Source organism: Paenibacillus sp. LK1 (genome assembly GCF_002750415.1).
In the GTDB taxonomy this organism is placed as follows: domain Bacteria; phylum Bacillota; class Bacilli; order Paenibacillales; family Paenibacillaceae; genus Paenibacillus; species Paenibacillus taichungensis.
The window spans coordinates 1-56,296 of record NZ_PEII01000022.1; the positions used below are offsets into that span (position 1 = coordinate 1).

The following is a 56,296-nucleotide window of genomic DNA, read 5'->3' on the forward strand; positions in this document are numbered from 1 at the left end:
GTTGTTCAGTTTTCAAAGATCAAACATTCAATTTGTTTCAGTTTTCCTCGTCACCGTATTTTCAGCGGCGACTTTTATAATATATCATGTTTAAGTTTCCTTTGCAAGCACTTTTTTTCGATTTATTTTCAATCGCTTTATTTCAGCGCTTGTTTCAGTTAACTTTTCCTTAAAAAAGGAACGAAAATTAATTTATCATATTGAACAAAAAAGGTCAACCCTTTTTCGACAAATTGTTTCATATCCTTTTCAAAGCCGCCTATTCTACCTATTCCTGATTCATGGTGTCTGAGGTACAGCGCTGGCTTTACGGGCCGCACCTCTCTTATATTGGTGAACTTTAGCATCCCACTACCACATCATTACGGCTTGGATTTTTTTAGTTTGCCACCTCTAGCATATTTGGATAGCTCTTTGGGTGGGGCAAAGCGTGCATACATACGGAACACAGTCTTGTAGCGACTCGCTATGGCGTATTTAATTTCTTGATCGAGACGGTTGTCACTTAAGTCGAACAACATTTCGTCGAGCTCTTTGCGCAGCACATAATCCAGTTCCTTGCATTCCTTCTCGTTAAACAGCATACCCAGCATTAGAGTTCTCCTTTTTCTGCATATGGATAATGGCGTGTCCCATTGTATGTCATATTCGAGCCCCTTAATTCAGGCCATATATTGGACAGCGCCGGTTTTAGTAGCAAACCTAGGATCATCTTTGTTTGTCCTTTTGTGGTTGCTACTGAAACCCGTTTTATTGTTATGGTCAACTTTCTGAAAATTTATGAATGTCATCCCATACAAATTTATCCTCGCACCAGGCTGTAGGTAAGTGTACTTTCGATAATCGCTGCAACAAAAAGCAAAATAACAATCCAGAAGGATGCAGTTACCGTTGTACGCATAAACGCACTCCACTGGCTGCCAATCGTATTTCGTTTCTCCCCGCTAAATTGACCAAGACTTTTGAGAACCAATCCACCAAACCTTAGACCAAATGCGCATGCGATAATAATTACCGGAATTTCAATAATGCCATGTGGAAGAAGTCCTTTCACAACAATATCAAAGAAGCTAGCCCCATAGTTCATTGTGGTGTGTACCAGAAATCCGATAACCATGCCATTGATCAACAGGAAAACGACAGGCAGAATGCCAAAGAAGATACCAGCATAGATCACAAGTACACTTTTGATGGCATTATTAAAAAAGATAAAGAGGAAGAAGTTCCATTGCACATTGTCCCCCTGCTCCAGCCGCTCACTAACCTCCCTTAGCCCCCCGATTTGATTCAACAATATATCCTCAAGTGTTCCTGTACTCACCCATCCCGTGCCTATTCCGACAACAAACAATACAATCGACCATATTAATGCACCACGAATGGAACCTAAAGCTCTAAGAAATGTACTGAATTTTAACATAATATCCTCCTGTAAAACCAAGATGTTGGACAAACAAACGTCTGATACGAATAACTGCGAGGTACGAGCATACATTGGAGAGTAAACAAGCATTTCTTATGGGAGAGGGGCGCTTATTGAAATGAACTCATTCTATGTATTTAGCGGCAAAAAGATCAAACGTTTCCTGATTGTGCTGGTTGCTGCCGTCTTTGCTATCGGGATTATTTATCTGGAGAGCGGCAATATTTCTGTATTCTCGGAGGATGCACCATCCGCCGTATACAGCGTTCCAACCGAGAAGAAGGTTATCGCACTCACTTTTGACATTAGCTGGGGAGATAAAAGGACAGAGCCTATTCTGAAGGTCCTCCAAGATAATAAAGTACAGAAGGCAACGTTCTTCTTATCCTCCCCCTGGAGTAAGACACACCCCGAGATTGTTACAGCCATCAAAGACGCAGGATACGAAATCGGCAGTCATGGTCACAAGCATGATAATTACAGCAGTCTGACTGAAGAGGAAATCCGCAAGGAAATTTCGACAGCTCATAGCATTTTAACCGATTTAACGGGAAAAGAACCGAAATTACTACGCCTGCCTAATGGCGACTTTGACAAACGCGTTCTCCAAGTTGCCAGCAGTTTGAATTATCAAGTAGTCCAATGGGACACCGATTCGCAGGATTGGAAGAACCCTGGTGTACAGACCATTGTTGATCGTGTTGTTAGTAAGGCGCACCCGGGTGACATTGTTCTGTTGCACGCCAGTGATTCCTCGAAACAAACGCATGAAGCATTACCTGTGATAATCGACAAGTTAAAAAATCAAGGGTATGAGTTCGTGACGGTTTCTGAGCTGCTTAACCATTCAAGTGTCAAAGGTACGGAAGTTCGCGACCAAGCCAGTGCACAGTAAGCGTTAATTAAAACAGTATTGGTGATGCAAACTGTATACTTGCCTTCCGAAGATCTCCACGTCCTGTAAAAGGCGCTGAAGCGCATAAATGAAAAGAGCTAACCAGGTTAGCTCTTTTTGGCGTTTTTTTGTAAGATAATCGCTACGCATGACTTTCTTGTACTTCGTTCTTTCCACTCACCCGCTGCTCCATGGACCCATCTACCAGCCTGTGCAATATCAGCATTTGGTATGCATTACAGATTAACAGTGGAACCACAATAAAGATGGTAGCCGCATTTACATCAATTCGTAAAACACCGATCGTCTCCACCACGGTAACAGCCACCATGAAAAAGAGTGTAGGTACCAACGCCGAAATATGTGTCTGTTTCACTTTTACGTAAGCGGTAACAATTCCAGCTGCCAAAATAATGACTCCAAGCACAATATCGGATAGCCGTTCTCGTTCCCCACCAACAAACAAACGTAAAAACATGACATCAAATAATGCCAACACGGTTAGAACAATCTGTACAATTTGCCAACTGCGTTTCGAAAATACACCTTTGCCCATATAGTTCAATATCAAGTATGCGAAAAAACCCATTTGCGAATACACGCTAATCATAATACCGGAACCAAACAAGATCAGGAGATAAAATAAAAAATCGGTCATTCCATTCGTTTTTTCTCCATTAACCAACATCATAATTAGACCCGTCACTAATGATCCCGCAGCCCCAATAAGCAAAGCTGACCAAAATAGGAAAAACCATTTACGTAAATTCAAATGTTTTCCACCCCCGAGAGTTTATTTTACCAACCTTCACAGCAAAAAACCATCATCATTCAACATATTTAGCGGTTTCCCATCACATACTACATCCAGTATCTAATCAAGGAGGGGTTGTGCACATGAAACGGCCTTTGTGGCAGTTATGCTGTGTCGTACTTGGACTATCCGTCATGCTCGCCGGCTGTGGCTCAGATCAGAATTATTCGCCTCCTCAGGGCGGTTATAAAGAGATGAAAACGATGGTCGTGGATATTCTCAAAAGTGACGAAGGCAAAAAGGCGGTCGAGGAAGCACTCACTGGACAAAGTTCTTCTGGTGGTGGGGAAGGCGGCGCTTCTGGCCAAAGTGGAGCTTCTGGCGGTGGATCTGGGACAGTGGGTATGAAAATGTTAATGCCTATGCAATCTTCAGAACAAATACGTATAGCTGTAAAAGATACCATCACGGCTCCTGAATACCAGAAGGAATTCGAGAAAATTATGACGGATCCACAATTTGCAGGTGAATTCGCCAAAGTAATTAACTCTCAAAGCAAGCAACTGCATATGCAGTTAATCAAAGATCCAACGTATCAAAAATCCATTGGGGATGTCATGAAATCTCCTGAAGTATCCAAGATGTTCATGGATATGACCAAAACGCCAGAATATCGTAAACAAACGATGACCGTTATGCAGGAAGTCATGCAAAATCCTTTATTTCGGATGGAAGTACTGACTTTGCTTAAAAAGGTAGTCCAAGATGAGTTGCAACCCAAAACAGAACAAGGCGGCAAACAGGACGGCCAAAGCAAAGATGACAATGGGGATGGCGGAAGTGGCAGCGGAGACGGCAGTAGTGATGGTAACAGTGGTGGAGACGGAAGTAATGGAGGATCGTAAGTCGATAATACTTTAAAGTTAAAAGATATCGAGTGTTGAAAAAAGCCCGCATCCATGGATGTGGGCCTTTTTATATATTTTACATCATAAGAAAACTAAAACTTGGCATCAACAGACTGGGCAACCTCGTCGTAAATCGCCCCGATGCTTGTATCTGCTTTATACACGGATGGGGAAAAATCCGGCTCCGAAATATGATTATCCGGCGCTCCCAGTGGAATCTGCGCAAGCAGTTCTGTATGAAGACTCTCGGCAAGAGTCCCCCCACCACCTCGGCCAAATACATAATCTTTCTCTCCGCATTTGCTGCATTCATAATAAGCCATGTTCTCTACGACACCAAGCAGCTCATGTTCCGTCTGAATGGCCATGGCACCTGCACGTGCAGCTACAAAGGCAGCGGTTGCATGCGGTGTTGTAACGATGATTTCTTTGCTGTGAGGCAGCATCTGATGTACGTCTAGTGCGACGTCCCCCGTACCCGGAGGCAGATCAAGCAGCATATAATCCAACTCTCCCCAGTTTACATCGGTAAAAAATTGGCGCAACATCCGGCCCAACATAGGTCCACGCCAGATCACCGGGTTATTCTCCCGAATAAAGAATCCCATCGACATCACTTTTACGCCGAAACGCTCGACCGGTTGGATAACCCCGTCCTCAACGACTGGATATTCCTCAATGCCCATCATATCAGGTACACTGAAGCCATATATATCTGCATCAATCAAGCCAACCTTCTTGCCTTGACGTGCCAGAGCCGCAGCCAAATTAACGGTTACCGTCGATTTGCCGACGCCGCCTTTACCACTAGCAACAGCAATAAAACGCACGCCGGATTCAGGACTTAACAACTCATGTCCGTCCAGCCCTGCTGCATGGCCTTTGACAAGCACTTCGTCCTGGTCTTCCTCATGATCCGCTTGTCCTATGTTCAGGCTCTCACGCTCATGCTCTGACGCTGCACGCAGACGAATATGTACATCATTCACTCCGTGTTGGGACAACAGGTTGCGAGCGGCATCGCTTAGAGCAGTTGTATCCTCTGTGCGGTTCTCCAGCGTCACCATAGTAAGAGCAACATGATTTTCTTTAACCATGACATCACGGACCCACTGCAGTTCAGTCAAACTTACGCCCAATTGCGGTTCCTGCAACGGCTGCAATAGTTCAAGTATCTGTTCTTTTGATAACATCAGACAGCACCTCAGCTTTATCTATTGGCATGTAATTAGGTATGCTGGTCCAATTATATCATTACCTTTCTCATTGTGACTAACTTTTAGGACGTTCTCCTGACGAATAACGGAGAATCCCGTTATAGATGGATGCAGCAACTTTGCGCTGATAGGTCTCATCAGCAAGCAGACGAGCCTCTTCCGGGTGAGAAAGGAAACCGACCTCCACCAATGCCGAGGGAATTTTTAACGCCTGGAGCAAATAAACGGTATTTACCGTTTTCGCGATTCGATCTGTATTTTCCAGATTACGAATCATTTCTTGCTGAAGCAGATTGGCTAATCCTTCATTATCGGGATGATTGGGTGTATAAAAAACTTGAGCGCCACTCCAGCGGTTCGAAGGTACACTGTTCATATGAATGCTGATAAAGAGGTCTGCCTGTTTATCCTCGATTCTTCTTACTCTTTGTTTCAGGTCTTCCGTCTTGCGTTTGGAGTAACCCTTAGTATCTGTAGTAGCCAGATCGGTGTCGATTTCACGGGTCATCACAACCAAGGCTCCTGCTTGCTGCAGATAATCTCGTACGTACAACGCAATGGATAAATTGATATCTTTCTCAATGACTCCCTGCTTACTCACTGCTCCCCCATCTGGCCCACCATGTCCTGCATCAATGGCTATGACTTTTCCCGCTAATGGCAGCCCCCAGTAACCGGACATTTTGGAGGAGGGCAACTCATACGTCACCACCGCCACAAACATCGCAAGCAAACAAAGGCTTAACATGACCCTCTTCATGGTGCGTAACCTAATCCAGATCACAAAGTGCTTCCCCATATTTTTACGCATAAAAAAACCACCTCGTCCCTATAAATGACTCTAATCATCTATATGGGACAAGATGGACAAATATACCGTTAGGAGCGGACTTGCTCTGCCATTCCTTCTATCAGCACCTCAGCTACCTCTGGGCGCGTAAATTCAGGTGGAGGGCATTGGCCATCTCTTAACAAGCCACGTACTTTCGTGCCAGACAGAGCCATGTGGTGTTCTTTATCATGCGGGCAAGTTTTGCTGGATGCCATGTTGCCGCATTTGGTACAGAAAAAACTATGTTCAAAGAACAAAGGAGTGATACCGAGTTCTTCCGGTGTGAAGTTATTAAAGATCTCCTGCGCTTCATACGTTCCGTAGTAGTCACCCACACCTGCATGGTCGCGGCCTACAATAAAGTGAGTACAACCATAATTTTTACGTACCATCGCGTGGAAAATGGCCTCTCTTGGACCAGCATACCGCATTGCCGCCGGAAATACGCCTAGAAACGAACGATCAGCCGGATAATAGTTCTCCAGCAAAACGAGATAACTCTTCATTCTTACATCTGCAGGCACGTCATCAGACTTCGTTTCGCCTACAAGCGGGTTTAAGAACAAGGCGTCCACAATCTCCATTGCACTCTTCTGAATGTACTCATGGGCACGATGGACCGGATTACGCGTCTGGAAACCAACAACCGTCTTCCAGCCCTTATCCTGGAACGTTTTCCGTGTCTCAGCAGGATCATAATAGAACTGTTCGAACTTGGCCGGTTTGGGGCGATTCAGCACTTGAATTGGACCTCCTACATACGTTGCAGGTCGTTCCAGCAGTTTTTTCACACCCGGGTGCTCTGGATCATCCGTCTTGAAGACACGACGTGCTTCTTCACCCTGATCTACTTTGTATAAGCTCTTCACTTCAAGCAATCCATAAGTTACTCCGTCATTATCGCCAATAAGTGCCACAGTCTCACCGATCTGGAGCGATGCAGCCTGCTGTTCATCTACAGCTAAGGTAATGGGGATACTCCAGACTGTTCGGTCAGCAAGACGCATACGAGATATAACCGAAAGATAGTCTTCTTCATTCATAAAACCTTGAAGCGGTGAGAATGCACCCACACCAATGAGATCCAAATCCGAAATTGTCCAGCTGTTTATACGTAAAGAGGGCAGTTTCTCACTCTCTCGTAATAATTGTTCCCGTTCTTCTCCTTGTACGACACGCTGTATCAGCGTACCTCCATGAGGCAGAATCGAAGTCATCTTGTCAGCTCCCTGTTTCACCATTTTTTATATCATCAAGAATGAATCCAGTGCATTATAAAATCCATCACTTATTCTGAATAAATTATTTATGAAGACCACATTCCGTTTTATCGTTCCCAGACCAGCGTCCCGCACGTGGATCTTCTCCAGGCATAACTTGACGTGTGCAATACTCACAACCGATACTCGGATAATTTTGATCATGCAGCGGATTGTACACGACATTATTGGCACGAATATAATCCCATACATCCTCTGTAGTCCAGTGGGCAATCGGGTTAAACTTCATAAGCCCAAACTTAGCATCATATTCGACCTTCTTGGAATTTGCACGCGTCGGTGCTTGATCTCTCCGAATACCGGTAATCCAGGCATCATACTGAGATAGAATACGTGTCAGCGGCTCAACCTTCCGAATATTACAGCATGCATTAGGATCCGACTTCCACAATTGTTCCCCATGTTGAGCTGCCTGTTCCTCAGGTGTAATTTTCGGAGCAACACGTACAAAATCTAGATTGTATTTCTCCTTCATTTTGTCGCGAGTTTCGTAAGTCTCCTTAAAATGAAAATCAGTATCTAAATAAAATATATCCGTGGATGGGCTGATCTTCTGAAGCATATCTACAAGTACAACATCCTCTGCACCGAAGCTGCATGCAAAAGTGATATTTGGAAACGTCTCAATAGCATAACGAATAATATCCTCTGGACTTGCGTTTTCCAATTCTTCAGCCTTCGTCCGTGCAAGTTCTTCTTTCTCCAACAAGTTCATGTCTGCATTTCCCCCATTCTGCATTTCAACAATCACTAAAGCCGACTAATCTAATATGAATTATGTATAGTATAAATCTTTCATGAGGGATGTCAATGCCTGCCATATGGTAAAATACATCCGTTTTGGCCCATTTTTTTGTTGTTCATTTCGAATATAATTTGGTGTTCATTATGCAGTTAATAAAATTGTGGATAAAATCATCCAAGTGTAGCATCATCCATTTCCACCTTATCCTTATCTCCTCATCAATGAAATCCTTTGCCCCTATTGGGTTTATGGTGCACATTTGATAAAACGAAGTATAGAATAACTCTATAAATTCAAACGAATATAGAAGAACGAGAAGGATTTAATAATGAGATAAATGCGGGAATCCTATTCTTCAATAGTAAGTGGCCTTTATCAAAACCATAAGAAAAACTGATGAAAATTGAGAATGAAAAATGAATGATTACAACCATTATAAAGTTCTAAAACTGCAAATTTGATTAATGGTTTAGGTGGATCGCATTTACTGGAGTACTCGTTGGAGGAAGAAACTTTAACCGTTACAGAGGAACCTGAAGCTACTTTGGTGCATCTTCTGAAGTAAAGAGCAATTAAAATATCTATTGGTCTGTAGAATACAAAAAAGCCTTTGACCGAGGCCAAAGGCTTGTAATGCATATTAACGTTTGGAGAACTGAGGTGCGCGACGTGCGGCTTTGAGACCGTATTTTTTACGCTCTTTCATCCGTGGGTCACGAGTCAGGAATCCTGCTTTTTTCAGGGAAGCACGGTATTCCGGATCTGCTTTCAACAGAGCGCGGGAGATACCATGACGGATTGCGCCGGCTTGACCGGAGATTCCGCCACCATGAGCGATAACAAGAACATCATAGTTGCTGAGTGTTTCTGTCAGGTTCAGTGGTTGTTTTACGATCAGTTTGAGTGTTTCCAAACCGAAGTATTCATTAATATCACGTTTATTGATGACAATGCGTCCTTCACCCGGTACAAGGCGAACACGAGCTACCGAATGTTTACGACGACCTGTCCCATAGTATTGTACTTGTGCCATGAAACTGTCCTCCTTTTAATTAACCGCGAAGTTCATAAACTTCTGGTTTTTGTGCTGCATGTGGATGCTCAGTGCCTCTGTACGCTTTAAGTCTCAACTTCATTTTCTCGCCCATGCGAGTTTTTGGAAGCATACCGCGAACAGCCAATTCCAACATACGTTCCGGTTTGTTTTTAACCATCTCTTCAGCAGTAGTTACTTTCAAACCACCTGGGTGCATCGAGTGACGGTAGTATTTTTTACCTTGCATTTTTTTACCAGTCAATACAATTTTCTCTGCATTGATGATAACAACGAAATCGCCAGTGTCCACATGTGGAGTGAATTGTGGCTTATGTTTGCCGCGGATCAAAGCAGCTGCTTCGCTCGCCAAACGTCCGAGCGTTTTGCCTTCGGCATCAATGATGTGCCATTGGCGCTCAACTTCGTTAGGCTTCGCCATGTACGTGGTACGCATGAAAAGTTCCTCCTTAAAATGTTCAACATCATTATATTCATTTATCTTCATTCATTAAGTGATAACTTTAGGTGTTGATGGATAGTTCTTTCGTTGTGACCCTCTTAATTGGGGCTGTGGGAAAGCCATTAAGAAAACACAACTTTTATATTACATGATAGGAGCTTAAATCGCAAGTGTTAATTAAGCATTTCACTTTGCAAATTTAATCTTTTTTGTATTCAAGGTCCCAGAGCATTAAACCGCAGCTAACCGCAGTAGGTCCTGCAGCAGAACGATTACAAGCAGCAATCATATTCGGTACGTCAGAGGCTTTCCGTTTGCCCTCTCCGACCTCCAGCAGTGTACCTACAATAATACGAACCATATGCTGCAAAAAGCCGTTACCACTCACATAGATGTGAATGACACCCTGATCGCGCGGATGGTCCCTACACATTGAACGGTCCACTTCTATCCATGCTTCGTATACCGAACGTACATGATTTTCTTTCTGAGACTTGCGTGAAGCAAAGGAGGTGAAATCATACGTACCAATAAAATGACGCAACCCCTCCTGCATTGCCGCAATGTCCAGCTTGGCATGGTGATGATACTGCAGCCTCCGGTTAAATACATCCGGGAATTGATTCGCATTGACGGTATACCGGTACGTTTTCTTTTTCGCAGCATAGCGCGAATGAAAATCGTTCGGTACTTCAACCGCATCAATAACGATAATATCGGATGGTAATCTGGAGTTGAGCGCCATACACCATCGTTCAATCGGGATCTGGGATTCCGTAGGGAAATTGAAGATCTGTCTGCGTGCGTGAACGCCTGCATCCGTTCTGCCTGAACCCGTGATTTTAACCTTCTCACCGGTTAAAGCACGAATGGCATCTTCAAGATGGTCCTGAATGGTATTCCCTCCTGGCTGAACCTGAAAGCCGTAATAGGCAGTGCCATCATAAGTTAACGTCATACACAAGTTGCGCATCAATACCACACCTTTGTTCCATACTATACATGTGCCTATCCCGAACAGCAAAAGAAGCCCCTTTCGGAGCTTCTATTACAGCACGAAATCCGAAATGAAGAGAAAAAAAGGGTTAAACCAGAATCAACGATTCTGTCCCCTTTCCTCATCTCATCTGTTCTACGCGCGGTCAACCAGTTCCAAGTAAACCATAGGCGCAGCGTCACCACGACGAGGTCCCAGTTTCAGGATACGAGTGTATCCACCTGGACGCTCAGCGTAACGACCGGACAATTCGCTAAACAGTTTTTGGATTGCATCTTGCTCACCATCGATTGTTTCGCGGCGAACATAAGCTGCCACTTGGCGACGGGCATGAAGATCTCCCTTTTTCGCTTTAGTGATCAGTTTTTCAGCAATAGAGCGAACCTCTTTTGCTTTCGCTTCAGTTGTCTGAATGCGTTCGTATAAGAACAGGTCGGTTACCAGGTCACGGAACAAAGCTTTACGTGCGCTGGAATTACGGCCCAACTTTTGGTATGCCATTGTTTTCCCTCCTTCACTTCAAGCACTCGGCTGTCTATTCTTCTGTACGGAGTCCCAAACCAAGTTCCTCAAGCTTCTCTTGAACTTCTTCCAAAGACTTACGTCCGAGGTTACGGACTTTCATCATGTCTTCTTCTGTTTTCGTAGTCAGCTCTTGTACGGTATTAATACCAGCACGTTTGAGGCAGTTATAGGAACGAACAGAGAGATCCAGCTCTTCGATCGTCATTTCGAGTACTTTTTCTTTTTTGTCTTCTTCTTTTTCGACCATAATCTCTGCATCTTTCGCTTCGTCTGTAAGACCCACGAAGAGCATCAGATGCTCGGTCAAAATTTTAGCGCCAAGGCTTACAGCCTCTTCAGGACGAATACTTCCGTCAGTCCAAACTTCCAACGTGAGCTTGTCATAGTTGGTTACTTGGCCAACACGCGTATTTTCCACAGCGTAGTTAACGCGGCTGATCGGGGTGAAGATGGAATCGACTGGGATGACGCCGATCGGCTGGTCATCGCGTTTATTCCGATCTGCCTGGACGTAGCCGCGACCGCGATTGGCAAAAATACGCATGTGAAGTCTCGAACCTGGTCCGAGCGTAGCGATGTGCAGATCCGGGTTAAGGATTTCCACATCAGAGTCAGCACGGATATCTCCAGCCGTAATTGCTCCTTCGCCTTCAGCATCAATCTCGAGCACTTTCTCCTCATCAGAATGAATTTTAAGCGATAAAGCTTTCAGGTTAAGAATGACCTCCGTAACATCTTCCATTACGCCAGGAACTGTAGCAAATTCATGCAGAACGCCATCGATTTGAACCGAAGACACTGCCGCACCCGGCAGTGACGAGAGCAAGATTCGGCGAAGCGAGTTTCCAAGCGTCGTACCGTATCCGCGCTCAAGCGGTTCTACTACGAATTTCCCATAGGTGCCATCATCGTTGACGTCTACCGTCTCAATTTTCGGCTTTTCGATTTCAATCACTGCAATACCCCTCCTTCAAAACGTCGGTCCTCTATGAAACATTTACCTTCTCTTGCGAAAACATGTAGTAGTATGCCTAAACAACCATTATTAGCAGATTGTGCCGGAAATATACCACACGCAGGGGCAAATCTCATTAGACACGACGACGTTTTGGAGGACGGCATCCGTTATGCGGGACTGGAGTTACGTCTTTGATCAGGTTAACTTCAAGACCTGCAGCTTGCAAAGAGCGGATCGCTGCTTCACGGCCTGCGCCTGGTCCTTTAACCATAACCTCAACGGCTTTCATCCCATGTTCCATTGCAGCTTTGGCAGCAGTCTCAGCAGCCATTTGTGCAGCAAACGGAGTCGATTTACGGGAACCTCTGAATCCGAGGCCGCCGGAGCTTGCCCACGAAATTGCATTTCCGTGAGGATCCGTAATAGTAACGATAGTGTTATTGAAAGTGGAACGGATATGCGCCACGCCAGATTCAATATTCTTACGGTCACGACGTTTAGTACGTACGACTTTTTTCGGTTTAGCCATTTTCTCTTATCCCCCCTTATTATTTCTTCTTGTTCGCTACAGTACGACGAGGACCTTTACGAGTACGAGCATTCGTTTTCGTACGTTGTCCACGAACAGGCAGACCACGACGATGACGAACTCCACGGTAACAACCGATCTCCGTCAAACGCTTAATATTCAAAGAGATTTCACGACGCAGGTCACCTTCTACTTTGACCTCTTTGTCGATACTTTCACGCAATTTGCTGACTTCATCTTCCGTCAAATCACGAACACGAGTGTCCGGATTGATGCCTGTTGTGCTCAGAATTTTCTGGGAAGTCGTTTTACCGATTCCGAAAATATAAGTCAAGGCGATCTCAACGCGCTTATCACGTGGCAAATCCACACCAGCTATACGTGCCATTTTACGCTACACCCCCTTCTTTAACCTTGTTTTTGTTTGTGTTTCGGATTTTCACAGATAACCATAACATTCCCTTTGCGGCGAATGACTTTGCATTTTTCGCAAATCGGCTTGACCGAAGGTCTTACCTTCATGTGAATTACCTCCTCAAAGTTTTGCTTAGCAAAACTCTCTTCGTAAGCATTGACCTTGTTCTACTATTGTAAAACCGGCTTCGAAGCTTTCGCAAGTTTTGCCGGGCAAAACCCGCTTCATAAGCTTCACAGTTCATTGCAACTGTCTACTACTATTTACGGTAAGTTATACGACCTTTTGTCAAATCATAAGGCGATAACTGAACAACCACTTTGTCTCCAGTCAGGATACGGATAAAGTGCATCCGCAACTTGCCGGAAACGTGAGCGAGAATTTGATGACCGTTCTCAAGCTCAACCTTGAACGTTGCATTCGGTAGCGGTTCGAGAACCGTACCTTCCACTTCAATGACATCTTCCTTGGCCATTAGTCAGTCTCCTTTCTCTTCAGCTTGAATGTTGGTGGATTCCAGAAACGAATGAACCGCGAAGCGGAGCTTTCCGTTTGTCACCCGACCACTCTCGTTTAAACTGTTTACGACCTCGCTGCTAATCATCGGCTGGAGTTCAAGATGAAGAATATTCTTCTTCTTGGGTTGATCAAACTTACGTTTGTCTCCATCCGCAATATATACGAACCTGCTGTCCGCTATAGCAACAATTACTGCGGCTTGGTCCGCATTGCGGCCTTTACGAATCTTCACAAGTTGACCGAGCTGCGGATTAGACTGATTGTTCATGCCTTATCACCTACGCATTCAGTTTTGTGAAAATTTCCATGCCTTCTGGTGTAACTGCTACGGTGTGTTCAAAGTGGGCGCATAACGATCCATCAACAGTGACGACAGTCCAGTTATCTTCCAACGTTTTCACATACCGTCTGCCTGCGTTAACCATCGGCTCTATGGCCAGCACCATGCCCGCTTTAAGCCGTGGTCCCCGATCAGGAAGACCATAGTTCGGAATCTGTGGTTCCTCGTGCAGATCCGCTCCTATGCCGTGACCGACATATTCACGTACTACTGAGAACCCTTCATCTTCAATATATTTCTGAATCGCATGAGATATTGTAAACAAGCGAACGTCCGGTTTAACCAGCGCCAGACCTGCGTATAACGAAGCCTCGGTAACGTCCAGAAGACGACGGGCTTCTTCGGAAATACGGCCGACTGGATAAGTCCAGGCGGAGTCTCCGTGATAACCCTGGTACTGCGCGCCAATGTCAAACGTAACGATATCGCCCTCGTTCAACTTTCGTTTGCCGGGAAATCCATGCACCAACTCTTCATTCACTGAAGCGCACACACTGGCAGGGAAACCGTTATAACCTTTGAAAGACGGCACAGCTCCTTGACTGCGGATGTATTGATCGGCCATATGGTCAAGTTCTCCAGTCGTAATACCGGGAGCGATATGCTCTGCCAAGAGACGATGCGTTTCCGCAACAATTCTCCCCGCTTCCCTCATCAAGCCCAGTTCCGTTTCGGACTTACCAATGATCATTCAATTAACCTCGCAGCAGGGACACAATTTCATGAGAAACTTGATCGATATCCTGCTCTCCGTCCATTTGACGAAGAAGGCCTTTGTTCTCATAAAATGTGAGGAGTGGTGCTGTTTTGTTGATATATTCGTCGAGACGTGTGCCTACGCTCTCTTCATTATCATCAGAGCGCTGGTACAAGTCACCGCCGCATTTATCACAAATACCTTCCTGCTTGGGCGGATTGAACACGACATGATAGGTGGCGCCACAGTTCTTACAAATACGACGACCCGTCAAACGGGCGAGCAATTTGTTGCGGTCCACTTTCAGGTTGATTACATGATCGAGACCTGAGTTCAGTCGATCCAGAATACCACCGAGCGCTTCTGCTTGAGACAGGGTTCTTGGAAAACCATCCAAGAGGAAACCTTCTCTGCAATCAGGCTGCTGCAAACGTTCTTCAACGATGCCGATAGTTACATCATCTGGTACGAGCAATCCTTGATCCATATATTCCTTGGCTTTCAGGCCAATGGGAGTTCCCTGCTTAATCGCAAGACGAAATGCATCGCCTGTTGAAATGTGGGGAATACCGAACTCTTTCACAATGACGTCTGCTTGCGTTCCTTTTCCTGCCCCCGGAGGGCCCATGAATAGGATGTTCACGTTATGTCACTCCCTCCAAGACTACCCTACATCAACAAACAGCACAATAGGTGCCGGCAAGTAAATCTTAGCTTGACCGGTACCTATTGCCTATTTATTGATAAAACCTTTGTAGTGGCGTTTGATCAATTGGCTTTCGATTTGCTTCATCGTATCCAGCGCAACACCGATAACGATCAGGAGAGATGTTCCTCCAATTTGCGCAGATTGAGGCAAACCAGAAAGTGCCCCCAAGATTACAGGCAGAACGGAAATTACTGCCAAGAAGATGGCACCTGCCGTTGTCAAACGAGTCATGACACGGGTCAGATATTTCTCGGTTGCTTTACCCGGACGAATGCCTGGGATGTAACCGCCGTTCTTTTTCATATTGTCAGCCATCTGCTGTGGATTCATCTGTACAAAAGTATAGAAGAATGTGAATCCGAAAATCATCACTACATACAGTAACATACCCAAAGGTTTATGTGTAGTGAGATTGGCTCCGATCCACTGTGCCCATGCACGATCAGCCCAGAAGTTTGCGATGATCGATGGGAACATCAACAGAGATGAAGCAAAGATGACAGGGATAACACCTGCTGCATTAATCTTCAGCGGGATATGTGTGTTCTGTCCACCGTACATTTTGTTACCTACGACGCGTTTAGCGTACTGTACCGGAATTTTCCGAATCGCCTGCTGGATGTAAATGACACCTATGATAATCAGTACAATAACAATTGCAACGATTACCCCTTTAAGAATGTTCATGAACAATTGGTCAGCTTGGATGAAGTCGGACTCGATCGTTTGTTTGATAATGTTAGGCACCGTTGATAGGATACCCGCAAAGATCAAAATCGAAATCCCGTTTCCTATGCCCTTCTCGGTGATCTGCTCACCAAGCCACATTAGGAATGAAGTACCCGCCGTAAGTACAATTGCGATCAAGATATAATCTGCAAATGTTGCATTAGGCACCATTTCTGTATTGTACAAGCGGTTGAATCCGATCGACGTACCAAACGCTTGAATCAATGCCAGACCTACCGTTAAATAACGGGTCAGTTGTGCAGATTTTTTCTTACCTTGTTCACCCTGCTTAGCCCACTCCGCTAATTTAGGAATAACGTCCATGGAAAGCAACTGTACTATGATAGACGCAGTGATGTAAGGCACGATCCCGAGCGCAAATATCGAGAACTGAAAGAGCGCTCCGCCCGAGAACGTATTGAGAAGTCCAAAAACTTCTTTACCCGCAGAATTTGTCGCTTCGAACACATCTTTGTTAACTCCCGGTACGGGGACAAAGGAGCCGATGCGGTAAATGATCAGTACAAAAAGGGTAAATAATACCCTTTTGCGCAGATCTTCAACCCGCCAGATATTCTTTAGGGTCTTGAACATTAAATCACCTCAGTTGTACCGCCGGCAGCTTCAATTTTCTCAATAGCAGATTGAGAAAACTTGTTAGCTTTAACAGTCAGCTTCACAGTGACATCACCGTTACCCAGGATTTTGATTCCGGATTTAGCGTTTTTAACTACGCCGTTCGTCATCAAGAATTCTGGAGTTACTTCAGTACCCGCAGCAAAACTGTTCAGGTCTTCAGTATTCACAACTGCATATTCTTTGCGAGTTGGGTTTACAAAACCACGTTTTGGCAAGCGACGATACAATGGATTTTGTCCACCTTCGAAGCCTGGACGTACTCCACCGCCAGAACGAGCGTTTTGTCCTTTGTGACCGCGACCTGATGTTTTACCTGTACCACTACTTGGACCGCGACCAAGACGTTTACGTTCTTTGCGGGATCCAGGAGATGGTGAAAGCTCATGTAACTTCATCGTTCGTTGCACCTCCTTAAAGATTTGTGGGATTAACCCTTTTTTAAGCTTCTACTTCTTTAACAGCGACCAAGTGGCTTACTTTGTTAATCATACCACGAATGGCAGGATTGTCGTTTTGAACCACTTTACTGTTGATTTTGCGCAAGCCCAATGTTTTCACAGTTGTTCTTTGCGTCTCCGGACGTCCGATCAAGCTGCGGACGAGGGTAATTTCTAATTTAGCCATGAGATTCCCTCCTTAACCCAGAAGCTCTTCGACGGATTTGCCGCGCAGTTTTGCCACGTCTTCAGCACGCTTCAAACGGGACAAACCTTCCAAAGTCGCATTGACCATGTTCATGGAATTCGAAGAACCCAGAGATTTTGTCAAAATGTCACCTACACCAGCAAGTTCGAGAACCGCACGTACAGGACCACCAGCGATAACACCAGTACCTTCAGATGCTGGTTTCAACAGCACGCGTCCTGCGCCGAACTTACCTGTTACCAAGTGAGGAATCGAAGTTCCTACGAGTGGAACGTGTACAAGGTTTTTCTTAGCGTCTTCAATACCTTTGCGAATTGCATCAGGTACTTCGCCCGCTTTACCGATACCAGCTCCAACCCAGCCGTTGCCGTCGCCGACTACAACCAGTGCGCTAAAGCTGAAACGGCGTCCGCCTTTTACTACTTTAGCTACGCGATTAATATTTACAACTCTTTCAGTCAGTTCCAAAGTATTCGGATCTACACGCAAGTCGTTAACCTCCTTTTGAAAAATATCTTAAAACTCAAGTCCTGCTTCACGAGCCGCTGCAGCCAATGCTGCGATACGACCATGGTACAGATAACCGCTACGGTCAAATACGATGTTAGAAACGCCTTTGTCTTTTGCACGTTTAGCAACGAGTTCGCCAACTTTACGAGCAGATTCAACAGATGCGCCGTTTTTGATGTCGCCGCTCAATTCTTTGTCTACAGTAGACGCGGAAGCGATCGTAACACCAGCTACGTCATCGATGATTTGAGCATACATATGTTTACCAGAACGGAATACGTTCAAACGAGGACGTGCTGCCGTTCCTTGGATTTTCTTACGAACACGCAGGTGTCTTTTCAGACGAGCCTTGTTTTTATCTTGTTTCGTAATCATCTCAGGGATTCACTCCTTTCAGGTTACCTCGCTGGCTTCAAACCGGAAGCCACGGGGTATATTAGAAACACAAGAAGCAAGCAAGCCGAAAACCGCGCAAAGGCGGTAAGAAAAATCTTATTTCTTCTTACCGGCTTTACCTTCCTTACGGATGATACGCTCGCCTTCATATTTAATACCTTTACCTTTGTACGGCTCAGGTTCACGAACGGAACGGATTTTAGCAGCGTAAGCACCTACACGCTCTTTATCGATTCCGCGAACGATGATTTTCGTGTTCGAAGGAACTTCGAATTCGATTCCCGCTTCCGGTGTAATTTCAACCGGGTGAGAGTAGCCAACGTTCAGAACGATTTTATCTCCGGATTTGCTTGCACGATATCCGACCCCAACCAGCTCCAGAGATTTTGCGAATCCTTCAGTAACACCACTCACCATGTTGTTTACAACGCTACGCGTTGTGCCGTGCAAAGAACGGTGAGTTTTGTTATCGGAAGGACGCACAACTGTAATTTCGTTGTTTTCAACTGTAACCTTCATGTCTTTATGAAGTTCACGAGTCAAAGATCCTTTTGGTCCTTTTACCGTAATAACGGTGTTGTCCAGTGTGATGTCCACACCACTTGGTACTGTAATTGGTTTGCGACCAATACGAGACATATGTTGCACCTCCTATCTTGTGACGTTATATTACCAAACGTAGCAGACGACTTCTCCGCCGGATTTTGATTGACGAGCTTCTTTGTCCGTCATGATACCTTTGGATGTCGAGATAATAGCGATACCCAGACCACCAAGTACACGAGGTACTTCGTTGCTTTTCGTGTAAACACGAAGACCAGGTTTACTGATTCTTTTCAGACCAGTAATAACACGCTCGTTATTTTGACCGTATTTCAGGAAAACACGGATAATCCCTTGTTTGTTATCATCGATAACTTCAGCGTCACGGATAAAACCTTCACGCTTCAAGATGTCGGCGATTTGTTTTTTCATTGTCGAAGCAGGCATTTCTACCGTTTCGTGACGAACTGTGTTCGCGTTACGAATACGAGTAAGCATATCTGCAATTGGATCAGACATAGTCATTGTGAGTTAACCTCCTTCCCGTTCAGGACTTTTTACCAGCTTGCTTTTTTCACGCCAGGGATCTGGCCTTTATAAGCTAATTCACGGAAGCAAATTCTGCAAATTTTGAACTTCTGCAGTACCGAATGTGGACGTCCGCAACGCTCACAGCGTGTATAAGCACGTACTTTAAACTTTGGTGTACGTTGTTGTTTAACTTTCATCGAAGTTTTTGCCACTTAGCCTGACACCTCCTAAATAATTTCGGAGAAAAGGGAGTCTTTCCAGACACCCGGAAACGTTATAGCAACATTATTTTACGAAAGGCATTCCGAGTTGCGTGAGCAATTCACGGGATTCTTCGTCTGTTTTCGCCGTTGTTACGATGACAATATCCATACCGCGGACTTTGTCTACTTTATCATACTCGATCTCTGGGAAGATCAATTGTTCTTTCAGACCCAGTGTGTAGTTACCACGTCCGTCGAAAGCTTTGCTCGATACACCGCGGAAGTCGCGGACACGAGGAAGCGTAACGTTGAACAGTTTATCGAGGAAGAAGTACATACGCTCGCCGCGCAATGTTACTTTCACACCGATAGGCATGTTCTCACGCAGTTTGAAACCTGCGATAGATTTTTTAGCACGAGTGATTACAGGTTTTTGACCTGCGATCAGTTGCAAATCGTTTACTGCGGAATCCAACACTTTGGAGTTTTGAACTGCGTCGCCCACACCCATGTTGATAACGATTTTCTCGATTTTCGGCACTTGCATTACCGTTGTATAGTTAAACTTCTGCATCAAAGCAGGAGCAATTTCGTTCAGGTAACGTTCTTTCATTCTTGCTGCCATGAATCATAGACCTCCTTTCTCATTCGGTTCAATTAGTCGATAATTTCTCCGGAACGTTTTGCAACGCGCACTTTCTTTCCGTTATCCAACACTTTGTAACCTACACGGGTTACTTTTCCGCTCTTCGGATCGATGTGCATTACGTTGGAAACGTGAATCGGAGCTTCCTTCTCGATAATGCCGCCTTGCGGATTTTGCTGGTTAGGCTTCTGGTGTTTTTTAATCATGTTAACACCTTCCACAAGGACGCGGTTCTCACGAGGATAAGCAGCGATGACACGGCCTTTTTTACCTTTGTCTTTACCGCTGATCACCATAACTGTATCTTCTTTTTTAACATGAAGTTTATTGTTATGGGATTCCAGAACTTTTTTCACTCTTGGCATTTCGTACACCTCCTGTTTCTAACATCACGAGATTAAGCTTTAGATAACTTCTGGGGCCAAGGAAACGATTTTCATGAAGTCTTTCTCGCGGAGTTCACGAGCAACAGGTCCGAAAATACGTGTTCCACGTGGGCTTCTGTCGTCTTTTACAACAACCGCTGCATTTTCATCAAAACCGATGTAGGAACCGTCTTTACGACGTACAGAACGTTTAGTACGAACGACAACCGCTCTAACTACATCACCTTTTTTGACAACGCCGCCTGGTGTTGCTTGTTTTACCGAACAAACGATCAGATCACCGATTTGAGCTGTACGACGTCCCGTACCGCCGAGTACGCGGATACACATCAGTTCCTTCGCACCGGAGTTGTCGGCCACAGTCAAACGTGTAAATGGTTGAATCATTTAGTATTCCTCCTTTCAGCTATGCTGCTGATGCATTAGATGATAATCGCTTTTTCTACGACTTCAGTAAGTCTCCAGCGTTTATCTTTCGAAAGCGGACGAGTCTCCATGATTTTCACCGTGTCACCGATTTTCGCAGTGTTTTCTTCGTCATGCGCTTTGAATTTTTTAGTAACCTTGATACGTTTATGGTACAAGTCGTGTTTTTTGTAAGTTTCTACAGCAACAACGATCGTTTTATCCATTTTATCACTGACTACTTTACCTGTTTGCACTTTACGTGCGTTACGTTCTTCGCTCATTGTTGGCCTCCTTCCTGATTACGGACGGATTAGACATCCGATCCCTAATTAACCGATTCCCAATTCTCTTTCACGGATAATGGTTTTAGCACGAGCTATTTCTTTCCGCACATCACGGATTCGAGTCGGGTTATCCAGCTGACCGGTAGCGAGTTGAAAGCGGAGGTTAAAGAGTTCTTCTTTAAATCCGGCAATCTTTTGCTCGATTTCAGCAGAGGTTAGGTTGCGAAATTCACTAGCTTTCATTTGCTTCACCACCCAATTCTTCACGTTTCACAAACTTCGTTTTGATTGGCAGTTTGTGAGCGGCAAGACGCATTGCTTCGCGTGCAATATCCTCCGGTACACCAGCAAGTTCAAACATGATCTTACCTGGTTTCACAACTGCAACCCATTTTTCTACGTTACCTTTACCGCTACCCATCCGAACCTCGAGAGGCTTTTGAGTGATTGGTTTGTCTGGGAAGATTTTGATCCAAACTTTACCACCACGTTTGATGTAACGAGTCATCGCAATACGAGCCGCTTCGATTTGACGGTTCGTAATCCAAGCCGGTTCCGTAGCTTGCAGACCGTATTCGCCGAAGTTCAGCGTAGTTCCGCCTTTAGCTTGGCCCTTCATATGTCCACGTTGTTGCTTACGGTGTTTTACACGTTTTGGTACCAACATGATTAGTTGCCTCCTTCCTTAGCAGCTTGTTTCTTAGCCGTAGGAAGAACCTCTCCACGATAGATCCATACTTTTACGCCGATACGGCCGTAAGTTGTATGAGCCTCTGCTGTACCGTAGTCGATGTCGGCACGAAGCGTGTGCAGTGGAACAGTTCCTTCGCTGTAGCCTTCCGAACGAGCAATCTCAGCACCGCCAAGACGTCCGCCCACTTGAGTTTTAATACCTTTTGCACCAGAGCGCATAGTTCTTTGAATAGCTTGTTTCAGAGCACGACGGAAAGAAACGCGACGTTCCAATTGTTGTGCAATGCTTTCAGCTACCAGGATTGCGTCCAGGTCTTGGTTCTTAATTTCAGAGATGTTGATGTGTACTTTTTTACCGCCTGCGATTTTCGTAATTTGATTACGCAGATTTTCAACTTCAGAACCACCCTTACCGATAACCATACCTGGTTTCGCAGTGTGAATCGTTACGTTTACGCGGTTAGCCGCTCTCTCGATTTCAACACGAGACATAGCGGAGTCTTTCAATTTATTTTTCAGGAATTCACGAATTTTCACGTCTTCCATCAAAAGATCGCCGAAGTCTTTACCTGCATACCACTTAGATTCCCAGTCACGGATAATTCCGACACGGAGTCCGACTGGATTTACCTTTTGGCCCACACATTTCCCCTCCTTCTACTTTTCAGATACCACCAAAGTGATGTGGCTAGTACGTTTGTTAATACGACTTGCACGTCCCATTGCACGAGGGCGGAAACGTTTCATTGTCGGTCCTTGGTTCACGTAAGCTTGCGAAATGACCAAGTTATTAACATCCAAAGAATAGTTATGTTCCGCATTTGCAATCGCGGAGTTAAGCAACTTCTCAACAATCGGAGAAGCGGATTTCGGAGTGTGACGGAGAATGGCAACCGCCTCACCAACTTGCTTGCCGCGAATCAAGTCAACAACGAGTTGAACTTTACGAGGAGCAATCCGGATAAACTTAGCATGTGCTTTTGCTTCCATTGTGTAACCTCCTCTCAAACATTAAAGATGTTCATTTATCTTCTTGTTTTCTTATCATCATCAGTATGGCCTTTGTACGTACGGGTTGGAGCGAACTCACCCAGTTTGTGTCCGACCATGTCCTCAGTTACGTATACTGGTACGTGTTTACGACCGTCATATACGCCAAATGTGTGTCCGATGAATTGCGGGAAAATTGTAGAACGACGGGACCAGGTTTTAATAACAAGCTTTTTACCGGATGCTTCCATCTCTTCTACCTTTTTCAGCATGTAGCCATCAATGAATGGCCCTTTTTTCAAACTGCGACCCATGTGGAGATCCTCCCTTCAAACGTAGCTATTATGCATCCGCAGATGCCTCACGAAGTTATGCACAGTGTGTATTACTTCGTGCGGCGGCGAATGATGTATTTATCAGAAGCTTTATTTTTCTTACGCGTTTTGTAACCAAGAGTAGGTTTACCCCATGGTGACATTGGCGATTTACGTCCGATTGGAGCACGACCTTCACCACCACCGTGTGGGTGATCGTTAGGGTTCATTACTACACCACGAACTTCAGGACGTTGTCCCAACCAACGGCTACGACCGGCTTTACCGATTTTGATGAGCTCGTGGTCTTGGTTACCAACAGATCCGATTGTTGCACGGCAAACTTTCAGAATACGACGAACTTCTCCGGAAGAGAGACGAACGGATACGTATTTTTCTTCTTTACCAAGCAATTGAGCTTCTGTACCAGCAGCACGAACCAATTGTCCGCCTTTACCTGGTTTCAACTCGATGTTGTGGATAACGGTACCTACTGGAATGTTTTCAAGTGGCAGTGCGTTACCGATTTTGATGTCTGCGTCAGGACCGGAGAATACTTGATCGCCAACTTTCAGACCTTTAGGAGCGATGATGTAACGTTTCTCACCATCAGCGTAGTGAATCAAAGCGATGTTGGATGTACGGTTCGGGTCATACTCAATCGTAGCAACGCGGCCCGGTATTCCATCTTTAGTACGTTTGAAGTCAATGATACGGTATTTACGTTTGTGTCCACCACCGTGGTGACGAACTGTAATTTTACCTTGGTTGTTGCGGCCTGCTTGTTTGCTCAACGGGGCCAACAACGATTTCTCCGGCTTATCTGTGGTGATTTCCTCAAATGTAGAAACGGACATGTTCCGTCTTGCCGGGGATGTTGGTTTATACTTTTTGATTGGCACTAGGTTTCCCTCCTTACTTCAAAAATTTCAATTATACAGTTTCAAAGAACTCAAGCGTTTTGCTGTCTTGTGTCAGCGTTACAAACGCTTTTTTCCATTCGCTTGTATATCCGGAATAACGTCCGTACCGTTTAGGCTTAGCTGGAACACGCAGAGTGTTCACGTTTTTCACTTTTACGTTGAAAATAGCTTCTACGGCTTTTTTGATCTCGGTTTTGTTTGCACGGATATCGACTTCAAATACATATTTCAAGTCATTCATCATGTCAGCAGTACGTTCCGTAATAATCGGACGTTTTACAATATCACGAGGATCCTTCATTACGCGAGCACCTCCTCTACCTTCTGAACTGCTTCTTTCGTAATGATCAATTTGTCGTGCGAAAGCACGTCAAGAACATTAATGCCGTCAGCAGCTACGAATTTCACGCCAGGAATATTCCGTGCGGAAAGAGCCACATTATCATCATAGCTAGGAGCTACGATCAAAGCTTTGCGTCCAACTTTCAAGTTGTTCAAGATGGCAGCAAATTCTTTTGTTTTAGGTGTGCTCAGCGTGAGAGCATCCAGAACGATAATGTCATTGTCGATCACTTTGGATGAAAGAGCTGATTTAATCGCCAAACGGCGAACTTTCTTAGGCAGTTTGTATGCATAGCTCCGTGGTGTCGGACCAAATACGATACCGCCGCCTTTCCATTGTGGAGAACGAATCGAACCTTGACGAGCGCGACCTGTACCTTTTTGTTTCCAAGGTTTACGTCCACCGCCACGTACTTCAGAACGTCCTTTTACTTTGTGGGTACCTTGACGAAGGGAAGCGCGTTGCATAAGAACTGCATCGTATAGAACGTGTTGGTTCGGCTCAATTCCGAAAACCGCATCGTTCAATTCAACTTCGCCTACTTGGCTACCATCTACATTGTAAACTGATACTTTTGGCATTTTGTGTTCCTCCTTTCTTCAGTGGTTATTTTTTCACCGTTTCTTTAACTTTAATGAGACTGTTTTTCGGTCCAGGAATGGAACCTTTCACGAGCAACACGTTACGCTCAGCGTCTACTTTAACTACTTCAAGACGTTGGATTGTAACAGTATCATGTCCCATGTGTCCTGGCAGGCGTTTGCCTTTAGGAACGCGGTTAGCTTGGATCGAACCCATTGAACCAGGGCCACGGTGGTAACGCGAACCGTGAGACATAGGTCCAGTGCTTTGTCCCCAACGTTTGATAACGCCGGCAAAACCTTTACCTTTAGAAACACCCGTTACGTCAACGAATTCGCCTTCAGCGAAAATGTCAGCTTTCAGTTCTTGGCCAACTTCATATTCTGCGATGTTGATACCGCGAACTTCACGAACGTAGCGCTTAGGGGCAGTGTTCGCTTTTTTAGCGTGACCTGCTTCTGGCTTGTTAGCATTTTTCTCTTTCTTATCGGAGTAACCGATTTGAATTGCTTCGTAGCCATCATTCTCAATGTCTTTCTTTTGCAAAACAACACAAGGGCCTGCTTCGATAACCGTTACTGGTACAACGTTACCCTCAGGTGTAAATACTTGAGTCATTCCGAGTTTTTTTCCTAAGATTGCTTTCATGTTGACACCTCTTTTCCTTTATACATGGTCTTTGTTGCAGCTTGTATTACAATTTAATTTCGATATCTACACCGGACGGCAGATCCAAGCGCATCAAGGCATCCACAGTTTGTGGAGTCGGGTTAACGATGTCGATCAAACGCTTATGTGTGCGTTGTTCGAATTGTTCCCGAGAATCCTTGTACTTGTGCACCGCACGAAGAATAGTAATGATTTGTTTTTCAGTAGGAAGCGGAATCGGACCGGATACACCTGCACCCGAACGTTTTGCTGTTTCAACAATTTTCTCCGCGGATTGATCAAGAATTCTGTGGTCGTAAGCTTTCAAACGAATACGAATTTTTTGCTTTGCCATTTTAGTCCCTCCTTCTATCGCCCAATTTTTTATCGGACATACTCCGTGAAAATTTTCTGGCCACTGTCCCATGGCAAAGGGGCCGGGTGTGCCAGTAACCTCTCACATCATCGCAACGTCACAGAACAACATTCATTATTATATAGAAAAGATGGGCATATTGCAAGCATATTTAAGAAAAACATTTAAACTAATCTTTTCTCATGAAATGACTTCGTTTAGTGCAGTGTTATCTCCAATATACATGTTGCCTTACCAATCCTTCTACATTCGTAAATGATGTTCATTTCGTATGACGCAGGTTCCGAAACTATTACATAATAAAAGAGTTCTTTATCCGATGTCGGATAAAGAACTCTTCCGAAGCTTCGTTACAGTACAATGTTACTCGTTCCAGCACACTGTTGCATATACTTACTCAGCAATAAGCTGAATTATTTTTGGATAGTTGCTACGGAACCTGCACCTACTGTACGGCCACCTTCACGAATGGAGAACTTAGTTCCTTCTTCAATCGCGATTGGGGAGATCAGTTGAACAGTAACCGTGATGTTGTCACCAGGCATTACCATTTCAGTACCTTCTGGCAAGTTGATGATACCAGTTACGTCAGTTGTACGGAAGTAGAACTGCGGACGGTATCCAGTGAAGAAAGGCTTATGACGGCCACCCTCTTCTTTAGTCAAAACGTAGATTTGTGCAGAGAATTCTGTGTGTGGCTTAACAGAACCCGGTTTTGCCAAAACTTGTCCACGCTCGATTTGAGTACGGTCAACACCACGCAGCAATGCGCCGATGTTGTCACCCGCTTGAGCGGAATCCAGCAATTTACGGAACATTTCAACGCCCGTAACTACGGATTTTTTAGTTTCTTCAGTGATACCAACGATTTCGATCTCTTCGCCGACTTTAACAGTACCACGCTCTACACGACCTGTAGCAACAGTACCACGACCAGTGATGGAGAATACGTCCTCGACAGGCATCAAGAAAGGTTTGTCAGTTTGACGCTCAGGCAGTGGGATGTAAGTATCGATTTCTTTGAACATCTCAACGATTTTTTGAGCCCACTCACCATCAGGGTTTTGCAGAGCTTCACGAGCGGATCCACGAGTGATTGGAGTATCATCACCTGGGAACTCATATTCGTTAAGAAGGTCGCGAACTTCCATCTCAACCAATTCCAACAACTCTTCGTCTTCAACCATGTCACATTTGTTCAAGAATACAACAATGTAAGGTACGCCTACTTGACGGGAGAGCAAGATGTGCTCACGAGTTTGTGGCATTGGGCCGTCAGCTGCGGATACTACCAAGATAGCTCCGTCCATTTGTGCCGCGCCAGTGATCATGTTTTTAACATAGTCGGCGTGACCTGGGCAGTCTACGTGAGCGTAGTGACGAGTGTCAGTTTCGTACTCAACGTGAGCTGTGGAGATTGTGATACCGCGCTCGCGCTCTTCTGGAGCTTTGTCGATTTGGTCGAATGCTACAGCGGCACCACCGTAAGTTTTAGACAATACAGTTGTGATTGCAGCAGTCAGAGTTGTTTTACCATGGTCGACGTGACCGATAGTACCAATGTTAACGTGGGGTTTATTACGTTCGTATTTAGCCTTTGCCATTTGAACGTGGCCTCCTTAAAATTATAATTTTATGTTTTTCACTAAATGAAGTGCAAAGAATTCATGACTCTTATGCACATTCATTCAATGAGAGAAAACTACTCGGTTCCTTTTGTTTTGGCAACAATCTCTTCAGCGATGCTCTTAGGAACTTCTTCATAGTGAGAAAGCTCCATGGAGAATACGCCGCGTCCTTGAGTACCGGAACGAAGAGTTGTAGAGTATCCGAACATTTCAGACAAAGGTACTTTAGCACGAATGATTTGAGCTCCACTACGGGAATCCATACCTTCGATGCGGCCACGACGGGAGTTAAGCATACCCATAACGTCACCCATGTACTCTTCTGGAACGGTTACTTCTACTTTCATGATTGGCTCAAGCAGAACTGGACTACATTTGTCTTTCGCAGCTTTCAGCGCCATTGATCCGGCAATTTTAAATGCCATCTCGTTGGAATCGACATCATGGTAAGATCCGTCTACGATTGTAGCCTTAACGTCAACAAGCGGGAAGCCTGCGATAACGCCGTTTTTCATTTGCTCTTCGATACCTGCAAGAGCTGGTTGAATGTATTCTCTTGGAACGGAACCACCGACAACCTTACTTTCGAACTGGCTGCCTGTACCCGGCTCGAGAGGTTCGAACTCAACCCATACGTGACCGTATTGACCACGACCACCGGATTGACGAACGAATTTACCTTCAACGCGCGCTGGTGCACGGAATGTTTCACGGTAAGCTACTTGTGGTTTACCCACAGTAGTTTCAACCTTGAACTCACGACGCATACGGTCAATGATGATATCAAGGTGAAGCTCACCCATACCTGCCAAGATTGTTTGGCCTGTTTCTTCGTCAGTATGAGCACGAAGAGTAGGATCCTCTTCAGTCAACTTACCGAGAGCAACACCCATTTTATCTTGGTCAGCTTTGGTTTTAGGTTCAACGGCGATTTCGATAACCGGATCAGGGAAGTTCATTGACTCCAGGATAACCGGATTTTTCTCATCACACAGTGTATCACCTGTACCAGTATCTTTCAAACCTACGGCAGCTGCAATGTCACCGGAGTAAACTTCAGTGATCTCTTGACGGCTGTTCGCATGCATTTGAAGGATACGACCGATACGCTCACGTTTGCCTTTAGTGGCATTCAATACATAAGAACCGGATTGAAGAACACCGGAGTATACGCGGAAGAATGTCAATTTACCAACGTAAGGGTCAGTCATAATTTTGAAGGCCAATGCAGAGAATGGCTCTTCATCGGAAGACTTGCGAATAGCTTCAGTTCCATCTTCGAGGTGACCAGTGATAGCTGGTACATCGATTGGAGCTGGCAAGTAGTCGATAACAGCATCCAACATCAGTTGAACACCTTTGTTACGATATGAGGAACCACAGATAACAGGGAAGATCTTAACATCTACAACACCTTTACGGAGAGCGCCTTTGATCTCTTCAATAGAGATTTCTTCACCTTCCAGGTATTTCATTGTCAAATCTTCGTCCAGTTCTGCAACACGCTCGATCAATTCGTTACGGAGTTCCTCAACTTGCTCTTTGAATTCCGCAGGAATTTCTGTTTCTTCGATATTTTGACCAAGGTCATCTTTGTACATATGAGCCTTTTGTTCAACGATATCGATAATACCGATGAAATCATTTTCAGCGCCGATTGGAAGTTGAATCGCAACAGCGTTCGCTTGAAGGCGATCACGCATGTCAGATACAACGTTCAGGAAGTCAGCACCGATGATATCCATTTTGTTTACGTAAGCGATACGAGGTACGCCGTACTTGTCAGCCTGTCTCCATACGGTTTCGGACTGAGGCTCAACGCCTTCTTTCGCACTGAATACACCAACTGCTCCGTCCAATACACGAAGGGAACGTTCAACTTCAACAGTGAAGTCAACGTGTCCCGGGGTATCAATGATATTAACGCGGTGGCCCTTCCAAGCAGCGGTAGTAGCAGCGGAAGTAATCGTAATTCCGCGCTCCTGTTCCTGTTCCATCCAGTCCATTGTCGCAGCGCCTTCGTGAACTTCACCGATTTTGTGCGTACGGCCTGTGTAGAACAAGATCCGCTCAGTTGTAGTGGTTTTACCCGCGTCAATATGAGCCATGATCCCGATATTACGTGTATTTTTCAAGGAGAACTCTCTTGCCATGAATTGGGTCTCCCTTCAAAATTGAAGTTATTATTGTGAACTGAATCCTACCAACGGTAGTGAGCAAACGCTTTGTTCGCTTCAGCCATTTTGTGCGTGTCTTCGCGTTTCTTAACGGAAGCGCCTGTGTTGTTGGAAGCGTCGATGATCTCAGCCGCCAAACGCTCTTCCATTGTTTTCTCACCGCGGTTGCGGGAGTAGTTCACGAGCCAACGTAATCCCAAAGAAGTACGTCTCTCTGGTTTTACCTCGATTGGTACTTGGTAGTTGGCACCGCCGACACGGCGAGCTTTAACTTCCAGGACTGGCATGATATTCTTGATTGCTGCTTCAAATACTTCCATCGGGTCATTACCCGTACGTTCTTGAATCAACTTGAACGCATTATACAGAATGCTTTGAGCAACACCGCGTTTTCCGTCGAGCATGATGCGGTTGATCAAACGAGTAACCAACTTGGAGTTGTATACCGGATCTGGCAACACGTCTCTTTTCGTAACTGGACCTTTGCGTGGCATGGATATCCCCCTTTCTTTCTTGTTGAGCCGATCCAACACTTTCAGATATTAATCCAAAAGGTATATAGGATGGCTACTTATAATGTTTTAGGCTTTTTTAGCTTTTGGACGTTTAGCACCGTATTTCGAACGAGCTTGCATACGGTTGTTTACGCCTGCAGTATCAAGAGCTCCACGAACGATGTGATAACGAACCCCTGCAAGGTCTTTAACTTTACCTCCGCGGATCAACACAACGCTGTGCTCTTGAAGGTTATGTCCGATTCCCGGGATATAAGCAGTTACCTCGAGACGGTTCGTCAAACGAACACGGGCATACTTACGAAGTGCAGAGTTTGGTTTACGTGGAGTCATTGTACCTACACGAGTGCAGACACCACGTTTTTGTGGGGCACTGATGTTAGTAGATTCACGTTTCAAAGCGTTGAACCCTTTTTGCAAAGCTGGCGATTTGGACTTATCAACTTTAGCTTGACGTCCTTTACGAACCAGTTGGTTAATAGTTGGCATGTGATTGCCACCCCCTTCCTCAATTGTTCATGTTTCTTTATAAACCTCTTTACGCTAAGTCCACAGACCCAGGCGGTTCATAAAAAGACAAATGAAAAGTTTTTGCCTTGGAGAATCCCTAAAAGTTCTCGGACAAAAACGTTCCTTACTCTATCATTTTGCGACAGCAGCCATTGCTGCTCCCACTCCAATCCCGCAAGCTTTGCCGAGATTTTTCATTGTGTCCACTTTCGTGTACTTCACATTGTGTTGTTCACACAAGGCAATGATTTTGGAAGTGAGCTGCGGATCACTATCTTCAGCCACATAGACTTCAGCAGCCATTCCTGACTGGACCATCCGCATGGTCTGTTTGGTACCAATTTTGACATGAGCATCTTGCAGACCTTTTTCATTAGACATTGTTCATTCCTCCGAATAGGACCATATACAATCAGCTGCCCACGCACCTTTGATATATTAGCATCTAGCGCAAGCAATGTCAATGCTAATCCTAAAACATTTATTTGCAAGTTTTGCTATACCGGGAAACGTCCGTCTGCATAAAACAGTCGTCCGCCCCCTGGCATACAAAACCTTAACTTATCCTATTCATCAGAATAAAGTTAGCAAATCCATTTAATCAACCGAAACTGGCTCAAGTTCTTCTACTGAAGATTGGCCATCTTCTGGCTCAGCAAATTTGATGCTGCGGTAACGGTTCATGCCCGTACCTGCAGGAATCAATTTACCAATGATTACATTTTCTTTCAGACCGAGCAACTGATCGACTTTACCTTTGATCGCTGCATCTGTCAGGACACGTGTAGTTTCTTGGAACGATGCCGCTGAGAGGAAGGAGTCAGTTTCCAGGGATGCTTTCGTAATACCGAGCAGGATTGGTTTCGCAACCGCTGGCTCTTTATCACTCAGAATCGCTGTTTTGTTAGCTCTTTCGTACTCATGCGTATCCACGAACGATCCTGGCAACAACGTAGTGTCCCCTGCATCGACGATACGGATTTTACGCAACATTTGACGGATCATAACTTCAACGTGTTTGTCATTGATTTCTACGCCTTGGTTACGATATACGCGCTGTACTTCCTGCAAAATGTAGTTCTGTACGCCACGTACGCCTTTAATGCGCAGCATTTCTTTTGGATCGATAGAACCGTCTGTCAACTCGTCACCAGCTTCAATTTCCATGCCTTCGCTTACGCGTACACGGGAACCATAGGTAACAGAGTAAACTTTGGATTCTGCTTCACCTTGAATTTCGATTTCACGACGATCTTTCGCCTCGCGAATCTCTTTGACAACACCATCAATCTCACTGATTGTTGCTTGACCCTTAGGATTACGAGCCTCAAACAACTCCTGGATACGCGGCAAACCTTGCGTAATATCGTCTCCGGCTACACCACCGGTGTGGAACGTACGCATTGTCAACTGTGTTCCTGGTTCACCAATGGATTGTGCTGCGATAATACCAACTGCTTCACCGATTTCCACGTGTTTACCAGTCGCCAAGTTACGACCATAACACTTCTTGCAGACACCGTGACGAGCACGGCAGCTGAGTACGGAACGGATTTGCAATTTGGTTACGCCAGCTTTGATGATCGCCTCTGCTTTATCAGAATCAATCAGCTCATTGCGATGTGCAATAACTTCTTTTGTTTCGGGATGACGAACAGTTTCGAAGCAGTATCTGCCTTCAATACGGTCGTAAAGATCCTCGATAACCTCTTTACCATCCTGGATACGACTTACCGTAAAGCCTTTATCTGTACCACAATCATCTTCACGCACAATCACGTCTTGTGCCACGTCTACGAGACGACGAGTCAGGTAACCTGAATCCGCTGTACGCAAGGCCGTATCGGCCAAACCTTTACGGGCACCGTGAGTCGAGATGAAGTACTCGAGTACCGTCAGACCTTCACGGAAGTTCGATTTGATTGGGAGTTCAATGATTCGACCGGATGGGTTGGCCATCAGACCACGCATACCGCCCAATTGGGTGATTTGCGATTTGTTACCCCGTGCTTTGGAGTCAACCATCATCATGATGGAGTTATAACGATCCATCGATTTCATCAGAATCTCGGTGATATCATCTTTCGATTTCGACCAGATATCAATGATGCGGTCATAGCGCTCTTCGTTCGTAATCAGACCACGACGGTACTGGTTCGTAACGATTTGTGCTTTTTCTTCCGACTGTCTAAGAATTTCGGTTTTCTCTTCCGGAACGATAACATCCGATACCGCAACCGTAATACCAGCGCGAGTGGAGTATGTGAATCCGAGTTGTTTGATTTTATCCAAAATAACGGCTGTTTCCGTTGTATGATAAATTTCAAAACAACGTGCGATGATCGAACCGAGATATTCTTTACCGACACCACCAGCCAAAGGAGCGTTCATAATCGCTTCTCTAAGGTCAGCACCCTTCTCATAAACAAATGAATGCTCAGCTGTACCCTGGTAAAGGTTCGCACGAGTTGCATCATTGATGTAAGGGAAGCTTGCCGGGAAGATTTCATTGAAGATGATTTTACCGACAGTAGTCAGCAACATTGCATCTTGTTGTTCATCGGTAAAGCTTGTTTTGCCAAGCGCTCTAACCGGGATCGCTACACGTGCATGCAAACCAGCAGTTCCACGTTGGTACGCGGATACAGCTTCGTTTACCGTGCGCAAAATCATACCTGTTCCTTTTTCTTCCTTGTTGTCCATAGTCAGGTAGTAAGAACCAAGCACCATATCCTGGGAAGGGGTAACAACCGGTTTACCGTCTTTCGGGTTCAAAATGTTACCTGATGCAAGCATCAGGATACGTGCTTCTGCTTGAGCTTCAGCAGACAATGGAACGTGCACGGCCATTTGGTCACCGTCAAAGTCGGCATTGTATGCCGTACATACGAGCGGGTGAAGACGGATGGCTTTACCTTCAACGAGAATCGGTTCAAATGCTTGAATACCGAGTCTGTGAAGCGTAGGGGCACGGTTCAACAGAACCGGGTGCTCCTTAATTACTTCTTCAAGAACATCCCATACTTCAGGACTTACACGCTCAACTTTACGTTTAGCGCTCTTGATGTTGTGGGCAAGCCCTTTATTTACAAGCTCTTTCATAACGAAAGGCTTGAACAGTTCAAGTGCCATATCTTTAGGCAGACCACACTGATACATTTTCAGGTAAGGTCCAACTACGATAACGGAACGACCCGAATAGTCAACCCGTTTACCGAGCAAGTTCTGACGGAAACGTCCTTGTTTACCTTTCAGCATGTGGCTGAGAGATTTCAATGGACGGTTACCAGGACCCGTTACAGGGCGTCCACGACGGCCGTTGTCGATCAATGCGTCAACAGCTTCCTGCAGCATCCGTTTTTCATTTTGTACGATAATGTCTGGCGCGCCCAGATCAAGCAAACGTTTCAGACGATTGTTCCGGTTGATTACACGGCGATACAGGTCATTCAGGTCAGACGTTGCAAAACGTCCACCGTCCAGCTGTACCATCGGACGAAGTTCCGGTGGGATAACAGGAAGTACATCCATGATCATCCACTCAGGTTTATTACCCGAGTTGCGGAATGCTTCGATAACTTCCAAACGTTTAATCGCACGGTTACGACGTTGTCCTTGTGCAGTGCGGAGCTCTTCCTTCAGGAATTCAAGCTCTTTATCCACATCAAGGTCTTGAAGCAGTTTTTTAACCGCCTCTGCACCCATGCCAGCTTGGAATCCATATCCGTATTTCTCACGGTAGCTGCGGTATTCTTTCTCGGACAACAGCTGTTTTTTCTCCAGTGGAGTTTCTCCTGGATCAGTTACTACATATGATGCAAAATAAATAATCTCCTCGAGAGATCTTGGAGACATATCCAAAGCGAGACCCATGCGGCTCGGAATACCTTTGAAGTACCAGATATGCGATACCGGAGCAGCGAGCTCAATATGGCCCATCCGTTCGCGGCGTACTTTCGCACGTGTCACTTCAACGCCACAACGATCACAGACAACGCCTTTATAACGGACGCGTTTGTATTTACCGCAATGACATTCCCAGTCTTTTGTAGGGCCAAAAATCTTTTCGCAGAACAGCCCTTCTTTTTCCGGTTTCAACGTACGATAGTTGATCGTTTCCGGTTTTTTCACTTCTCCGCGGGACCAAGAACGAATTTTTTCTGGGGAAGCAAGCCCGATCTTCATGTATTCGAAATTGTTGACGTCCAACAAGGAGCAACCCTCCTTAACCAAGTCCTGTATTCTAGGTTACGCCCCCTCCGGCCAAAGCCGGAGCAAGACGCGAGCCTGATGAAAAACGCCGGTCATCATGCGCCCGAAGCGGTTACTCCGCTCCGACCTCTGTACCCTCAAGGTTGAGGCTGAGCTTATCGCTCGCAGCGTCATCTTCATCGTCCATTTCTTTCATTTCAATCTCTTGCTCATCTTCGCTCAAAATCTTAACGTCCATACCCAAGCTTTGCAGCTCTTTGATCAATACTTTGAATGATTCAGGAACACCTGGTTCAGGAACATTCTCACCTTTGACGATGGACTCATACGTTTTCACCCGACCTACAACATCATCGGACTTAACAGTCAAGATTTCTTGCAGTGTATAGGCCGCACCATAAGCCTCAAGCGCCCATACTTCCATCTCCCCGAAACGTTGTCCACCGAACTGGGCTTTACCACCCAGAGGCTGTTGCGTAACGAGTGAGTAAGGACCTGTGGAACGAGCATGGATTTTATCGTCAACCATGTGCGCCAGCTTGATCATATGCATGACGCCGACAGTAACTTCACGTTCGAACTCTTCTCCCGTACGACCGTCGTACAGAACGGTTTTACCATTTCGCTGCATACCTGCTTCTTCCATCGTATCGAAGACGTCATACTCCTTCGCTCCGTCGAATACAGGAGTAGCTACGTGAATACCGAGCTGCATGGCTGCCATACCCAAGTGAACTTCAAGTACTTGACCAATGTTCATCCGGGAAGGTACGCCCAGCGGGTTAAGAACGATTTGAACTGGTGTACCGTCCGGCAGGAAAGGCATATCTTCTTCCGGCAGGATACGGGCCACGACCCCTTTGTTACCGTGACGTCCGGCCATTTTATCACCTTCGGAAATTTTCCGTTTTTGAGCGATATAGACACGAACGAGTTGGTTAACACCTGGAGGCAGTTCATCACCGTTTTCACGGGTAAAGACTTTTACATCAACTACGATACCGTCAGTACCGTGAGGTACACGCAGGGAAGTATCACGTACTTCACGTGCTTTCTCACCGAAGATCGCATGCAGGAGACGTTCTTCTGCAGTCAGTTCCGTTACACCTTTTGGTGTTACTTTACCAACCAGAATGTCGCCAGCACTGATTTCAGCACCGATACGGATAATACCACGCTCATCCAGATTACGAAGCGCTTCTTCCCCTACGTTCGGGATATCACGCGTGATCTCTTCAGGTCCGAGCTTAGTATCACGTGCTTCTGACTCATATTCCTCGATATGAATGGATGTATACACATCTTCTTTAACGAGTTTTTCGCTGAGCAAGATCGCATCCTCGTAGTTGTAACCTTCCCAAGTCATGAAAGCAACAACTACGTTACGTCCAAGTGCCAATTCACCCATTTCCGTCGAAGGACCGTCTGCAAGGATGTCGCCAGCTTTGACAACAGCACCTCTTTTGACAATCGGACGTTGGTTAATGCATGTTCCTTGGTTCGAACGCATAAATTTGTGTAATTTATATTTAACGATATCGCCTTTGACTTCTTGACCATCAACTTCTTCAACACGACGCAACCAAATCTCATTCGCAGAAGAACGTTCAATAATCCCGTCATATTTGGAGACAATACATACACCGGAATCTTTCGCGGCTTTATGTTCCATACCTGTTCCGACGAGCGGAGCTTTAGGAATCAAGAGTGGAACGGCTTGCCGCTGCATGTTCGATCCCATGAGCGCACGGTTGGAGTCATCGTTCTCAAGGAACGGAATGAGCGCTGTAGCGACAGATACAACTTGCTTAGGAGATACGTCCATGTAGTCAACACGTTCACTCGGCATCGTAAGGATGTTATCCGACTGCTTGTTGTAACGTACAATGATCGCTTCTTCAGCAAAAGTACTGTCTTCATTCAGCTTCGCATTCGCTTGAGCAATTACATAGTTGTCCTCTTCGTCTGCTGTCAGATAATCGATTTGCTCGGTTACGACACCAGTCTTCGGATCGACCCAGCGATAAGGAGCTTCGATGAATCCATATTCGTTCACACGGGCAAATGTCGACAAGGAGTTGATCAAACCAATGTTTGGTCCCTCTGGTGTCTCGATTGGACACATCCGGCCATAGTGGGATGGATGCACGTCACGGACTTCCATGCCGGCACGCTCACGTGTCAAACCACCCGGTCCGAGTGCGGACAGACGGCGTTTATGCGTCAACTCACCCAGTGGGTTCGTTTGATCCATAAACTGTGACAATTGCGAGCTACCGAAGAACTCTTTAATGGATGCGATAACAGGACGTATGTTAATCAAAGCCTGAGGCGTGATTACGTTAGCATCCTGGATGGACATTCTCTCACGAACTACACGTTCCATACGGGATAAACCGATACGGAATTGGTTTTGCAAGAGTTCACCAACCGAGCGGAGACGACGGTTACCCAGGTGATCGATATCATCTGTGCTTCCGATGCCATGCAGAAGGTTAATGAAGTAACTGATTGAGGAAATGATATCAGCCGGTGTAACGTTCTTCACTGATTTATCAATGTTAGCATTGGCAATCAGTTTAACGACCTTACCATCCTCAATTGGTGAAAACACATCAATTGTTTGCATCGGGATATCATTGGCATCCAAAACGCCGTTAGCAACGTGATATGTGCGGAAACCAACACTCTTCTCTAGTTGCGGCATGATTTCATCCAACAGACGACGGTCTATCATTTGACCTGCTTCAGCGATAATTTCGCCAGTTTCGGTATCTACAAGAGACTCAGCCAAACGTTGGTTGAACAAACGGTTCTTGATGTGCAGCTTTTTGTTGATTTTGTAACGACCTACATTAGCCAGATCATAACGTTTTGGATCAAAGAAACGAGCTACAAGCAAGCTTTTCGCATTATCTAGCGTTGGTGGCTCGCCCGGACGAAGACGCTCATAAATCTCAATCAGCGCTTTCTCCGTTGAATCCGTATTGTCTTTGTCCAGTGTATTGCGGATATATTCGTCATTACCGAGCAGATCCAGAATCTCAGCGTCTGTGCCAAAACCAAGTGCACGCAGGAGAACCGTCACCGGTATTTTACGTGTACGGTCGATCCGGACGTAAACAACATCCTTCGCGTCCATCTCCAGTTCGAGCCAAGCGCCGCGGTTAGGAATAACTGTAGCGGTATACGTTTTTTTGGCGTTTTTATCTACTTTGGTACTGAAGTAAACGCTAGGAGAGCGAACCAACTGGCTGACAATAACCCGTTCCGCACCATTAATAATAAATGTGCCGGTGTCGGTCATCAGCGGGAAATCTCCCATGAATACTTCCTGCTCTTTGACTTCGCCGGTTTCCTTATTAATGAGCCGGACTTTGACCCGAAGCGGTGCTGCATAAGTAACGTCACGCTCTTTCGCGTCGTCTACTGTATACTTCGGTTCACCGAGACTGTAATCGATAAATTCCAAAATCAAGTTACCTGTAAAATCCTGGATCGGCGAGATATCCTGGAACATTTCGCGCAACCCTTCCTCCAAAAACCAATCGTAAGATTTTTGTTGGATCTCAATCAGGTTCGGAACTTCGAGTATCTCGTTAATTCGTGCATAACTGCGCCGAGTGCGTCGACCATATTGAACAAGATGTCCTGCCAACTTAAACTCACCCCTCAATGTCTACTCACTTTAAAAATTTCGTTGCGAACCTCTGTTTGTAACCTTATAATGGTACACATACAGAGCAAAGCAATGCATCCACAAATAAAGAAAAGCCCTTACTCGAATGTCGTTCGAAAAAAGAGCAACTTTGATCGGCGGATGTCTTTCCAAATCATACTTATCCCCAGTTTGCCCAAAATGTACATATTATACGCCAAACGTAGGCATAATAAGCCCGTTCGGCGTAAAAAAGGTTGACATTTTTAGTTAGCTAAAGCCAAATAGGGCATCTTAATACTGACATTTTACAATAATACCACGGCCTGAATTTCAAGTCAATAGTCCTATTGCAAAAAAAATGCTGCCCTGCTTACTTTACAAATTAGGATTTAGCCTAAAGGCGCCTCTTCCAATTTTACCGCTTTGAAAATTCGGTAGCCTTTATCCTTCGTTACTTCCTCCACTCGTCCAAAGAGAGATTCCAGCTTCGCTTTTGCCGAAGGTGCCCCCTGCTTTTTCTGAATGACAATCCATAACGCTCCGCCCATCTTCAAATGACCATAAGCCTGTTCAAAGATCGTGTGTACGGTATCCTTACCCGCACGGATCGGAGGATTGGTTAGAATCGCGTCAAAGTCTTCCTTTTTAACTTCAGCCAGAAGATTGCTTTGCATAACTGTTACATTCGTTATGCCGTTCGCTTTTGCATTTTCCTTGGAAAGCTCAACCGCTCTCTCATTGATATCGATCATGGTGACATGTCCATCCGGTACAAGTTTAGCTGCCGTAAGACCAATGGGTCCATATCCGCAGCCCACATCCAGTACATGAGCTCCAGCAGGCAACTCTATAGCATCAATCAACACTCTGCTGCCGTAATCGATTCCGTTTTTGGAAAATACCCCTGCATCCGTAACGAGTCGTAATTTCCATCCGCGTAGCTCCGCTTCTGTAGCCCGTCTGTCATGTGCCACTTGCGGTTTGTCCGAATAATAATGATTGGACATGTCCTCACTCACTTTCCTTATACAATTACAGCAACAAACCCCTTGATATAAGTCAAGGGGTTTGTTGTTTTGTTCATCTAGCTAATGAAAGCTAAATTATTTAACTTCGATTGAAGCGCCTGCTTCTTCAAGCTTAGCTTTAACCGCTTCTGCTTCTTCTTTGCTTACTTTTTCTTTCAGTGGTTTTGGAGCGTTGTCAACCACTTCTTTTGCTTCTTTCAGGCCAAGACCTGTGATTTCACGAACTGCTTTGATAACGTTGATTTTGGAAGCACCAGCGCTAGTCAAGATTACGTCGAACTCGGATTGCTCAGCTTCAGCTGCAGCAGCTCCGCCACCTGCAACAGCTACTGGAGCTGCAGCAGTTACGCCGAATTCTTCTTCGATTGCTTTAACGAGATCATTCAATTCCAGTACAGTCATGCCTTTGATTGCTTCCAAGATTTGCTCTTTACTCATGATTGAACCTCCATATATAATATTATTTTTTTGTATTTCATCACTGCCTAAGCAGCATTCAGATCAAGTTGCTTACGCGCCTTGTTCTTCTTTTTCAGCAACAGCTTTAACCGCAAGCGCGAAGTTGCGCACTGGCGCTTGAAGCACGCTGAGGAGCATGGAAAGGAGACCTTCGCGGGATGGCAATTCTGCCAACGCTTTGACTTCTTGTACTCCAATTACGCGACCTTCTACAACTGCACCTTTCAATTCCAGTGCATCGTTCTTTTTCGCGAAGTCGTTCAGAATTTTGGCTGGAGCCACTACGTCGTCTACGCTGAATGCAATTGCACTAGGACCTGTCAGTACTTCGTTAAGTTCTGTCAGTTCTGCTGCAGCTGCTGCGCGGCGAAGCAACGAGTTTTTCAGCACTTGGAATTCGATTCCGGCTTCACGAAGCTGCTTACGCAGCTCAGTTACTTGGGCAACGTTCAAACCGCGATAGTCAACAACAACGCTAGTAGCGCTCTCGCGCAATTTTGCTGTTACTGCATCAACGGACTCTTGTTTTGCTTGAATCACTTTTGCGTTTGCCAAACTGTACACCTCCTGATCAAATTTATCCCATTAAGAAAAGCCTCCGTAGAATCACGAAGGCTTGATATATACTCATAACCGATTTTCATCGTTCTAAGTTCTATAATCACACCTCGGCAGGAAATTAAGCCATAAAGGCACCTACTGTCTACGGTAAGCATATTCAAATGTCAACGGTCAGTCACTCGGACTCACAACTTTTATAGATTATCAGAACAGGACAAGCCTGTCAAGTGATATTATCTAAAAGATGCTGCGTTCACGCGTGCGCCAGGGCCCATCGTTGAAGAAAGACTTACATTCTTCAGATAAACACCTTTTGCTGCCGCCGGTTTAGCACGAGTCAAAGCATCCATGAGAGCTTTAAGGTTCTCATTCAATTGCTCTGCTGAGAAAGAAGCTTTACCGATCGGTGCATGAATTTGACCTGCACGATCCAGACGATATTCGATTTTACCGGCTTTAATTTCTTGAACAGCCTTGGATACATCGAAAGTTACCGTTCCGGCTTTAGGGTTAGGCATCAGACCTTTACCGCCGAGCAGTCGGCCCAATTTACCTACTTCACTCATCATGTCCGGTGTCGCTACGCAGACGTCGAATTCGAACCAGCCTTGTTGGATTTTGTTGATCATGTCTGCATCACCAACATAGTCCGCGCCAGCCGCTTCCGCTTCTTTCGCTTTGTCACCTTTTGCAAATACCAATACGCGTTGTGTTTTACCTGTGCCGTGTGGCAAGACAACAACACCACGTACTGCCTGGTCTTGTTTACGTGGGTCAACACCCAAGCGTACTGCTGCTTCGATAGTTTCATCGAATTTTGCAGTGGCTGCCTTTTTCACAAGCTCTACAGCTTCTGAAGGCTCGTAAGTTGCTTCGCTGTCAATCAGCTTAGCAGCTTCCAGGTATTTTTTACCGTGTTTAGCCATGTTATATTCCTCCTTTGTGGTGTTAGCGGATATACCTCCCACATCAACCGGCCGCGAATCGACCGGCTTTACGAAGCCATGTTTCAGATGAAAAATTAGTCTTCGATGGTGATACCCATGCTGCGGGCAGTACCTTCGACCATACGCATTGCAGACTCAACGTCAGCAGCATTCAGGTCAGGCATTTTTGTTTCCGCGATTTGACGTACCGCATCACGTTTAACGGTAGCGACTTTTTTCTTGTTCGGTTCGCCGGATCCTTTTTCTACTTTAGCTGCCACTTTCAACAGAACTGCTGCTGGTGGAGTTTTAGTAATGAAAGTAAAGGAACGGTCTTCGAATACTGTGATTTCAACAGGAATAATCAATCCCGCTTGATCGGCTGTACGAGCGTTGAACTCTTTACAGAATGCCATGATGTTGACACCTGCTTGACCCAAAGCTGGACCTACCGGAGGCGCTGGATTCGCTTTACCTGCTGGAATTTGCAGTTTTACCATTTTGATTACCTTTTTTGCCATGATTGACACCTCCTTGCAAAATAGTGGTTAACGGGCCTCACAGCCCTCCCACAAGAAACTTGAAGAGACTATATCTTCTCCACTTGCGTGTATTCCAACTCAAGCGGTGTTTCCCGTCCAAACATGTTCACGTGCACTTTCAACTTGCTTTTGTCTACCAAGATTTCTTCCACGGAGCCCACAAAATTCGCAAAAGGACCAACTTTAATACGTACGGATTCCTTAATATCGAATTCAATTTTAGGCTTCGGCTCAACCATGCCCATGTGCTTCAGAATTTGTTCCACTTCTTCAGGCAGCAAGGCTGTTGGTTTGGACCCGGAACCTGTCGAACCGACAAATCCCGTAACACCTGGCGTGTTGCGAACAACATACCAAGAGTCATCCGTCTGGACCATTTCCACCAAGACATATCCGGGGTAAACTTTACGCATAACGGTTTTTTTCTTACCGTCTTTGTTTACCACTTCTTCTTCCATAGGAACAAGAACGCGGAAAATCTTGTCTTCCATGCCCATGGACTCTACGCGTTTTTCCAAATTGGCTTTGACCTTATTCTCATACCCTGAATAGGTATGAACGACGTACCATCTTTTTTCCATATCAAGCCACCTGGGACCCTTCTTAAATAATCGCTTCGATCACAGCGGAGATGCCGATATCAACGACCCAAAAAAACAGCGTCATAACCACAACAGTACCAAGAACGATCAATGTGTAGTTGGTCAGCTCTTTACGATTAGGCCAGCGAACTTTTTTAAGTTCAGCCCAGCTTTCAGAGAAAAAGGAAATCAGAGATTTGAAACTACGTTTCACGCCGACTACACCTCCAAAAAACTATCTGGTTTCGCGATGAGAAGTCTGCTCGTTACAAAACTTGCAAAATTTCTTCATCTCCATGCGGTCGGGGTGATTACGCTTGTTTTTTGTCGTAGTGTAATTTCTTTGTTTGCAGTTTGTACAAGCCAAAGTAATAATTACCCGCATGATGTACACCTCCCGAAGACTTCCACATTCAAGCGGAGTCTCTAAATTGATCCTAAAAAAAAGCCGCGAATTTAGGCCTACCTAAAACACTTTATCATAAGGGTATAACCATGTCAATGAAAGAATAGCCTTTCATCAATGGGTAAAAAGTTCCTATCAAACACATTCAGTTTCTCATCTCTGTTTTTCTCTTCTCCTGCATGGACCAAGCGATTACTAGTATAATCATTCTTTAACTTTATAAACTTGAGGCAGCAAAAAAAGACTCAAACCCCGAGCCTTTTCCTTCAACGACAACATGTGTTCAATTATCTCGAACTTCCAGGTACTTTTCAAGTTTACGCTTGACGCGCTGAAGTGCATTATCAATGGACTTTACATGCCTGTCCAAATCTACTGCAATCTCTTGATAAGATCTCCCGTCCAGATACAACATCAATACTTTACGTTCCAGATCACTCAGAATCTCAGACATCTTATCTTCCAGGCCCACAAACTCTTCCTGATTGATGATAAGCTCTTCCGGATCGCTGACCTGTGTTCCACAAATCACATCGAGTAACGTACGATCGGACTCTTCGTCATAAATAGGTTTGTCCAGTGATACATAAGAATTAAGCGGAATATGCTTCTGACGTGTTGCTGTCTTGATTGCCGTAATAATCTGTCGTGTAATACACAACTCGGCGAAGGCTTTGAAAGAAGCGAGCTTGTCCCCTTTAAAATCTCTAATAGATTTATAGAGTCCAATCATTCCTTCTTGAATGATATCTTCCCGGTCAGCCCCAATCAGAAAATAAGATCTTGCCTTGGCGCGTACAAAGTTACGATATTTGTTAATCAAAAACTCCAGCGCTTCGCTTTCACCTTCACGGACCGCTTCGACAATGTCTTCGTCACTTTGGTAATCATACTTGGATAACATGATATCTTTGAGGTCGACACTCACAGACAATCCCTCCGGCTGCAACGCAAGGTACCCCGTTACTCTACTCTATGAAATATAGGATCAGTATATATGATGGTACCTCACACCGTCAACCACGCTCTGCCTAAAAAAGAACATCAATAACATAATTGTCAAGAGTTTCAAAATTCTAATTTTTGTAAAAGCGTGCTGTTATTCCCGGCGCCATCGCTCAAATTGCTTCAAAACATCCGGACTTAACTTGCCGCCAAGTGTATTTCGCGTTGCTTTAGCTTGATCTTCTTCCAGACGTTTCTGTAACTCTTTTTCGTTCTGCTCTACTTCGATCAGCAATTCCCTTGCGGATACACGTAGAGCTCCTTGTCCAAAAATGACATGCTGCTCTACCATATCGCTTGTAGCCACATAGATTTGGCGTCTTCGCGTGCTTAGTTCCCGAACGAGTCTCTCAATGCATTCGTCTGCCGTCTCTTTTTCCTTTGTAAAAAAGATCTGCACTTTGCTCTGTGTAAAGGATTTACCGAGTCCAGGCACGAGGTAGGCGTCAAAAACAACAATGACTCTCCGGCCAGAGAATGCCTGATAGTCGGCTAGTCGAGAGAGAAGCCTGTTGCGGGCCTCCTCCAATCCACTCTCCGCCAATCTGGATAGCTCCGGCCAGTCACCAATCATGTTGTACCCGTCTACAAGAAGCACATCACGGGAATCAGCCATATCTTCTAGTCCTGCGCTTGGCGCGAGCGGAGCACTTCATACATGACAACACCCGCTGCCACGGAAGCATTCAGGGAATTAATCTGACCTTGCATCGGCAATTTGATCAACACATCGCATTTCTCACGAATGAGTCGTCCCATTCCCTTGTTTTCGTTTCCGATCACGAGGGCTACCGGGCCTGTAAAGACTCCGTTACCAAACACGCTCTCCTGAGCAGCCACATCGGTACCTACGACCCACACGCCCTCTTCCTTGAGACGGTCAATGGTTTGACCCAGATTGCTTACACGAGCCACTGGCACATACTCCACCGCACCTGCTGATGTTTTGGATACGGTCACTGTAACTGCAGCTGAACGCCGTTTAGGTACAATGACACCATGTGCACCTGTGCAGTCAGCCGTCCGCAAAATGGATCCAAGATTATGTGGATCTTCAATCTCATCCAACAAAATCAAAAATGGATGTTCATTTTTTGCAGCCGCTGCAGCAAGAATGTCCTCAACCTCCACATAAGCGTAAGGAGCCGCTTGTGCTACCACGCCCTGGTGTTGAATGCCCGGAACCGTTTGATCCAGTTTACGCTTGTCCACGTGTTGAATGACAATCCCTAGTTTTTTTGCTTCCGCAATAATGGGCTGCGTCAAATGTTTTTGCGCTGTATCTGCAATCCATATTTTATTAATGGTCCGGCCTGAACGCAACGCCTCCGTCACGGAGTGTTTACCGGCGATCCATTCTTCTTCCATCTTTGTTCGATCCTCTCTATAACGCCCTGTGATATACTGCACCCTATTCGGCACATCTTACAGAAGCGGCTTTGTTGTAATTTATATTATTTTGTCGGTGAATGCGAATGTTCTTCCGCATGCTGGATGCCCTTGCGAATTAATTCAATCATGCGATCATGCCGACCACTGCTATACAGGTAACCGATCAGACACTCCAAAGCTGTGGCATGTCTATATTCCAAAACATCTGCGTTTTTGGGAATACTGCCAGACTTGGCATTACGACCTTGTCTGACAATGTCACGTTCTTCCTCGGTCAGCTCAGCCTCAATACCTGTGAGGATACGGCTCTGTGCCTTCGCCGATACCAAACCCGTCGCACTACGGTGCAGATGGTTGGGACGCATATTGGCTTTGGACAACAGATACTGGCGTACGGCTACCTCATATACCGCATCACCAATGTAAGCGAGAGCGATGGGAGGAATTAACCGTGCAGGCCGAGAGGGCGGATAAGGAAACCACCCTCCCTGGTCAACGCTCAGAGATTGTTCATCTGTCTGTTGTTCTTCCCGTTGCTCGGCATGTTCGACGGATTCAGACAACTTTTTCAGTTGCTCTTCGCTCATTTGCGGCGCCATCTCATTCCTTGAGCCGTATCCTCAAGCAAGATACCCTGCGCAGACAGTTCATCCCGAATTTCATCAGCCCGCGCCCAGTTTTTGGACTTGCGCGCTTCGTTACGTTCTTCAATTAGACGTTCGATTTCTTCGTCCAAAAGCTCCGGTTCAGCCTCGGTATAGATGCGAAGCACCGCATTCAGCTCACTGAATAATTCCAGCAGGGCGCGAATGTCCGCAGCGTTTACCACATCTTGCTGCAACAGTTGGTTAGCTTCCCCAGCCCATTCAAACAGTGCCGTAATCGCATCAGGCGTATTGAAGTCGTCCTGCATTTTCTCATGATACTGCTGACGAATCTGCTCCAGTCTCGTTGCAAACTCTGCTGACACAGCCTGATCCACGCTCACAGCTTGCAAGCGATGATTAAGGTTACCTACAGCATTGGCAATCCGGTCCACACTATTCTGTGCCTGTTCCATCGTATCTTCCGTGAAGTTCAACGGATTGCGATAGTGAGTAGACAACATGAAATAACGAATGGCTTCGCGTTTATATTGATTGCGAAGGTCTTTAACAAGCACTCCGTTACCGAGTGATTTCGACATTTTTTCGTTATCAATACGAATAAATCCGTTATGCATCCAGTAGTTTGCCAGTGGTTTGCCAGTCAACACCTCGGATTGAGCGCATTCGCACTCATGGTGCGGGAACTGCAAATCCTGTCCTCCGCCGTGAATATCCAACGTATCCCCCAAGTATTCCCGTGCCATGGCAGAGCACTCGATATGCCAGCCCGGACGACCATCCCCCCATGGACTGGACCAGAATATCTCACCTGGCTTCGCAGCTTTCCAAAGTACGAAGTCTTCCGGATGCTCTTTGCGCTCATCTACACCAATGCGGATTCCAAACTGTAATTCCTGAAGGTTTTGCTTCGATAATTTGCCGTACTCCGCGAATTTGCCTGTACGATAATATACGTCACCGCCATTTTCATAGGCGAAGTCCTTTTCAACCAATTCACGGATAAAATCAATAATAAGCGGCATGTTTTCCGTCACTCTTGGATTACTGCTTGCCTTCGGAATACCCAGCCCTTCGAGATCCTCGTAGTAAGCTGCAATAAACTTTTCTGCGACATGAGGAACATCCGTACCAAGCTGCTCGGCCTTGCGAATGAGTTTGTCATCCACATCCGTGAAGTTCACGACATAGTTCACTTCATGACCTGTCTGTTCCAGGTATCCGCGAACCGTGTCGAAAAAGATAACTGGACGTGCATTCCCGATATGAATGTAATCATATACTGTCGGCCCGCACACATACATTTTCACTTTCCCCGGCTCTTGAGGAACAAAATTCTCTTTGGTACGACTCATCGTATTGTAAATTTGAAGCGTCATAGTCACTTTCCTTTCATCCGTTTCCATCATTATTCTATTGTACCACGGGAATACTCACTTTCATGTGTACTCTGCAGAGTACGCACTTCTTCACGCAATCGTTCGATTTCTTGCTGCATCGTGCGCAGGGAATCGATGACCGGATCGGGAAGCTGCTGATTCAGACGGTCCACCCGGCGGCCATCCTGCTTCACAATTCTGCCCGGTATGCCTACAACGGTGCTGTTCGAAGGAACTTCCTTCAGTACAACAGAGTTCGCACCAATATTACATTGATCCCCCACGCTGAAGGAACCTAGCACCTTCGCCCCGGATGAGATAACCACATTATTTCCAATTGTCGGATGTCTCTTCCCTTTTTCTTTACCCGTTCCACCAAGTGTGACCCCCTGATAGATGACAACATCATCGCCAATTTCACATGTTTCCCCAATCACGACGCCCATGCCATGGTCAATAAACAACCGATTGCCAATTGTAGCCCCGGGATGGATTTCGATGCCTGTCATAAAACGGCTGACCTGTGAAATAAACCGGGCGAAAGAAAACCATTTCCGCTTGTATAAAAAGTGTGCCACCCGGTGCGCCCATATCGCATGCAGCCCCGAGTAGGTAAATACAACTTCAAACCATCCCCGGGCCGCCGGATCGTTTTCAAACACCGCCTGGATATCTGATCTGATCTTCTTGAACATGCTCGTTCCCCTCTTGTTCAGGTCTTCGTCCTCCGGCTTACCGGACGGCGCGGCCCTCATGGTAGTGTACTTCCGACTCGACCTAAATAGAAAACGCCCCTGCAGCTATTAAGCTGCAGAGGCGTTTATCGCGGTCCCACTCTGCTCGGTTCATGCCTTAACATACAAGAACTGGGAAGTTTGTTATAGCCTCCTCATATCCTTGCACAAGAATGAACCCTCAACAGTTCCGTAACGGGAACCAACCGTCACAACCTATCCTGACGTTTTCCTCTCTCCTACATAACGAGAGGCGGGGCCGGATTCGGCTATGCAGCTCACGGGTGCATTTCGACTGACGGACAGCGGATGGCTCACAGCCACCGCAGCAAAGAATCCTGTTCTTTACTGCGGGGCCATCCTCTCTGAATCTGTCCGGTTCAGCCTACTTCTCCCGGTCTTTGCTGTTTTTATGATGAATGATAAAATCATACCATTTAACCTTTGTGTTGCTATTATAGCGAAAAGGTTATGGACTGACAACAATCTTCCTTCATATCGGTATAAACGAAGTTCTATCCATAAGTCCAAAGTAGACTCTAAAAGGAGCGTTTCTTATGCACCTTTTACCTGAGCATGCAATCGATCAATCACCGTATCACGACCAAGCAGTACAATCGTTTGGTTCAGATCACGGCCATGAGTCTGTCCTGTCAGAGCTACACGAATCGGCATAAACAACTGTTTACCCTTAAATCCGGTCTCTTTCTGAACTTCTTTGATCAGCGCAGCCATTTTGCTTGGTGTAAATTCGTCGCTAGCCTGTACTTTATCAGCAAATGCCTTCAGAACGGTTGGTACCTGCTCCTCAGCCAGTACAGCAGCTCCTTCACTTTCCAGCTCCAGGTGGGAACGGAAGAACACTTCCGACAATTCCACGATATCGGAGGCAGAATTCATTTGCTCCTGGTAGAGATGAACAAGCGTATATGCCCATTCTTTCTGTTCAGGTGAGAGCTCAGCAGCAATACGTCCCGCCTTTTGCAGATGTGGAATTGCCATTTCGGCAATGCGATCCGGGTCCGCATTTTTGATGTAATGGTTGTTCAAGTGAGCCAGCTTGTGGGTATCAAATACCGCCGGACTCTTGGACAGACGCTTCGTATCAAAAATGGAGATTAACTGCTCCTGCGAGAAGATCTCTTCTTCGCCTTCAGGGGACCAGCCAAGCAGGGAGATGAAGTTAAACATCGCTTCAGGCAGATAGCCAAGCTGATCATATTGTTCAATAAACTGAATAACGGACTCGTCACGTTTGCTCAGCTTTTTGTGGTTTTCATTCACGATCAACGTCATATGACCGAATTGCGGCGGCTCCCAGCCAAGCGCTTCATAAATCATCAGTTGACGCGGTGTGTTAGAGATGTGATCTTCGCCACGCAGGACGTGAGAGATCTTCATCAGGTAATCATCCACAGCAACTGCATAGTTGTACGTGGGAATGCCGTCTTTTTTCACAATAACGAAGTCGCCGGATTCCTTGCTGTTGAAAGAGATTGTTCCTTTGACCATGTCATCAAACGTATAGATGCGTTCTTCCGGTACACGGAAACGAATACTCGCCACACGGCCTTCCGCTTCAAATGCGCTCTGTTGCTCCGGTGTCAGATCACGGTGTTTACCCGAATAACGCGGAGTTTCTCCACGTGCTGTCTGTTCCTCACGTTCCTGCTCCAGCTCTTCTTCAGTACAGTAACAGCGGTAAGCCAGACCTTTGTCCAGCAGCTCCTGGGTATACTTACGATAGATGTCCAAACGTTCCGTCTGACGGTATGGTCCGTACTCGCCGCCGACATCAATACTTTCGTCCCACTCGATTCCGAGCCATTTTAAGTATTTCAGCTGACTTTCCTCACCACCGGCAATGTTGCGTTTCACGTCCGTATCCTCAATACGAATAATGAATTTGCCGTTATTATGTTTGGCATACAAATAGTTAAACAGCGCCGTACGGGCGTTCCCGATATGCAGGTGTCCCGTTGGACTCGGCGCGTAGCGCACGCGAACTTCGGTGCTCATAATATCCCCTCCGTCTCTAATTGGTTGATGATATCACACGCGAACAAGGCAAACAACCGATTGGGCAGCTATTCCCTCTCCCCGTCCGGGGAATCCGAGTTGCTCTGTTGTTGTCGCTTTGACATTCACCTGAGTTACATCCGCTTCAAGTGCCTTGGCAATAACCTCGGCCATCTGCGGAACGTAAGGTGCCATCTTCGGTTTCTGTGCAATAATGGTTGAATCGATGTTCCCCAGACGGTATCCACGATCCTTCACCAACTGCCACACATGCTCCAGCAGTTTCAGGCTATCCGCATCCTTGAACTCCGGATCGGTATCCGGGAAGTGTTTGCCAATATCCCCAAGTGCAAGCGCACCAAGAATGGCATCACTGATGGCATGCAGCAGCACGTCTGCGTCCGAGTGACCCAGCAGTCCTTTTTCATAAGGGATCGTGACCCCGCCAATAATGCATGGGCGTCCCTCTACCAGTTGATGTACATCGAATCCCTGTCCTACACGTATCATCGCTTCTTCTCTCCCTTGAGCAAAAACGCGGCGTATTCCAAATCTTCCGGCGTCGTTAATTTGATATTCGTATAACTGCCTTCCACAACCTTGACCGACATTCCCTGGCGTTCAGCCAGCATTGCGTCATCCGTTCCTAGAAATCCGTCCCGGTCCGCCGATTCGTAAGCAAGTATCAGGGAAGAAAGACGAAAAGCCTGCGGGGTTTGAATGCTCCACAGACTGCTGCGGTCCGGCGTCGCCGTAACGATTCCATCCGCATTTACTTGTTTGATCGTATCCTTCACTGGAACGGCCAGTACAGCTGCTCCACCCGACATGGCGGCCTTCATACATCCCATAATCTGCTCACGGTTTATAAAAGGACGTACCCCGTCGTGAACGAGGACCCAGTCTGTCCCTAGTGCCTTAAGGCCTTCGTGGACCGAATGCTGTCTCTCTTTCCCTCCGGGGATGACACGGACATGTGATTCCAGTCGGTATTCTTTTACCCATTCCTGGCAGCGTTCAACATCGGTAGCTCCCGTGACCAGCACCATTTCGCTGACCTCGTCCATAGCCGCAAACACTTCAAGCGTATGTATGAAAACGGGCTTGTCCTGCAGCAGCAGAAACTGCTTACTCTCGGTTGTTCCCATCCGGGTCCCCCGACCTGCCGCCACAATGACAACACCCCACCCTTTATCCATGCCGCAATCCCTGCCTTGTCTGTCAGTTTACCGTTCGGAGATATAATACAGTTATATTATAAACTCTAACGATACACTACCCATCATACCGCTTTATTGGGCTTTTTCCAACAGTTTCGGCTTGGCAAAAATCATTCGTCCTGCTGACGTCTGCAGCACACTGGTCACCAGCACTTCCATCATCATGCCGATATACTCGCGTCCGCCTTCCACAACAATCATCGTGCCATCATCCAGATAGGCTACACCTTGACCGTGTTCCTTACCATCTTTGATAATCTGCACCATAATCTCCTCACCTGGCAATACCACGGGCTTAACCGCATTGGCGAGATCATTGATATTTAGCACGGATACACCTTGCAATTCACAGACCTTGTTCAAGTTGAAGTCGTTGGTGACAACTTTGCCCTGAAGAACCTTGGCGAGCTTGACCAGCTTGCTGTCCACTTCGGAAATTTCCTCGAAATCACCTTCGTAAATAAGAACTTTGACGTCCAATTCCTTCTGAATTTTATTCAGGATATCAAGCCCTCTCCGTCCTCTGTTCCGCTTGAGCAAGTCCGATGAATCGGCAATGTGCTGCAATTCCTCCAGAACAAATTCCGGGATTACAATCGTGCCCTCGATAAATCCGGTTTTGCATATATCTGCGATGCGACCATCGATAATTACACTGGTATCCAAAATTTTGTGCTCTTCCAGTCGTCTGTCTTCATCCACCTCGGGATGCCCCCAACGTCCTGACATCCAGAAGGCCGCCAGATCGTCTTTCTTCGCCATGGCAAGCATATAGCCTGTATAGCTACTTACGACCGTCAGCGCCACCTGAAGCACCTCTCCGGCCGTCCCGAGCCATGCCACACATGGATATAACAGCAAGGCCACCAACAGTCCTGCAACTGTACCCGCTGCACCTGCAGCCAATTCATTCATCGGTACTTTGGCCAAAGAATCAATACTATTATGCAGTCTGGTTGCCATTAATGTCCCACCGATGTTACACACGGACATAAACAATACAGCACCTAGTAGGGTTGATACCCCAGCCCCCAACAATCCTGCTGATTGAATCCATTCTGCCATCCAAGGGACGGATTTTCCTGCCAGATGATATGCCGTGTAGCCGAACCATGCACCGCACAATCCTGTAAAAGTTAAAATGCCTTTTTTCCACATAAGTCCCTGCACCTCCTTCAATATATCTTCATCTTTATATCCAGTATGATCCAATTCCCTGATTGCTAATCCCGCTTTTGAAGAACTTTTTGGAAATGTTGCAATCGTCAGTTGAAAGAAGGTAAATTATTGGCATATAATGAATTCAATTCATATCCCGAGGTGAGTAGCAAAATGAGTACGCTAAGTTTACAGGCTTTTCAGGATCAAGTTTCCGAGCTGTTGCTGCGTCATCGCAGCCTGATTGATGTACTGTCCAAAACAGGACAAGCCGGCGCCTCTGTCAACCGTGCCGTGTCAAAGGCCATTACCGAATGCGGCTGCATTGAGCTGCACGCCACCAAGCAGAAATATGCCCCAGAGAGCGATATTGCTCAATCAAAAGGCCTGCTGGAAACGCATGTGGAAGGTGAATTGTGCGAGAATTGCAAAGAGGTTATCAGCTCTGAACTGGGGCGGAACCTGTTTTATATGTCGGCTCTCTGCAATCTGCTGGACATCAACATGGAAGAGGTCGTAAATCACGAGTCACAGAAATGTTCGACGTTAGGGATGTTCAATTTGTCGTAAACAATACGTATTTCGTTGCAAATGGTTAAGTTACCTTATAGATTTGAAAAACAAAAATAAGCACGCATTCTCCTGTCAGGAGCGTACGTGCTTTCTTTGTATTTTCCAAAATGATGGAATACCTAGCGATCGGAAGGACGGGAAGACTTCTCTTCTTTACGCTTTTTGGCCCGGTTGCGTGAGGCTACTGTCCGCATATTATGCTTCATCCCATATAGAGCGTATAACACCAGTGGAATAAAGATCAATTTGGACAATTGTTCTGGAAACATGACCGCCACCACGATTGCGAAGACGATAACCCAAGGTGCAATCCAGATCGCTTTGCGCGGCAGACCAACCTTTTTGAAATTGGGGTATTTCAGCGAACTTACCATCAGATAAGATAACAGCAAAGTCGCAATCATCATACTCACAGGACCGATATCCTTATTAAACAGGGACAGTGTTGCCAGAACTCCTCCGGCCGCTGGAATCGGCAAACCTGTGAAGTACCCGGGGATGCCGGGGCGAACGTTAAACCGGGCAAGCCGGATAGCTCCACAAATGGGAAAGCTTGCGGTTGCGATCCAGGCGAAAACCGGAGTTGCGTCCTGGAACGAGACCATAAATATAATTAGGGCTGGAGCTGCACCAAATGAAACCATGTCAGACAAAGAATCCAGTTCTTTACCAAACTCACTCTGGGCATTAAGTGCACGTGCCACACGGCCATCCAGACCATCCAACAACATCGCAATAATGACCAAAATGGCAGCCAAACTATAATTTCCATCAATTGCAAGCAGGATTGCCATCATTCCAAGAAACAGATTACCTAAGGTAAAGAGATTCGGAATGAATCTGGTTAACATCGTTGTTTCACCTCATTATTTTCAAGCCGTTATAGGCAAACCCTTACATTTGTCTGTCAATAAACATCTGCTCCTGCAAACGCTTGAGACCTTCCTTAATGGTACGGGCGCGCACCTCTCCAATCCCGTCCACTTCGTCCAGCTCTTCAATTGTAGCCATAATGACATGAGGCAATTGTTCGAATTGATCGACCAGGTTATGGATGATGACATTCGGCAGGCGGGGTATCTTGTTTAATACCCGATATCCGCGAGGTGCAACCGAATCTTCGGACGTAGCAGCTGACGAAGGGTATCCCAGAAGACGTACAATATGATGTGCATCCAGCAATTCATCGTCCGACAATCTTTTCAGACCAACGATAATCTCACGGATTTTGTCATCACTGTCATCACGGGCATAGTCCTTATACAGTAGCCATGCTTCCTCTTCTGTTGTACCGACGAGTTCCTCCATCTGCATGGAGATGAGACGTCCCTCGTTGCCGAGTTCATGAATGTAACGCTTAATTTCCGTTTTGATGCGCATAACCATTTCTGTACGCTGAATGACATTGACCACCTCAGGAATCGTCACCAGTTCCTCGAACTCGGAGGCGCTCAGATTCGTAAGGGACTGTGTCAATACAGCTTTGTATTTCTCCAAGGTTTGAATCGCTTGATTCGCCTTGGTCAAAATAACCCCGATTTCCTTGAGGGAATACCGTAGTGTTCCTTGGTATAAGGTGATAATATTCCGGCGCTGCGATATAGATACAACTAATTTGCCTGTTTGTTTCGCGACTCGCTCAGCCGTCCGGTGACGGATCCCCGTCTCAGATGAAGAAATAGATGAGTCAGGAATGAGCTGAGTATTGGCGTATAGGATACGCTTTAAATCCTCACTAAGGATAATGGCACCGTCCATCTTCGCGAGTTCATACAGATAGTTCGGGGAGAAATCACAGTTTATCGAAAATCCTCCATCCACTACTTCCATCACTTCAGGGCTGTATCCTACAACCAGCAGTGCACCCGTCTTGGCGCGCAGCACGTTCTCCAGACCTTCGCGGAAAGGTGTACCTGGTGCGATCAGCCTTAACAATTCGTTCATATTATCCAGTTGGCTCGAATCTTTCATCTTGTTATGCCCCCTAATCTAAAGCAACCGCTAGTGCATCTGCCACGGTATTCACACCGATCAGTTGTATCCCGCGAGGATGTTTCCAGCCCTTTAAGCTTTTTTCTGGTAAAATGACACGCTTGAAGCCCAATTTTTGAGCTTCTTTCACACGTTGTTCAGCCCGTGAAACGGCCCGAACTTCACCCGTCAAACCGATTTCCCCAAAGATGACGTCATCTGGCTTGGTCGGCACATCTCTCAAGCTAGATGCGATACTTACAGCAACCGCCAAATCCACTGCCGGCTCATCTAATCTCACGCCACCAGCTACGTTCAGATAAGCATCCTGTGTTTGCAGGAACATGCCCATCCGTTTCTCCAGTACCGCAATAATCAAATTTAATCGATGGAGATCTACCCCTGTCGCCATACGTCGAGGAGAAGGGAAATGTGTGGTTGAAATCAATGCCTGTAATTCCACAAGCAGAGGACGTGTGCCCTCCATGCTGGCAACTACGGTAGAACCCGCCACACCCAGTGGACGTTCTGACAAAAAGAGCTCAGAAGGGTTACCTACTTCACGAAGTCCATCTTCGCCCATTTCAAAAATACCGATTTCATTGGTCGAACCAAAACGGTTCTTCACCGCACGTAAAAGGCGATACGTATGATGCCGCTCTCCTTCAAAATAAAGAACACAGTCCACCATATGCTCCAACATACGTGGACCGGCAATAGCACCTTCTTTCGTAACATGCCCCACAAGTACGGTTGCAATGCCTCGCCCTTTGGCGATCCGCATGAACCGTGATGTACATTCCCTTACCTGAGCTACACTGCCGGGAGCACTGGTGACTTCTGGCAGATATACGGTCTGAATGGAGTCGATGACTAGAAAATGCGGCTGGATCTGCTCCACCGCTTCCTCAACCCGCTCCATATTGGTCTCACATAGTACATATAACTCAGGAGACAGCGCACCTAGACGGTCAGCCCGCAATTTCGTTTGCTTAACTGATTCCTC

Annotated in this window: 72 protein-coding genes and 1 other annotated feature (1 of these 73 cut by a window edge); of the genes, 3 read left to right on the forward strand and 69 right to left on the reverse strand. The window is 45.9% G+C overall.

The window, feature by feature from the left end:
* Positions 1-362 precede the first annotated feature (362 nt).
* Positions 363-593 carry a hypothetical protein gene (locus tag CS562_RS30530; protein ID WP_017692114.1) on the reverse strand — a complete coding sequence of 77 codons (231 nt, stop codon included), beginning with the start codon at positions 591-593 and terminating at the stop codon, positions 363-365.
* 209 nt (positions 594-802) lie between these two features.
* Positions 803-1,420 (reverse strand): stage II sporulation protein M, encoded by a 618-nt coding sequence (locus CS562_RS30535; protein ID WP_076292180.1) that lies wholly within the window; start codon positions 1,418-1,420, stop codon positions 803-805.
* 121 nt (positions 1,421-1,541) lie between these two features.
* Here CS562_RS30535 and pdaB point away from each other — a divergent pair, with 121 nt between their 5' ends.
* The gene (gene pdaB / locus CS562_RS30540; protein ID WP_076292179.1) at positions 1,542-2,318 is read left to right on the forward strand and encodes a polysaccharide deacetylase family sporulation protein PdaB; all 777 of its coding nucleotides are present in this window, start codon (positions 1,542-1,544) and stop codon (positions 2,316-2,318) included.
* A gap of 142 nt (positions 2,319-2,460) precedes the next feature.
* Here the strand turns inward: pdaB and CS562_RS30545 are convergent, their stop codons facing one another.
* Positions 2,461-3,090: a KinB-signaling pathway activation protein gene (locus CS562_RS30545; protein ID WP_099859244.1), complete on the reverse strand. Its 630-nt coding sequence runs from the start codon at positions 3,088-3,090 to the stop codon at positions 2,461-2,463.
* Between the two features lie 125 nt (positions 3,091-3,215).
* Between CS562_RS30545 and gerD the strand changes: the two genes are divergently transcribed.
* Positions 3,216-3,977, forward strand: coding sequence for a spore germination lipoprotein GerD (gerD, locus tag CS562_RS30550; RefSeq protein WP_076292177.1), 762 nt, complete (start codon positions 3,216-3,218; stop codon positions 3,975-3,977).
* Positions 3,978-4,072: 95 nt separating this feature from the next.
* Here gerD and CS562_RS30555 read toward each other — a convergent pair whose 3' ends face one another.
* The 63 genes from CS562_RS30555 to CS562_RS30865 all read right to left on the reverse strand — a co-directional run bounded on the left by CS562_RS30555 (position 4,073) and on the right by CS562_RS30865 (position 52,746).
* Positions 4,073-5,173, reverse strand: a complete 1,101-nt coding sequence (locus tag CS562_RS30555) for an Mrp/NBP35 family ATP-binding protein (protein WP_076292176.1) — start codon at positions 5,171-5,173, stop codon at positions 4,073-4,075.
* Positions 5,174-5,252: 79 nt separating this feature from the next.
* Positions 5,253-6,008, reverse strand: a complete 756-nt coding sequence (cwlD, locus tag CS562_RS30560) for an N-acetylmuramoyl-L-alanine amidase CwlD (RefSeq protein ID WP_076292175.1) — start codon at positions 6,006-6,008, stop codon at positions 5,253-5,255.
* 68 nt (positions 6,009-6,076) lie between these two features.
* Positions 6,077-7,246, reverse strand: coding sequence for a sulfate adenylyltransferase (gene sat / locus CS562_RS30565; protein WP_099859245.1), 1,170 nt, complete (start codon positions 7,244-7,246; stop codon positions 6,077-6,079).
* 85 nt (positions 7,247-7,331) lie between these two features.
* The gene (locus CS562_RS30570; RefSeq protein WP_076292173.1) at positions 7,332-8,024 is read right to left on the reverse strand and encodes a phosphoadenylyl-sulfate reductase; all 693 of its coding nucleotides are present in this window, start codon (positions 8,022-8,024) and stop codon (positions 7,332-7,334) included.
* A 670-nt stretch (positions 8,025-8,694) separates the two neighbouring features.
* Positions 8,695-9,087 (reverse strand): 30S ribosomal protein S9, encoded by a 393-nt coding sequence (gene rpsI, locus CS562_RS30575; protein WP_024633563.1) that lies wholly within the window; start codon positions 9,085-9,087, stop codon positions 8,695-8,697.
* Positions 9,088-9,106: 19 nt separating this feature from the next.
* Positions 9,107-9,544, reverse strand: a complete 438-nt coding sequence (rplM, locus tag CS562_RS30580; RefSeq protein ID WP_024633564.1) for a 50S ribosomal protein L13 — start codon at positions 9,542-9,544, stop codon at positions 9,107-9,109.
* A 205-nt stretch (positions 9,545-9,749) separates the two neighbouring features.
* Positions 9,750-10,523, reverse strand: a complete 774-nt coding sequence (truA, locus tag CS562_RS30585; protein WP_076292172.1) for a tRNA pseudouridine(38-40) synthase TruA — start codon at positions 10,521-10,523, stop codon at positions 9,750-9,752.
* A 159-nt stretch (positions 10,524-10,682) separates the two neighbouring features.
* Positions 10,683-11,048 carry a 50S ribosomal protein L17 gene (gene rplQ / locus CS562_RS30590; RefSeq protein ID WP_017692102.1) on the reverse strand — a complete coding sequence of 122 codons (366 nt, stop codon included), beginning with the start codon at positions 11,046-11,048 and terminating at the stop codon, positions 10,683-10,685.
* 34 nt (positions 11,049-11,082) lie between these two features.
* Positions 11,083-12,027 (reverse strand): DNA-directed RNA polymerase subunit alpha, encoded by a 945-nt coding sequence (locus tag CS562_RS30595; RefSeq protein WP_017692101.1) that lies wholly within the window; start codon positions 12,025-12,027, stop codon positions 11,083-11,085.
* Between the two features lie 136 nt (positions 12,028-12,163).
* Entirely contained in the window at positions 12,164-12,559 is a 396-nt protein-coding gene (rpsK, locus tag CS562_RS30600; protein ID WP_017692100.1) for a 30S ribosomal protein S11, read from the reverse strand.
* A 19-nt stretch (positions 12,560-12,578) separates the two neighbouring features.
* Positions 12,579-12,947, reverse strand: coding sequence for a 30S ribosomal protein S13 (gene rpsM / locus CS562_RS30605; RefSeq protein ID WP_062329455.1), 369 nt, complete (start codon positions 12,945-12,947; stop codon positions 12,579-12,581).
* Positions 12,948-12,967: 20 nt separating this feature from the next.
* A complete protein-coding gene (gene rpmJ, locus CS562_RS30610) occupies positions 12,968-13,081 on the reverse strand; it encodes a 50S ribosomal protein L36 (protein WP_003333770.1) in 114 nt (37 codons plus the stop codon).
* A 152-nt stretch (positions 13,082-13,233) separates the two neighbouring features.
* Positions 13,234-13,449, reverse strand: a complete 216-nt coding sequence (gene infA, locus CS562_RS30615; RefSeq protein WP_017692098.1) for a translation initiation factor IF-1 — start codon at positions 13,447-13,449, stop codon at positions 13,234-13,236.
* A 3-nt stretch (positions 13,450-13,452) separates the two neighbouring features.
* On the reverse strand, positions 13,453-13,761 hold the full coding sequence (locus CS562_RS30620; protein WP_076292171.1) for a KOW domain-containing RNA-binding protein: 309 nt from the start codon (positions 13,759-13,761) through the stop codon (positions 13,453-13,455).
* Between the two features lie 10 nt (positions 13,762-13,771).
* Entirely contained in the window at positions 13,772-14,524 is a 753-nt protein-coding gene (gene map / locus CS562_RS30625; RefSeq protein ID WP_024633569.1) for a type I methionyl aminopeptidase, read from the reverse strand.
* Between the two features lie 4 nt (positions 14,525-14,528).
* Positions 14,529-15,173 carry an adenylate kinase gene (locus CS562_RS30630; RefSeq protein WP_099859246.1) on the reverse strand — a complete coding sequence of 215 codons (645 nt, stop codon included), beginning with the start codon at positions 15,171-15,173 and terminating at the stop codon, positions 14,529-14,531.
* A gap of 90 nt (positions 15,174-15,263) precedes the next feature.
* On the reverse strand, positions 15,264-16,562 hold the full coding sequence (gene secY / locus CS562_RS30635; RefSeq protein ID WP_062329461.1) for a preprotein translocase subunit SecY: 1,299 nt from the start codon (positions 16,560-16,562) through the stop codon (positions 15,264-15,266).
* Positions 16,562-17,002 carry a 50S ribosomal protein L15 gene (gene rplO, locus CS562_RS30640; protein ID WP_062836188.1) on the reverse strand — a complete coding sequence of 147 codons (441 nt, stop codon included), beginning with the start codon at positions 17,000-17,002 and terminating at the stop codon, positions 16,562-16,564. Before rplO ends, secY begins: the two co-directional genes overlap by 1 nt.
* 43 nt (positions 17,003-17,045) lie before the next feature.
* Entirely contained in the window at positions 17,046-17,231 is a 186-nt protein-coding gene (gene rpmD, locus CS562_RS30645) for a 50S ribosomal protein L30 (RefSeq protein ID WP_017692092.1), read from the reverse strand.
* A gap of 12 nt (positions 17,232-17,243) precedes the next feature.
* Positions 17,244-17,741 carry a 30S ribosomal protein S5 gene (gene rpsE, locus CS562_RS30650; protein ID WP_017692091.1) on the reverse strand — a complete coding sequence of 166 codons (498 nt, stop codon included), beginning with the start codon at positions 17,739-17,741 and terminating at the stop codon, positions 17,244-17,246.
* 27 nt (positions 17,742-17,768) lie between these two features.
* Positions 17,769-18,137, reverse strand: a complete 369-nt coding sequence (rplR, locus tag CS562_RS30655; RefSeq protein ID WP_062329465.1) for a 50S ribosomal protein L18 — start codon at positions 18,135-18,137, stop codon at positions 17,769-17,771.
* A gap of 117 nt (positions 18,138-18,254) precedes the next feature.
* On the reverse strand, positions 18,255-18,797 hold the full coding sequence (gene rplF, locus CS562_RS30660; RefSeq protein ID WP_024633576.1) for a 50S ribosomal protein L6: 543 nt from the start codon (positions 18,795-18,797) through the stop codon (positions 18,255-18,257).
* 30 nt (positions 18,798-18,827) lie between these two features.
* The gene (gene rpsH, locus CS562_RS30665; protein ID WP_017692088.1) at positions 18,828-19,226 is read right to left on the reverse strand and encodes a 30S ribosomal protein S8; all 399 of its coding nucleotides are present in this window, start codon (positions 19,224-19,226) and stop codon (positions 18,828-18,830) included.
* 32 nt (positions 19,227-19,258) lie between these two features.
* Positions 19,259-19,444: a type Z 30S ribosomal protein S14 gene (locus tag CS562_RS30670; protein ID WP_013312154.1), complete on the reverse strand. Its 186-nt coding sequence runs from the start codon at positions 19,442-19,444 to the stop codon at positions 19,259-19,261.
* Positions 19,445-19,517: 73 nt separating this feature from the next.
* On the reverse strand, positions 19,518-20,060 hold the full coding sequence (gene rplE, locus CS562_RS30675) for a 50S ribosomal protein L5 (protein WP_062329467.1): 543 nt from the start codon (positions 20,058-20,060) through the stop codon (positions 19,518-19,520).
* Between the two features lie 32 nt (positions 20,061-20,092).
* Positions 20,093-20,446: a 50S ribosomal protein L24 gene (gene rplX, locus CS562_RS30680; protein ID WP_024633578.1), complete on the reverse strand. Its 354-nt coding sequence runs from the start codon at positions 20,444-20,446 to the stop codon at positions 20,093-20,095.
* Positions 20,447-20,485: 39 nt separating this feature from the next.
* Positions 20,486-20,854 carry a 50S ribosomal protein L14 gene (gene rplN / locus CS562_RS30685; RefSeq protein ID WP_024633579.1) on the reverse strand — a complete coding sequence of 123 codons (369 nt, stop codon included), beginning with the start codon at positions 20,852-20,854 and terminating at the stop codon, positions 20,486-20,488.
* Between the two features lie 35 nt (positions 20,855-20,889).
* Positions 20,890-21,156, reverse strand: coding sequence for a 30S ribosomal protein S17 (rpsQ, locus tag CS562_RS30690; RefSeq protein WP_024633580.1), 267 nt, complete (start codon positions 21,154-21,156; stop codon positions 20,890-20,892).
* A 48-nt stretch (positions 21,157-21,204) separates the two neighbouring features.
* Positions 21,205-21,402 (reverse strand): 50S ribosomal protein L29, encoded by a 198-nt coding sequence (gene rpmC, locus CS562_RS30695; RefSeq protein WP_017692083.1) that lies wholly within the window; start codon positions 21,400-21,402, stop codon positions 21,205-21,207.
* Complete coding sequence (gene rplP, locus CS562_RS30700) at positions 21,392-21,826, reverse strand: 50S ribosomal protein L16 (protein ID WP_076292170.1); 435 nt, start codon at positions 21,824-21,826, stop codon at positions 21,392-21,394. Before rplP ends, rpmC begins: the two co-directional genes overlap by 11 nt.
* 2 nt (positions 21,827-21,828) lie before the next feature.
* On the reverse strand, positions 21,829-22,494 hold the full coding sequence (gene rpsC / locus CS562_RS30705) for a 30S ribosomal protein S3 (RefSeq protein WP_024633582.1): 666 nt from the start codon (positions 22,492-22,494) through the stop codon (positions 21,829-21,831).
* A 15-nt stretch (positions 22,495-22,509) separates the two neighbouring features.
* Positions 22,510-22,842, reverse strand: coding sequence for a 50S ribosomal protein L22 (gene rplV, locus CS562_RS30710; protein ID WP_024633583.1), 333 nt, complete (start codon positions 22,840-22,842; stop codon positions 22,510-22,512).
* A gap of 35 nt (positions 22,843-22,877) precedes the next feature.
* Complete coding sequence (gene rpsS / locus CS562_RS30715; protein ID WP_024633584.1) at positions 22,878-23,156, reverse strand: 30S ribosomal protein S19; 279 nt, start codon at positions 23,154-23,156, stop codon at positions 22,878-22,880.
* A 71-nt stretch (positions 23,157-23,227) separates the two neighbouring features.
* Positions 23,228-24,058, reverse strand: coding sequence for a 50S ribosomal protein L2 (gene rplB / locus CS562_RS30720; protein WP_076292169.1), 831 nt, complete (start codon positions 24,056-24,058; stop codon positions 23,228-23,230).
* Between the two features lie 31 nt (positions 24,059-24,089).
* Entirely contained in the window at positions 24,090-24,380 is a 291-nt protein-coding gene (rplW, locus tag CS562_RS30725; protein WP_024633586.1) for a 50S ribosomal protein L23, read from the reverse strand.
* A complete protein-coding gene (rplD, locus tag CS562_RS30730; RefSeq protein ID WP_062329471.1) occupies positions 24,380-25,003 on the reverse strand; it encodes a 50S ribosomal protein L4 in 624 nt (207 codons plus the stop codon). The genes rplW and rplD overlap by 1 nt, the downstream gene beginning before the upstream one ends.
* 25 nt (positions 25,004-25,028) lie before the next feature.
* Positions 25,029-25,652: a 50S ribosomal protein L3 gene (gene rplC, locus CS562_RS30735; protein WP_053779208.1), complete on the reverse strand. Its 624-nt coding sequence runs from the start codon at positions 25,650-25,652 to the stop codon at positions 25,029-25,031.
* A gap of 46 nt (positions 25,653-25,698) precedes the next feature.
* The gene (gene rpsJ / locus CS562_RS30740) at positions 25,699-26,007 is read right to left on the reverse strand and encodes a 30S ribosomal protein S10 (protein WP_017692074.1); all 309 of its coding nucleotides are present in this window, start codon (positions 26,005-26,007) and stop codon (positions 25,699-25,701) included.
* A gap of 434 nt (positions 26,008-26,441) precedes the next feature.
* Positions 26,442-27,632, reverse strand: a complete 1,191-nt coding sequence (gene tuf, locus CS562_RS30745) for an elongation factor Tu (protein WP_076292167.1) — start codon at positions 27,630-27,632, stop codon at positions 26,442-26,444.
* Positions 27,633-27,730: 98 nt separating this feature from the next.
* Entirely contained in the window at positions 27,731-29,809 is a 2,079-nt protein-coding gene (fusA, locus tag CS562_RS30750) for an elongation factor G (RefSeq protein WP_076292166.1), read from the reverse strand.
* A gap of 47 nt (positions 29,810-29,856) precedes the next feature.
* Positions 29,857-30,327, reverse strand: coding sequence for a 30S ribosomal protein S7 (rpsG, locus tag CS562_RS30755; RefSeq protein ID WP_007432586.1), 471 nt, complete (start codon positions 30,325-30,327; stop codon positions 29,857-29,859).
* A gap of 87 nt (positions 30,328-30,414) precedes the next feature.
* On the reverse strand, positions 30,415-30,837 hold the full coding sequence (rpsL, locus tag CS562_RS30760; protein ID WP_056697677.1) for a 30S ribosomal protein S12: 423 nt from the start codon (positions 30,835-30,837) through the stop codon (positions 30,415-30,417).
* 153 nt (positions 30,838-30,990) lie between these two features.
* A complete protein-coding gene (locus CS562_RS30765; protein WP_076292165.1) occupies positions 30,991-31,239 on the reverse strand; it encodes a ribosomal L7Ae/L30e/S12e/Gadd45 family protein in 249 nt (82 codons plus the stop codon).
* Positions 31,240-31,455: 216 nt separating this feature from the next.
* Positions 31,456-35,070 carry a DNA-directed RNA polymerase subunit beta' gene (gene rpoC, locus CS562_RS30770; RefSeq protein ID WP_076292164.1) on the reverse strand — a complete coding sequence of 1,205 codons (3,615 nt, stop codon included), beginning with the start codon at positions 35,068-35,070 and terminating at the stop codon, positions 31,456-31,458.
* A 112-nt stretch (positions 35,071-35,182) separates the two neighbouring features.
* Positions 35,183-38,728: a DNA-directed RNA polymerase subunit beta gene (gene rpoB / locus CS562_RS30775; protein ID WP_076292163.1), complete on the reverse strand. Its 3,546-nt coding sequence runs from the start codon at positions 38,726-38,728 to the stop codon at positions 35,183-35,185.
* Between the two features lie 392 nt (positions 38,729-39,120).
* The gene (locus tag CS562_RS30780) at positions 39,121-39,738 is read right to left on the reverse strand and encodes a class I SAM-dependent methyltransferase (protein WP_076292162.1); all 618 of its coding nucleotides are present in this window, start codon (positions 39,736-39,738) and stop codon (positions 39,121-39,123) included.
* Between the two features lie 96 nt (positions 39,739-39,834).
* A complete protein-coding gene (gene rplL / locus CS562_RS30785; RefSeq protein ID WP_076292161.1) occupies positions 39,835-40,197 on the reverse strand; it encodes a 50S ribosomal protein L7/L12 in 363 nt (120 codons plus the stop codon).
* A gap of 72 nt (positions 40,198-40,269) precedes the next feature.
* Positions 40,270-40,773, reverse strand: a complete 504-nt coding sequence (rplJ, locus tag CS562_RS30790) for a 50S ribosomal protein L10 (protein WP_076292160.1) — start codon at positions 40,771-40,773, stop codon at positions 40,270-40,272.
* Positions 40,774-40,796: 23 nt separating this feature from the next.
* Positions 40,797-40,945: a sequence feature (ribosomal protein L10 leader region), on the reverse strand.
* Between the two features lie 67 nt (positions 40,946-41,012).
* On the reverse strand, positions 41,013-41,705 hold the full coding sequence (gene rplA / locus CS562_RS30795) for a 50S ribosomal protein L1 (protein WP_024633597.1): 693 nt from the start codon (positions 41,703-41,705) through the stop codon (positions 41,013-41,015).
* Positions 41,706-41,800: 95 nt separating this feature from the next.
* Positions 41,801-42,226 (reverse strand): 50S ribosomal protein L11, encoded by a 426-nt coding sequence (gene rplK, locus CS562_RS30800; RefSeq protein ID WP_076292159.1) that lies wholly within the window; start codon positions 42,224-42,226, stop codon positions 41,801-41,803.
* Between the two features lie 68 nt (positions 42,227-42,294).
* A complete protein-coding gene (gene nusG / locus CS562_RS30805; RefSeq protein WP_024633599.1) occupies positions 42,295-42,828 on the reverse strand; it encodes a transcription termination/antitermination protein NusG in 534 nt (177 codons plus the stop codon).
* A gap of 22 nt (positions 42,829-42,850) precedes the next feature.
* Positions 42,851-43,042 (reverse strand): preprotein translocase subunit SecE, encoded by a 192-nt coding sequence (secE, locus tag CS562_RS30810; protein WP_024633600.1) that lies wholly within the window; start codon positions 43,040-43,042, stop codon positions 42,851-42,853.
* A gap of 21 nt (positions 43,043-43,063) precedes the next feature.
* The gene (rpmG, locus tag CS562_RS30815; RefSeq protein WP_072735843.1) at positions 43,064-43,213 is read right to left on the reverse strand and encodes a 50S ribosomal protein L33; all 150 of its coding nucleotides are present in this window, start codon (positions 43,211-43,213) and stop codon (positions 43,064-43,066) included.
* Between the two features lie 304 nt (positions 43,214-43,517).
* The gene (gene sigH, locus CS562_RS30820; RefSeq protein WP_024633601.1) at positions 43,518-44,162 is read right to left on the reverse strand and encodes an RNA polymerase sporulation sigma factor SigH; all 645 of its coding nucleotides are present in this window, start codon (positions 44,160-44,162) and stop codon (positions 43,518-43,520) included.
* Between the two features lie 171 nt (positions 44,163-44,333).
* The gene (locus tag CS562_RS30825; RefSeq protein WP_076292158.1) at positions 44,334-44,855 is read right to left on the reverse strand and encodes an NYN domain-containing protein; all 522 of its coding nucleotides are present in this window, start codon (positions 44,853-44,855) and stop codon (positions 44,334-44,336) included.
* 5 nt (positions 44,856-44,860) lie between these two features.
* Positions 44,861-45,607, reverse strand: a complete 747-nt coding sequence (gene rlmB, locus CS562_RS30830; RefSeq protein WP_062329492.1) for a 23S rRNA (guanosine(2251)-2'-O)-methyltransferase RlmB — start codon at positions 45,605-45,607, stop codon at positions 44,861-44,863.
* Between the two features lie 86 nt (positions 45,608-45,693).
* Complete coding sequence (locus CS562_RS30835; protein ID WP_257219661.1) at positions 45,694-46,218, reverse strand: Mini-ribonuclease 3; 525 nt, start codon at positions 46,216-46,218, stop codon at positions 45,694-45,696.
* Positions 46,215-47,615: a cysteine--tRNA ligase gene (gene cysS / locus CS562_RS30840; RefSeq protein ID WP_099859247.1), complete on the reverse strand. Its 1,401-nt coding sequence runs from the start codon at positions 47,613-47,615 to the stop codon at positions 46,215-46,217. Before cysS ends, CS562_RS30835 begins: the two co-directional genes overlap by 4 nt.
* Positions 47,616-47,644: 29 nt before the next feature.
* Positions 47,645-48,310, reverse strand: a complete 666-nt coding sequence (cysE, locus tag CS562_RS30845; RefSeq protein WP_099859248.1) for a serine O-acetyltransferase — start codon at positions 48,308-48,310, stop codon at positions 47,645-47,647.
* Positions 48,311-48,904: 594 nt separating this feature from the next.
* A complete protein-coding gene (gene gltX, locus CS562_RS30850; RefSeq protein WP_076292154.1) occupies positions 48,905-50,368 on the reverse strand; it encodes a glutamate--tRNA ligase in 1,464 nt (487 codons plus the stop codon).
* 33 nt (positions 50,369-50,401) lie between these two features.
* Positions 50,402-50,878 (reverse strand): 2-C-methyl-D-erythritol 2,4-cyclodiphosphate synthase, encoded by a 477-nt coding sequence (ispF, locus tag CS562_RS30855; protein ID WP_053779226.1) that lies wholly within the window; start codon positions 50,876-50,878, stop codon positions 50,402-50,404.
* Positions 50,875-51,567 (reverse strand): 2-C-methyl-D-erythritol 4-phosphate cytidylyltransferase, encoded by a 693-nt coding sequence (ispD, locus tag CS562_RS30860; protein WP_099859249.1) that lies wholly within the window; start codon positions 51,565-51,567, stop codon positions 50,875-50,877. Before ispD ends, ispF begins: the two co-directional genes overlap by 4 nt.
* Positions 51,568-51,660: 93 nt before the next feature.
* Entirely contained in the window at positions 51,661-52,746 is a 1,086-nt protein-coding gene (locus CS562_RS30865; RefSeq protein WP_076292152.1) for a PIN/TRAM domain-containing protein, read from the reverse strand.
* A gap of 174 nt (positions 52,747-52,920) precedes the next feature.
* On the opposite strand from CS562_RS30865, the gene CS562_RS30870 reads away from it, so the two are divergent.
* Positions 52,921-53,316: a nucleoside triphosphate pyrophosphohydrolase family protein gene (locus CS562_RS30870; protein ID WP_024633611.1), complete on the forward strand. Its 396-nt coding sequence runs from the start codon at positions 52,921-52,923 to the stop codon at positions 53,314-53,316.
* Positions 53,317-53,438: 122 nt separating this feature from the next.
* Here the strand turns inward: CS562_RS30870 and pssA are convergent, their stop codons facing one another.
* The 3 genes in view from pssA to radA are tightly spaced (at most 43 nt apart) and all read right to left on the reverse strand, a layout consistent with a single transcriptional unit that may run on beyond the window.
* Positions 53,439-54,170, reverse strand: coding sequence for a CDP-diacylglycerol--serine O-phosphatidyltransferase (gene pssA / locus CS562_RS30875; RefSeq protein ID WP_076292151.1), 732 nt, complete (start codon positions 54,168-54,170; stop codon positions 53,439-53,441).
* 43 nt (positions 54,171-54,213) lie between these two features.
* Positions 54,214-55,290: a DNA integrity scanning diadenylate cyclase DisA gene (gene disA, locus CS562_RS30880; RefSeq protein WP_076292150.1), complete on the reverse strand. Its 1,077-nt coding sequence runs from the start codon at positions 55,288-55,290 to the stop codon at positions 54,214-54,216.
* A 13-nt stretch (positions 55,291-55,303) separates the two neighbouring features.
* Positions 55,304-56,296, reverse strand: the 3' portion of a protein-coding gene (gene radA / locus CS562_RS30885) for a DNA repair protein RadA (RefSeq protein WP_063567409.1). It continues 375 nt past the right edge of the window; the window shows 993 of its 1,368 coding nt (coding positions 376-1,368); its start codon lies off the right edge, out of view; the stop codon is at positions 55,304-55,306.

Coding starts and splice junctions, on each gene's coding strand:
- cysE (WP_099859248.1), bottom strand. CDS start 48,310: ATGTTCAAGAAGATCAGATCAGATATCCAGGCGGTGTTTGAAAACGAT.
- rpmD (WP_017692092.1), bottom strand. CDS start 17,231: ATGGCTAAATTAGAAATTACCCTCGTCCGCAGCTTGATCGGACGTCCG.
- rplC (WP_053779208.1), bottom strand. CDS start 25,652: ATGAAAGCAATCTTAGGAAAAAAACTCGGAATGACTCAAGTATTTACA.
- pssA (WP_076292151.1), bottom strand. CDS start 54,170: ATGTTAACCAGATTCATTCCGAATCTCTTTACCTTAGGTAATCTGTTT.
- rpsI (WP_024633563.1), bottom strand. CDS start 9,087: ATGGCACAAGTACAATACTATGGGACAGGTCGTCGTAAACATTCGGTA.
- rplF (WP_024633576.1), bottom strand. CDS start 18,797: ATGTCTCGTATTGGTCGCAAACCAATTACAGTACCAAGTGGTGTGGAC.
- rpsJ (WP_017692074.1), bottom strand. CDS start 26,007: ATGGCAAAGCAAAAAATTCGTATTCGTTTGAAAGCTTACGACCACAGA.
- CS562_RS30825 (WP_076292158.1), bottom strand. CDS start 44,855: ATGGCTGATTCCCGTGATGTGCTTCTTGTAGACGGGTACAACATGATT.
- CS562_RS30835 (WP_257219661.1), bottom strand. CDS start 46,218: ATGAGCGAAGAGCAACTGAAAAAGTTGTCTGAATCCGTCGAACATGCC.
- tuf (WP_076292167.1), bottom strand. CDS start 27,632: ATGGCAAAGGCTAAATACGAACGTAATAAACCCCACGTTAACATTGGT.
- rpsL (WP_056697677.1), bottom strand. CDS start 30,837: ATGCCAACTATTAACCAACTGGTTCGTAAAGGACGTCAAGCTAAAGTT.
- nusG (WP_024633599.1), bottom strand. CDS start 42,828: ATGGAAAAAAGATGGTACGTCGTTCATACCTATTCAGGGTATGAGAAT.
- CS562_RS30870 (WP_024633611.1), top strand. CDS start 52,921: ATGAGTACGCTAAGTTTACAGGCTTTTCAGGATCAAGTTTCCGAGCTG.
- CS562_RS30865 (WP_076292152.1), bottom strand. CDS start 52,746: ATGTGGAAAAAAGGCATTTTAACTTTTACAGGATTGTGCGGTGCATGG.
- gerD (WP_076292177.1), top strand. CDS start 3,216: ATGAAACGGCCTTTGTGGCAGTTATGCTGTGTCGTACTTGGACTATCC.
- CS562_RS30530 (WP_017692114.1), bottom strand. CDS start 593: ATGCTGGGTATGCTGTTTAACGAGAAGGAATGCAAGGAACTGGATTAT.
- rplM (WP_024633564.1), bottom strand. CDS start 9,544: ATGCGTACCACGTACATGGCGAAGCCTAACGAAGTTGAGCGCCAATGG.
- rpsS (WP_024633584.1), bottom strand. CDS start 23,156: ATGGGTCGCAGTTTGAAAAAAGGGCCATTCATTGATGGCTACATGCTG.
- rpsQ (WP_024633580.1), bottom strand. CDS start 21,156: ATGAGCGAAGAACGTAACGCACGTAAAGTGCAAACAGGTAAAGTAGTC.
- CS562_RS30555 (WP_076292176.1), bottom strand. CDS start 5,173: ATGTTATCAAAAGAACAGATACTTGAACTATTGCAGCCGTTGCAGGAA.
- map (WP_024633569.1), bottom strand. CDS start 14,524: ATGATCATTGGTAAGTCCGAAACGGAACTGGGCTTGATGAGGGAAGCG.
- rplP (WP_076292170.1), bottom strand. CDS start 21,826: ATGTTGGTACCAAAACGTGTAAAACACCGTAAGCAACAACGTGGACAT.
- pdaB (WP_076292179.1), top strand. CDS start 1,542: ATGAACTCATTCTATGTATTTAGCGGCAAAAAGATCAAACGTTTCCTG.
- truA (WP_076292172.1), bottom strand. CDS start 10,523: ATGCGCAACTTGTGTATGACGTTAACTTATGATGGCACTGCCTATTAC.
- infA (WP_017692098.1), bottom strand. CDS start 13,449: ATGGCCAAGGAAGATGTCATTGAAGTGGAAGGTACGGTTCTCGAACCG.
- rplQ (WP_017692102.1), bottom strand. CDS start 11,048: ATGGCATACCAAAAGTTGGGCCGTAATTCCAGCGCACGTAAAGCTTTG.
- rplN (WP_024633579.1), bottom strand. CDS start 20,854: ATGATTCAACCATTTACACGTTTGACTGTGGCCGACAACTCCGGTGCG.
- ispD (WP_099859249.1), bottom strand. CDS start 51,567: ATGGATAAAGGGTGGGGTGTTGTCATTGTGGCGGCAGGTCGGGGGACC.
- rplL (WP_076292161.1), bottom strand. CDS start 40,197: ATGAGTAAAGAGCAAATCTTGGAAGCAATCAAAGGCATGACTGTACTG.
- rplO (WP_062836188.1), bottom strand. CDS start 17,002: ATGAAGTTACATGAGCTTTCACCATCTCCTGGATCCCGCAAAGAACGT.
- rplE (WP_062329467.1), bottom strand. CDS start 20,060: ATGGCAGCAAGAATGAAAGAACGTTACCTGAACGAAATTGCTCCTGCT.
- secY (WP_062329461.1), bottom strand. CDS start 16,562: ATGTTCAAGACCCTAAAGAATATCTGGCGGGTTGAAGATCTGCGCAAA.
- CS562_RS30765 (WP_076292165.1), bottom strand. CDS start 31,239: ATGTCTAATGAAAAAGGTCTGCAAGATGCTCATGTCAAAATTGGTACC.
- fusA (WP_076292166.1), bottom strand. CDS start 29,809: ATGGCAAGAGAGTTCTCCTTGAAAAATACACGTAATATCGGGATCATG.
- CS562_RS30780 (WP_076292162.1), bottom strand. CDS start 39,738: ATGTCCAATCATTATTATTCGGACAAACCGCAAGTGGCACATGACAGA.
- disA (WP_076292150.1), bottom strand. CDS start 55,290: ATGAAAGATTCGAGCCAACTGGATAATATGAACGAATTGTTAAGGCTG.
- rlmB (WP_062329492.1), bottom strand. CDS start 45,607: ATGGAAGAAGAATGGATCGCCGGTAAACACTCCGTGACGGAGGCGTTG.
- rplV (WP_024633583.1), bottom strand. CDS start 22,842: ATGGAAGCAAAAGCACATGCTAAGTTTATCCGGATTGCTCCTCGTAAA.
- rpmC (WP_017692083.1), bottom strand. CDS start 21,402: ATGAAAGCTAGTGAATTTCGCAACCTAACCTCTGCTGAAATCGAGCAA.
- rplD (WP_062329471.1), bottom strand. CDS start 25,003: ATGCCAAAAGTATCAGTTTACAATGTAGATGGTAGCCAAGTAGGCGAA.
- cwlD (WP_076292175.1), bottom strand. CDS start 6,008: ATGCGTAAAAATATGGGGAAGCACTTTGTGATCTGGATTAGGTTACGC.
- rpsK (WP_017692100.1), bottom strand. CDS start 12,559: ATGGCTAAACCGAAAAAAGTCGTACGTACTAAACGTCGTGACCGTAAG.
- ispF (WP_053779226.1), bottom strand. CDS start 50,878: ATGATACGTGTAGGACAGGGATTCGATGTACATCAACTGGTAGAGGGA.
- rplK (WP_076292159.1), bottom strand. CDS start 42,226: ATGGCAAAAAAGGTAATCAAAATGGTAAAACTGCAAATTCCAGCAGGT.
- rpsG (WP_007432586.1), bottom strand. CDS start 30,327: ATGCCACGCAAAGGTCCAGTTACGAAAAGAGACGTGTTGCCAGATCCG.
- gltX (WP_076292154.1), bottom strand. CDS start 50,368: ATGAGCACCGAAGTTCGCGTGCGCTACGCGCCGAGTCCAACGGGACAC.
- cysS (WP_099859247.1), bottom strand. CDS start 47,615: ATGACGCTTCAAATTTACAATACGATGAGTCGTACCAAAGAGAATTTT.
- rpmJ (WP_003333770.1), bottom strand. CDS start 13,081: ATGAAGGTAAGACCTTCGGTCAAGCCGATTTGCGAAAAATGCAAAGTC.
- CS562_RS30620 (WP_076292171.1), bottom strand. CDS start 13,761: ATGAACAATCAGTCTAATCCGCAGCTCGGTCAACTTGTGAAGATTCGT.
- rplW (WP_024633586.1), bottom strand. CDS start 24,380: ATGAAGGATCCTCGTGATATTGTAAAACGTCCGATTATTACGGAACGT.
- CS562_RS30570 (WP_076292173.1), bottom strand. CDS start 8,024: ATGAACTTGTTGGAGAAAGAAGAACTTGCACGGACGAAGGCTGAAGAA.
- sat (WP_099859245.1), bottom strand. CDS start 7,246: ATGACTTCGATTCTGCCTCATGGAGGTACGCTGATACAGCGTGTCGTA.
- rpmG (WP_072735843.1), bottom strand. CDS start 43,213: ATGCGGGTAATTATTACTTTGGCTTGTACAAACTGCAAACAAAGAAAT.
- rplX (WP_024633578.1), bottom strand. CDS start 20,446: ATGCCAAGAGTGAAAAAAGTTCTGGAATCCCATAACAATAAACTTCAT.
- rpsM (WP_062329455.1), bottom strand. CDS start 12,947: ATGGCACGTATAGCTGGTGTGGATTTGCCACGTGATAAGCGCGTTGAG.
- CS562_RS30535 (WP_076292180.1), bottom strand. CDS start 1,420: ATGTTAAAATTCAGTACATTTCTTAGAGCTTTAGGTTCCATTCGTGGT.
- rplA (WP_024633597.1), bottom strand. CDS start 41,705: ATGGCTAAACACGGTAAAAAATACCTGGAAGCTGCTAAGCTGATTGAC.
- rplR (WP_062329465.1), bottom strand. CDS start 18,137: ATGATTACGAAACAAGATAAAAACAAGGCTCGTCTGAAAAGACACCTG.
- rpsH (WP_017692088.1), bottom strand. CDS start 19,226: ATGACTATGTCTGATCCAATTGCAGATATGCTTACTCGTATTCGTAAC.